Source organism: Modestobacter altitudinis, from assembly GCF_005930475.1.
Classification (GTDB): domain Bacteria; phylum Actinomycetota; class Actinomycetes; order Mycobacteriales; family Geodermatophilaceae; genus Modestobacter; species Modestobacter altitudinis.
Genome location: NZ_SJEW01000004.1, coordinates 1 through 57,671, shown reverse-complemented (window position 1 = coordinate 57,671; position 57,671 = coordinate 1). Strand labels below are relative to the sequence as shown.

General features: G+C 73.7%; 51 protein-coding genes (1 of these 51 running past the window's edge). 29 read left to right on the top strand and 22 right to left on the bottom strand.

Going from position 1 to position 57,671, the window contains the following annotated elements; genetic code table 11:
• From FHL79_RS02775 to FHL79_RS02705, 15 genes are all read left to right on the top strand, one after another.
• Positions 1 to 456, top strand: the final stretch of a protein-coding gene (locus FHL79_RS02775; protein WP_138757103.1) for a chemotaxis protein CheA. The gene continues 2,040 nt to the left of window position 1, outside the view; the window shows 456 of its 2,496 coding nt (coding positions 2,041-2,496); its start codon lies beyond the left edge, outside the window; its stop codon occupies positions 454 to 456.
• A 2-nt stretch (positions 457 to 458) separates the two neighbouring features.
• On the top strand, positions 459 to 911 hold the full coding sequence (locus FHL79_RS02770; protein ID WP_246080274.1) for a chemotaxis protein CheW: 453 nt from the start codon (positions 459 to 461) through the stop codon (positions 909 to 911).
• A 78-nt stretch (positions 912 to 989) separates the two neighbouring features.
• Positions 990 to 2,597, top strand: coding sequence for a methyl-accepting chemotaxis protein (locus FHL79_RS02765; RefSeq protein WP_138757102.1), 1,608 nt, complete (start codon positions 990 to 992; stop codon positions 2,595 to 2,597).
• A gap of 314 nt (positions 2,598 to 2,911) precedes the next feature.
• Entirely contained in the window at positions 2,912 to 4,507 is a 1,596-nt protein-coding gene (locus FHL79_RS02760) for a methyl-accepting chemotaxis protein (protein ID WP_138757101.1), read from the top strand.
• A gap of 288 nt (positions 4,508 to 4,795) precedes the next feature.
• Positions 4,796 to 6,430: a methyl-accepting chemotaxis protein gene (locus FHL79_RS02755; protein WP_138757100.1), complete on the top strand. Its 1,635-nt coding sequence runs from the start codon at positions 4,796 to 4,798 to the stop codon at positions 6,428 to 6,430.
• Positions 6,431 to 6,615: 185 nt separating this feature from the next.
• Positions 6,616 to 8,160: a methyl-accepting chemotaxis protein gene (locus tag FHL79_RS02750; RefSeq protein WP_246080272.1), complete on the top strand. Its 1,545-nt coding sequence runs from the start codon at positions 6,616 to 6,618 to the stop codon at positions 8,158 to 8,160.
• 155 nt (positions 8,161 to 8,315) lie between these two features.
• On the top strand, positions 8,316 to 9,230 hold the full coding sequence (locus FHL79_RS02745; RefSeq protein WP_138757098.1) for a hypothetical protein: 915 nt from the start codon (positions 8,316 to 8,318) through the stop codon (positions 9,228 to 9,230).
• A gap of 100 nt (positions 9,231 to 9,330) precedes the next feature.
• Positions 9,331 to 10,461, top strand: a complete 1,131-nt coding sequence (locus FHL79_RS02740; RefSeq protein WP_138757097.1) for a protein-glutamate methylesterase/protein-glutamine glutaminase — start codon at positions 9,331 to 9,333, stop codon at positions 10,459 to 10,461.
• Positions 10,458 to 11,282, top strand: coding sequence for a CheR family methyltransferase (locus tag FHL79_RS02735; RefSeq protein WP_138757096.1), 825 nt, complete (start codon positions 10,458 to 10,460; stop codon positions 11,280 to 11,282). The genes FHL79_RS02740 and FHL79_RS02735 overlap by 4 nt, the downstream gene beginning before the upstream one ends.
• 1 nt (position 11,283) lies before the next feature.
• A complete protein-coding gene (locus FHL79_RS02730; protein ID WP_138757095.1) occupies positions 11,284 to 11,667 on the top strand; it encodes a response regulator in 384 nt (127 codons plus the stop codon).
• Positions 11,664 to 12,161, top strand: a complete 498-nt coding sequence (locus FHL79_RS02725; protein ID WP_138757094.1) for a chemotaxis protein CheX — start codon at positions 11,664 to 11,666, stop codon at positions 12,159 to 12,161. Before FHL79_RS02730 ends, FHL79_RS02725 begins: the two co-directional genes overlap by 4 nt.
• Positions 12,158 to 12,520 carry a response regulator gene (locus FHL79_RS02720; RefSeq protein WP_138757093.1) on the top strand — a complete coding sequence of 121 codons (363 nt, stop codon included), beginning with the start codon at positions 12,158 to 12,160 and terminating at the stop codon, positions 12,518 to 12,520. Before FHL79_RS02725 ends, FHL79_RS02720 begins: the two co-directional genes overlap by 4 nt.
• Positions 12,517 to 13,002 (top strand): hypothetical protein, encoded by a 486-nt coding sequence (locus FHL79_RS02715; RefSeq protein ID WP_138757092.1) that lies wholly within the window; start codon positions 12,517 to 12,519, stop codon positions 13,000 to 13,002. Before FHL79_RS02720 ends, FHL79_RS02715 begins: the two co-directional genes overlap by 4 nt.
• 120 nt (positions 13,003 to 13,122) lie before the next feature.
• A complete protein-coding gene (locus tag FHL79_RS02710; RefSeq protein WP_138757091.1) occupies positions 13,123 to 14,508 on the top strand; it encodes a cation:dicarboxylate symporter family transporter in 1,386 nt (461 codons plus the stop codon).
• A 46-nt stretch (positions 14,509 to 14,554) separates the two neighbouring features.
• A complete protein-coding gene (locus tag FHL79_RS02705; protein WP_171057974.1) occupies positions 14,555 to 16,318 on the top strand; it encodes a SpoIIE family protein phosphatase in 1,764 nt (587 codons plus the stop codon).
• On the opposite strand, the gene FHL79_RS02700 is transcribed toward FHL79_RS02705, so the two are convergent.
• The 3 genes from FHL79_RS02700 to FHL79_RS02690 form a co-directional block, all read right to left on the bottom strand.
• Positions 16,311 to 17,252: an alpha/beta fold hydrolase gene (locus FHL79_RS02700; RefSeq protein ID WP_138757089.1), complete on the bottom strand. Its 942-nt coding sequence runs from the start codon at positions 17,250 to 17,252 to the stop codon at positions 16,311 to 16,313. The two genes, FHL79_RS02705 and FHL79_RS02700, sit on opposite strands and share 8 nt — an antisense overlap.
• Positions 17,253 to 17,266: 14 nt before the next feature.
• A complete protein-coding gene (locus FHL79_RS02695) occupies positions 17,267 to 18,457 on the bottom strand; it encodes an ATP-binding protein (protein WP_138757088.1) in 1,191 nt (396 codons plus the stop codon).
• 193 nt (positions 18,458 to 18,650) lie between these two features.
• The gene (locus FHL79_RS02690; protein ID WP_246080270.1) at positions 18,651 to 19,355 is read right to left on the bottom strand and encodes a TVP38/TMEM64 family protein; all 705 of its coding nucleotides are present in this window, start codon (positions 19,353 to 19,355) and stop codon (positions 18,651 to 18,653) included.
• Between the two features lie 84 nt (positions 19,356 to 19,439).
• On the opposite strand from FHL79_RS02690, the gene FHL79_RS02685 reads away from it, so the two are divergent.
• The 3 genes from FHL79_RS02685 to FHL79_RS02675 all read left to right on the top strand — a co-directional run bounded on the left by FHL79_RS02685 (position 19,440) and on the right by FHL79_RS02675 (position 25,330).
• Positions 19,440 to 19,826 (top strand): phage holin family protein, encoded by a 387-nt coding sequence (locus FHL79_RS02685; protein WP_246080268.1) that lies wholly within the window; start codon positions 19,440 to 19,442, stop codon positions 19,824 to 19,826.
• A gap of 76 nt (positions 19,827 to 19,902) precedes the next feature.
• Positions 19,903 to 24,822, top strand: a complete 4,920-nt coding sequence (locus tag FHL79_RS02680; RefSeq protein WP_138757086.1) for an NAD-glutamate dehydrogenase — start codon at positions 19,903 to 19,905, stop codon at positions 24,820 to 24,822.
• A 55-nt stretch (positions 24,823 to 24,877) separates the two neighbouring features.
• Positions 24,878 to 25,330: a PGPGW domain-containing protein gene (locus FHL79_RS02675; RefSeq protein ID WP_138757085.1), complete on the top strand. Its 453-nt coding sequence runs from the start codon at positions 24,878 to 24,880 to the stop codon at positions 25,328 to 25,330.
• Positions 25,331 to 25,334: 4 nt separating this feature from the next.
• On the opposite strand, the gene FHL79_RS02670 is transcribed toward FHL79_RS02675, so the two are convergent.
• Genes FHL79_RS02670 through yaaA form a run of 3 tightly spaced genes read right to left on the bottom strand, consistent with a single transcriptional unit; the run spans position 25,335 to position 29,251 of the window.
• Positions 25,335 to 27,038 carry a glycoside hydrolase family 13 protein gene (locus FHL79_RS02670; protein ID WP_138757084.1) on the bottom strand — a complete coding sequence of 568 codons (1,704 nt, stop codon included), beginning with the start codon at positions 27,036 to 27,038 and terminating at the stop codon, positions 25,335 to 25,337.
• A gap of 13 nt (positions 27,039 to 27,051) precedes the next feature.
• Complete coding sequence (locus FHL79_RS02665; protein ID WP_138757083.1) at positions 27,052 to 28,467, bottom strand: amidase; 1,416 nt, start codon at positions 28,465 to 28,467, stop codon at positions 27,052 to 27,054.
• Positions 28,468 to 28,489: 22 nt separating this feature from the next.
• Positions 28,490 to 29,251 (bottom strand): peroxide stress protein YaaA, encoded by a 762-nt coding sequence (gene yaaA, locus FHL79_RS02660; protein ID WP_138757082.1) that lies wholly within the window; start codon positions 29,249 to 29,251, stop codon positions 28,490 to 28,492.
• 139 nt (positions 29,252 to 29,390) lie between these two features.
• On the opposite strand from yaaA, the gene FHL79_RS02655 reads away from it, so the two are divergent.
• Positions 29,391 to 30,239, top strand: coding sequence for a PP2C family protein-serine/threonine phosphatase (locus tag FHL79_RS02655; RefSeq protein ID WP_171057973.1), 849 nt, complete (start codon positions 29,391 to 29,393; stop codon positions 30,237 to 30,239).
• 4 nt (positions 30,240 to 30,243) lie between these two features.
• Here the strand turns inward: FHL79_RS02655 and FHL79_RS02650 are convergent, their stop codons facing one another.
• Together FHL79_RS02650 and FHL79_RS02645 are read right to left on the bottom strand one after the other, a co-directional pair.
• A complete protein-coding gene (locus tag FHL79_RS02650) occupies positions 30,244 to 31,359 on the bottom strand; it encodes a spore photoproduct lyase family protein (RefSeq protein WP_138757080.1) in 1,116 nt (371 codons plus the stop codon).
• Between the two features lie 39 nt (positions 31,360 to 31,398).
• Entirely contained in the window at positions 31,399 to 32,766 is a 1,368-nt protein-coding gene (locus tag FHL79_RS02645) for an HNH endonuclease signature motif containing protein (RefSeq protein WP_138757079.1), read from the bottom strand.
• Positions 32,767 to 32,853: 87 nt separating this feature from the next.
• On the opposite strand from FHL79_RS02645, the gene FHL79_RS25470 reads away from it, so the two are divergent.
• Both FHL79_RS25470 and FHL79_RS02635 read left to right on the top strand, forming a co-directional pair.
• On the top strand, positions 32,854 to 33,135 hold the full coding sequence (locus FHL79_RS25470; protein ID WP_218938298.1) for a hypothetical protein: 282 nt from the start codon (positions 32,854 to 32,856) through the stop codon (positions 33,133 to 33,135).
• A gap of 147 nt (positions 33,136 to 33,282) precedes the next feature.
• Positions 33,283 to 34,773, top strand: coding sequence for a mannitol dehydrogenase family protein (locus tag FHL79_RS02635; RefSeq protein ID WP_138757078.1), 1,491 nt, complete (start codon positions 33,283 to 33,285; stop codon positions 34,771 to 34,773).
• Positions 34,774 to 34,791: 18 nt separating this feature from the next.
• Here the strand turns inward: FHL79_RS02635 and FHL79_RS02630 are convergent, their stop codons facing one another.
• Together FHL79_RS02630 and FHL79_RS02625 are read right to left on the bottom strand one after the other, a co-directional pair.
• Entirely contained in the window at positions 34,792 to 35,532 is a 741-nt protein-coding gene (locus tag FHL79_RS02630) for a hypothetical protein (protein ID WP_138757077.1), read from the bottom strand.
• A gap of 286 nt (positions 35,533 to 35,818) precedes the next feature.
• Entirely contained in the window at positions 35,819 to 37,675 is a 1,857-nt protein-coding gene (locus FHL79_RS02625; protein ID WP_138757076.1) for a glycoside hydrolase family 2 TIM barrel-domain containing protein, read from the bottom strand.
• Between the two features lie 78 nt (positions 37,676 to 37,753).
• On the opposite strand from FHL79_RS02625, the gene FHL79_RS02620 reads away from it, so the two are divergent.
• Positions 37,754 to 38,176, top strand: coding sequence for a hypothetical protein (locus FHL79_RS02620; RefSeq protein ID WP_138757075.1), 423 nt, complete (start codon positions 37,754 to 37,756; stop codon positions 38,174 to 38,176).
• A gap of 37 nt (positions 38,177 to 38,213) precedes the next feature.
• On the opposite strand, the gene FHL79_RS02615 is transcribed toward FHL79_RS02620, so the two are convergent.
• Positions 38,214 to 38,840, bottom strand: coding sequence for a TetR/AcrR family transcriptional regulator (locus FHL79_RS02615; RefSeq protein ID WP_138757074.1), 627 nt, complete (start codon positions 38,838 to 38,840; stop codon positions 38,214 to 38,216).
• Positions 38,833 to 39,666 carry an alpha/beta fold hydrolase gene (locus tag FHL79_RS02610; RefSeq protein ID WP_138757073.1) on the bottom strand — a complete coding sequence of 278 codons (834 nt, stop codon included), beginning with the start codon at positions 39,664 to 39,666 and terminating at the stop codon, positions 38,833 to 38,835. The genes FHL79_RS02615 and FHL79_RS02610 overlap by 8 nt, the downstream gene beginning before the upstream one ends.
• Before the next feature lie 288 nt (positions 39,667 to 39,954).
• On the opposite strand from FHL79_RS02610, the gene FHL79_RS02605 reads away from it, so the two are divergent.
• Entirely contained in the window at positions 39,955 to 40,134 is a 180-nt protein-coding gene (locus FHL79_RS02605) for a DUF2000 family protein (protein WP_171057972.1), read from the top strand.
• A gap of 405 nt (positions 40,135 to 40,539) precedes the next feature.
• On the opposite strand, the gene FHL79_RS02600 is transcribed toward FHL79_RS02605, so the two are convergent.
• Together FHL79_RS02600 and FHL79_RS02595 are read right to left on the bottom strand one after the other, a co-directional pair.
• On the bottom strand, positions 40,540 to 41,562 hold the full coding sequence (locus FHL79_RS02600) for a hypothetical protein (RefSeq protein WP_138757071.1): 1,023 nt from the start codon (positions 41,560 to 41,562) through the stop codon (positions 40,540 to 40,542).
• Positions 41,559 to 42,086 carry an RNA polymerase sigma factor gene (locus FHL79_RS02595; RefSeq protein WP_218938297.1) on the bottom strand — a complete coding sequence of 176 codons (528 nt, stop codon included), beginning with the start codon at positions 42,084 to 42,086 and terminating at the stop codon, positions 41,559 to 41,561. Before FHL79_RS02595 ends, FHL79_RS02600 begins: the two co-directional genes overlap by 4 nt.
• Before the next feature lie 339 nt (positions 42,087 to 42,425).
• On the opposite strand from FHL79_RS02595, the gene FHL79_RS02590 reads away from it, so the two are divergent.
• Positions 42,426 to 42,629: a hypothetical protein gene (locus FHL79_RS02590; RefSeq protein WP_218938296.1), complete on the top strand. Its 204-nt coding sequence runs from the start codon at positions 42,426 to 42,428 to the stop codon at positions 42,627 to 42,629.
• Here FHL79_RS02590 and FHL79_RS02585 read toward each other — a convergent pair.
• Together FHL79_RS02585 and FHL79_RS02580 are read right to left on the bottom strand one after the other, a co-directional pair.
• On the bottom strand, positions 42,626 to 43,429 hold the full coding sequence (locus FHL79_RS02585; RefSeq protein ID WP_138757070.1) for an exodeoxyribonuclease III: 804 nt from the start codon (positions 43,427 to 43,429) through the stop codon (positions 42,626 to 42,628). The genes FHL79_RS02590 and FHL79_RS02585 overlap by 4 nt on opposite strands.
• On the bottom strand, positions 43,426 to 44,388 hold the full coding sequence (locus FHL79_RS02580) for an acyl-ACP desaturase (RefSeq protein WP_138757069.1): 963 nt from the start codon (positions 44,386 to 44,388) through the stop codon (positions 43,426 to 43,428). Before FHL79_RS02580 ends, FHL79_RS02585 begins: the two co-directional genes overlap by 4 nt.
• Before the next feature lie 277 nt (positions 44,389 to 44,665).
• On the opposite strand from FHL79_RS02580, the gene FHL79_RS02575 reads away from it, so the two are divergent.
• Positions 44,666 to 46,231, top strand: a complete 1,566-nt coding sequence (locus FHL79_RS02575) for an LCP family protein (RefSeq protein WP_138757068.1) — start codon at positions 44,666 to 44,668, stop codon at positions 46,229 to 46,231.
• Here FHL79_RS02575 and FHL79_RS02570 read toward each other — a convergent pair.
• From FHL79_RS02570 to FHL79_RS02555, 4 genes are all read right to left on the bottom strand, one after another.
• Entirely contained in the window at positions 46,207 to 46,851 is a 645-nt protein-coding gene (locus FHL79_RS02570) for a LutC/YkgG family protein (protein ID WP_138757067.1), read from the bottom strand. The two genes, FHL79_RS02575 and FHL79_RS02570, sit on opposite strands and share 25 nt — an antisense overlap.
• A gap of 73 nt (positions 46,852 to 46,924) precedes the next feature.
• Positions 46,925 to 48,406, bottom strand: coding sequence for a LutB/LldF family L-lactate oxidation iron-sulfur protein (locus FHL79_RS02565; RefSeq protein ID WP_138757066.1), 1,482 nt, complete (start codon positions 48,404 to 48,406; stop codon positions 46,925 to 46,927).
• A complete protein-coding gene (locus FHL79_RS02560; RefSeq protein WP_138757065.1) occupies positions 48,403 to 49,176 on the bottom strand; it encodes a (Fe-S)-binding protein in 774 nt (257 codons plus the stop codon). Before FHL79_RS02560 ends, FHL79_RS02565 begins: the two co-directional genes overlap by 4 nt.
• The gene (locus FHL79_RS02555) at positions 49,173 to 50,204 is read right to left on the bottom strand and encodes a LacI family DNA-binding transcriptional regulator (protein WP_138757064.1); all 1,032 of its coding nucleotides are present in this window, start codon (positions 50,202 to 50,204) and stop codon (positions 49,173 to 49,175) included. The genes FHL79_RS02560 and FHL79_RS02555 overlap by 4 nt, the downstream gene beginning before the upstream one ends.
• A 208-nt stretch (positions 50,205 to 50,412) precedes the next feature.
• Between FHL79_RS02555 and FHL79_RS02550 the strand changes: the two genes are divergently transcribed.
• The 4 genes from FHL79_RS02550 to FHL79_RS02535 are packed head-to-tail and all read left to right on the top strand — an operon-like array spanning position 50,413 to position 55,466.
• Positions 50,413 to 50,775, top strand: a complete 363-nt coding sequence (locus FHL79_RS02550) for an L-rhamnose mutarotase (protein ID WP_138757063.1) — start codon at positions 50,413 to 50,415, stop codon at positions 50,773 to 50,775.
• Positions 50,772 to 51,941: an L-rhamnose isomerase gene (gene rhaI / locus FHL79_RS02545; protein ID WP_138757062.1), complete on the top strand. Its 1,170-nt coding sequence runs from the start codon at positions 50,772 to 50,774 to the stop codon at positions 51,939 to 51,941. Before FHL79_RS02550 ends, rhaI begins: the two co-directional genes overlap by 4 nt.
• 1 nt (position 51,942) lies before the next feature.
• Complete coding sequence (locus FHL79_RS02540) at positions 51,943 to 54,021, top strand: bifunctional aldolase/short-chain dehydrogenase (RefSeq protein WP_138757061.1); 2,079 nt, start codon at positions 51,943 to 51,945, stop codon at positions 54,019 to 54,021.
• A complete protein-coding gene (locus FHL79_RS02535; protein WP_138757060.1) occupies positions 54,018 to 55,466 on the top strand; it encodes a rhamnulokinase in 1,449 nt (482 codons plus the stop codon). The genes FHL79_RS02540 and FHL79_RS02535 overlap by 4 nt, the downstream gene beginning before the upstream one ends.
• On the opposite strand, the gene FHL79_RS02530 is transcribed toward FHL79_RS02535, so the two are convergent.
• Positions 55,453 to 56,343 carry a sugar phosphate isomerase/epimerase family protein gene (locus FHL79_RS02530; RefSeq protein WP_138757059.1) on the bottom strand — a complete coding sequence of 297 codons (891 nt, stop codon included), beginning with the start codon at positions 56,341 to 56,343 and terminating at the stop codon, positions 55,453 to 55,455. The genes FHL79_RS02535 and FHL79_RS02530 overlap by 14 nt on opposite strands.
• Before the next feature lie 17 nt (positions 56,344 to 56,360).
• Positions 56,361 to 57,671, bottom strand: a 1,311-nt coding sequence (locus FHL79_RS02525; RefSeq protein ID WP_138757058.1) for a xylulokinase, incomplete at its 5' end; no start/stop codon positions are given.

Genomic DNA, 57,671 nt, shown 5'->3' with positions numbered 1-57,671 from the left:
GCGATCCCGCTGGACACCGTCACCCGGCTCGAGCAGGTGCGCAGCGAGACCGTCGAGCGGGTCGGTTCCCGCGAGGTCGTGCAGTACCGCGGCGCGATCCTCCCGATCGTCCGGCTGGACCGGCACCTGGGCGCCTTCGGCGACTCCGAGCGCGAGGTCCTCGAGGTCATCGTCTACGCCGACCACGGCCGCAGCGTGGCCATCGTCGTCGAGGAGATCCTCGACATCGTCGACGGCGAGGCCGCGGTGCAGAGCGACATCGACGACCTCGGCCTGCTCGGCTCGGCGGTCATCGGTGACCGGGTCACCGAACTGCTGGACGTCCGCGCGGCCATCCTCGCCGCCGACCCGGCCTTCTACACGCCGGCCCCGGGGAGCGCGCCCGCCGCCCTGGACATCGACAGCAGCGCCTTCGGCTTGGACGGCGCCCCCCTCACCCAGTACTCGGAGGTCTGACCGTGAGCACCGCCACCGCAGCCCGCACGATGCCCGCCACGAGCCAGCTCGCCACCTTCTGGCTGGACGGCGACCTCTTCGGTGTGGAGGTGGAGCACGTGCAGGAGGTGCTCCGCAGCCAGAGCATGACCCGGGTGCCGCTGGCCCCCCCGGCCGTCGCCGGCCTGATCAACCTCCGTGGCCAGGTCGTCACCGCGATCGAGCTCCGCGAGCGGCTGGGCCGCAAGCCCCGGCCGGAGGGCCAGGAGGCCGTCGTCATCGTCGTCCGGCTGCACGGTGAGGCCGTCAGCCTGCTGGTCGACAGCATCGCCGACGTCGTCGACGTCGACGTGCGTGACTTCGAGGCACCGCCGGACACCCTGGACGGCGCCGGCCGCGAACTGATCCGGGGCGCCTACAAGCTCTCCGGCCAGCTGCTCCTCGCCCTCGACGTCAACCGGGCCGTCGGCACCTGACGGAACACCTCCAGCACGGCCACCCAGCACCACACGGACCACCCCCGCCCCGCCCACTGCCCTCGTAAGGACCTGAACATGACCAACGTCGCCCTGCCCTCCCGGCGGCTCGGGTGGTTCGCCGACCGACCGATCGGCGTGAAGATCGGCGCGGTCATCGCGCTGCTCGCCGTCGTCGTCCTCGGTACGAACCTGCTGGCCGTCAACCGCCTCAACGACATGCGCGCGGGCCAGGAGCAGATCTACACCGAGAACCTCAAGCCGCTGAACGACCTGTCCGCCGTCCAGCGCGCGTTCGCCGCCTACCGGTCCCGGGTGCTCCAGTACGCCGTCTACAGCGCGGCCGACCGGCCGACCCTGCTCACCGAGATGGACGAGAAGCAGGCTGACATCGCAGCGGCCTTCGACGACTACTCCCCCTTCGTCGTCAACGCCGCAGCGGTCACGTCCTTCCAGGACGGCGTCGCTGCCTACGTCACCACGAACAAGACCCAGCTGTTCCCCGCCGCGGACGCCGGCGACCTGGCGACGTACGCGGCGCTCTACCAGACCGTCACGCAGGACCAGCTCGACGTCATCGCCCAGGGCCTCGAGGACGAAGGACTGGCCCAGTCCGCAGAGGCTGCCGACCGCAACGCCGAGGCGGCTGCGGCGGCGAGCAGCTCCATCCGGCTGCTGCTGATCACCTCCATCGTCGCGATCATCGCGGCTGCCGCGCTGGCCTTCCTGGTCATCCGCCGGATCCTGGCCACGGTCCGCTCGGTGCAGACCTCCGTGGAGGCCATGGCCAACGGCGACCTGACCGTGTCGCCCACCGTCCGGGACCACGACGAGATCGGCCGGATGGCCGAGTCGCTCGCCTCCGCCCAGACCAGCCTGCGCTCGGTGATGGCCGCCGTCGTCGCCTCCTCGGACGCGGTCGCCGCGGCCTCGGAGGAGCTGTCGGCCTCCTCGGCGCAGATCTCGGCCTCGGCCGAGGAGACCTCGGCCCAGTCCGGTGTCGTCTCCGCCGCCGCCGACGAGGTGTCCCGCAACGTGGCCACGGTCGCCGCCGGCGCCGACCAGATGGGTGCCTCGATCCGGGAGATCAGCCAGAACGCCAACGAGGCCGCCCGGGTCGCCGCCCAGGCCGTCGCCGAGGCCGAGACCACGAACGCCACCGTGGTCAAGCTCGGTGACTCCTCGCGGGAGATCGGCAACGTCGTCAAGGTCATCACCTCGATCGCCGAGCAGACCAACCTGCTGGCCCTGAACGCCACCATCGAGGCGGCCCGTGCCGGGGAGGCCGGCAAGGGCTTCGCGGTGGTCGCCAACGAGGTCAAGGAGCTGGCCCAGGAGACGGCCCGGGCCACCGAGGACATCGCCCGCCGGGTCGAGGCCATCCAGGGCGACACCTCCGGTGCGGTGGACGCGATCGGCCGGATCTCGGAGATCATCGGCTCGATCAACGACTACCAGCTCACCATCGCCTCCGCGGTGGAGGAGCAGACCGCGACCACCAACGAGATGTCCCGGTCGGTGCAGGAGGCCGCCGGCGGTTCGACGGAGATCGCCACCAACATCACCGGCGTCTCGACCGCGGCCAGCAGCACCACCCAGGCGCTCGGACAGACCCGCCAGGCCGTCGACGAGCTCTCCCGGATGGCCAGCGACCTGCGCACGACGGTGGCCCGTTTCTCGTACTGACACAGAATGCACCGACGCACCGACCCCCGCGGCCGCTGCCCCGCCCCCTTCCCCGGGCGAGGTGGCGGCCGCGGTCATCTCCGGGGCCTTTCCGCCGTCCTTTCTGGTATCGGATGGACGACACGCGCCAGGAAGCGGTAATCGCGGTTACCGCTTCCCTCACCATGGTGGCAGAACGTCGTTCTGCCACCATTCCTGAGCGTTGCGAACGGCCTTTCTCTCAGCGCGAGGGAATGGGTTTTGCACCAGGGAATGGTCGCCACTCCCCGGCACCACCGCCCTGTCCGCCCGCTCATCCACCCCGGAGAACCGTCATGCGCCCCTCCGCTCCGAACCGCCGGCTCGGCTGGTTCGCCGACCGTCCCCTGGCCGTGAAGTTCGCCCTGCTGCTCGGCGTCGTCGTGCTGGCGTTCGCCGCGCTCCTCACGACGCTGCTGGTCTCGAACGCCGAGGTCAGCGACGCCCGGCACGACGCCACCCACCTCAACGACGCCGAGGGCCTCGTCCTGCAGTTGGACACCCGGGCGAGCGAGTTCAAGGTCGACGCCTTCCGGGCGCTGGTCCGCCCCGACCCGGGCGCCGAGCTGCCCAACCTCGCCGACGACGTGGCGACCGCACAGGACCTGCTGGCCCACCTGGGGGCCATCCCGCTGGACGGCGCCGCCGCCGACACGACGGCGGCCCTCGGGGACAGCTTCGGCGCCTACACCGACGCCATCTCCGCGATCGTCGACGCCGCGGTGGCCGACCAGGCCAGCGCCCAGGCCGGCTACGACGAGATCCAGACGGCCAACGACGTCACCGACGCCGCCGTGGGAGAGGCGAAGGACGCGCTGTCGGCGGCCACGGACGCCGCCGAACAGCGGATGGCCGACGCGATCAGCAGCGCCGACCGGCTGGGGAGCGCCGCGGTCGCCGTGGGGCTGGTGCTGATCGTCGGGCTCGGGCTGCTCACCCTGCGCTCGCTCGCCGGGCCGATCGGCCGGGTGGAGGCGTCGCTGGAGGCCATGGCCGGCGGTGACCTCACCGTGGCCTCGGGCGTGGTCGCGCGCGACGAGGTGGGCCGGATGGCCGCGGCACTGGACACCGCCCAGGAGCACCTGCGCTCGGTCATCGCCGGCGTCGCCTCCTCGGCCGACGCGGTGGCGGCTGCTTCGGAGGAGCTGTCGGCGTCCTCGGCGCAGATCTCGGCGTCGGCGGAGGAGACCTCCGCGCAGTCCGGTGTCGTCTCCGCCGCCGCGGAGGAGGTCTCGCGCAACGTGGCCACGGTGGCCGCCGGAGCGGAGGAGATGGGTGCCTCGATCCGGGAGATCAGCCAGAACGCCAACGAGGCGGCCCGGGTCGCTGCCCAGGCCGTCGGTGAGGCCGAGGCGACCACGGTGACGATCACCAAGCTGGGGACGTCGTCCCAGGAGATCGGCGCGGTGGTCAAGGCGATCACGAGCATCGCGGAGCAGACGAACCTGTTGGCGCTGAACGCCACGATCGAGGCGGCCCGGGCCGGCGAGGCCGGCAAGGGCTTCGCGGTGGTCGCCAACGAGGTCAAGGAGCTGGCGCAGGAGACCGCCCGGGCCACCGAGGACATCGCCCGGCGGGTCGAGGCGATCCAGGGTGACACCACCGGTGCGGTGGACGCGATCGGCCGGATCTCGGAGATCATCGGCTCGATCAACGACTACCAGCTGACCATCGCCTCGGCGGTGGAGGAGCAGACCGCCACGACCAACGAGATGTCCCGGTCGGTGCAGGAGGCCGCCGGCGGGTCCACCGAGATCGCCATGAACATCACCGGGGTCTCCTCGGCGGCGGGTTCCACCACCCAGGCGCTCGGCCAGACCCGCCAGGCGGTCGACGAGCTGTCCCGGATGGCCAGCGACCTGCGGGGGAGCGTCGCCACCTTCACCTGGTGACCCCGGCCGCGCAGCCTGACGGCCGCCATTCCCGCCACCGGTGGCGCGGAATGGCGGCCGTCGTCGTTGTCCGGGAACCGGCGGACCGGTGTCGACAAGTTCCCCCCGTGGGCGGGCCACCGCACTTTCTCGCCATTCCGGACAGGGCGAACACAGTTCCGGTACAGGAAGGTCGCAGCAATCCGAGAATGGTCGTGAACCCGATCGTGACGCGGCCCACGAGGAGCGCACGGAGACCGTCCGCCCCGCCGAGCACCGACGCCCGGGCGTCCCACCAGGAGAGACACCATGACCACGTCACCGCAGCACACCGCCGACCCCGCTCCCGCGCCGCGCGCCCTCTGGGGCGACCGGGGCGTGCGCACGAAGATCCTCGCTGCGGTGGGGGTCGCCGGGGTCGTCGCCGCCGGCGTGGGGGTCATGGGCCTGTCCGCACTCGGGTCCTCGGCCCAGACCAGCCAGGCGCTCTACGAGAGCAACATCGCCGGCATCAGCGCCGCCGACGACATGATGGTCACCCTCGGGGAGGGCCGCCGGCTGATCCGGGACGTCCTGATCACGCCCGACCGGGCCGGTGGCCAGCAGGCGCTGGACGCCTTCGCGGCGCTGGAGGACACCTTCCACCAGCAGGTCGACGCCTACGGCGACTCCCTCCCCACCCCGGACAAACTCGCCCTGGTGGCCCAGGCCAGTGACTCCTTCGACCAGTACGTCGCGGCCGGCACGACGGTGCTCGGGCCGATGGCGTTGGCCAACGACGTCCCCGGCTTCTTTGCGGCCAACCAGACTCAGGCATCGCCCCTGGCCCAGCAGGCCGCCGACAACCTGAACAAGGTCCGTGGACTGGAGTCGGCCGAGGCCAAGGAGGCGGCCGCCGGCGCCCAGGCCCAGTACGAGTCGCAGCGTACGTCCGCCGTGGCTCTGCTGGTCGCCGGGCTGGCGGTGGCCCTGGGCGTCGGGCTCGCGGTCGCCCGCACCATCGCCCGCGGTGTGGGCGCGGTGAAGCGGGTCGCCGACGCACTCGCCGACGGTGACCTCACGAAGAGCAGTGGTCTGCGCACCAGTGATGAGCTGGGGCAGATGGGTGCATCCCTCGACTCCGCCATCGGCAACCTGCGCCGGCTGGTGGCCTCGGTCGCCGACTCGGCCGACGCCGTCGCGGCGTCCTCGGAGGAGCTGTCGGCGTCCTCCAGTCAGATCTCGGCCTCGGCCGAGGAGACCTCGGTGCAGTCCGGGGTGGTGTCGGCCGCCGCGGAGGAGGTCTCCCGCAGCGTGAGCACGGTCGCGGCCGGCGCGGAGGAGATGGGGGCTTCGATCAGGGAGATCAGCCAGAACGCCAACGAGGCGGCTCGGGTCGCGGCGCAGGCGGTCACCGAGGCGGAGGCGACGACCGAGACGATCACGAAGCTGGGCATCTCGTCGCAGGAGATCGGCAACGTGGTGAAGACGATCACCAGCATCGCCGAGCAGACCAACCTGCTGGCGCTGAACGCCACCATCGAGGCCGCGCGGGCCGGCGAGGCCGGCAAGGGCTTCGCGGTGGTCGCCAACGAGGTCAAGGAGCTGGCCCAGGAGACGGCGCGGGCGACCGAGGACATCGCCCGCCGGGTGGAGGCCATCCAGGGCGACACGTCGGGTGCGGTGGCCGCGATCGGCCGGATCTCCAGCGTCATCGGCTCGATCAACGACTACCAGCTGACCATCGCCAGTGCAGTGGAGGAGCAGACCGCGACGACCAACGAGATGTCCCGGTCGGTGCAGGAGGCCGCGGGCGGCTCGACCGAGATCGCGCAGAACATCACCGGCGTCTCGACCGCCGCCGAGTCGACCACCCAGGCGCTCTCGCAGTCCCGGCAGGCCGTCGACGAGCTCTCCCGGATGGCCAGCGACCTGCGCACGACGGTGGGCCGCTTCACCTACTGAGCGAAGGCTCCACAGAGCCGCGCGGACCGTCGGTCCGCGCGGCTCTGTCGCGTCCGGTACCGCGGGGAAGTGGGACAGCCGAGAAGGGTGGTGCACCACCTGATGACGCCCTACTTCCCGGAGGACATCCTGTGATCGTCACTCGCCGAACGCACCGAATCGGGTGGTGGCGGGACCTGCCCGTCGTGTGGAAGGTCGGGTCCACGGCGTTGTGCGGACTACTGGTCGCACTCGTCGTCGGCGGGGTGGGGCTGGCACGGATGGCCGCTCTGGACACGACGGGCACCTGGCAGCGGTCGAGCACGTCCGCCGTGGAGCAGTTGGCGACCGCGAACACCGCCTTCCTGCAGACGCGGCTGGACGCGTACGCGATCCTCTTCGCCGCAGCCGAGAACCGTGCTGCGGCCGCGCAGAAGCTGATCGACGACGACGCGGCACTGGACGCGGCGCTGGCGAGCTACGCCGCGCTGGGGGTGTCGGTGCCCGAGGTCGACGCCATCGCCCCGCTGGTGGGCCAGTACCGGACGATCCGGGCACAGGGCCTGCTCGGCGCGGCGGTGGCCGGGGACGTGGCGGCGTTCCATGCAGCCCTGCCCCAGGTCAAGGACCTGGGCACCCAGACCGTGGATGCCTTCACGACCGCCCGGGCCGCCCAGCAGTCCGCCGCGACCACCGTGCAGGAGGCCGCCCACGACGAGTACCTCACCTCCCGGGGGCAACTGGCCCTCGCCATCGCCCTCGGGGTGGTGCTCACCGCACTGGTCGGCCTCCTGGTCGCTCGCGCCGTCACCCGCCCGCTGACCAGCATCCGCGACGGGCTCCGGGCGCTGGCGGCCGGCGACCTGGTCACCCGGACGGACGTCGACCGGCGCGACGAGCTGGGGCAGACGGCGGTGGCGCTGGACGAGGCGCAGGACCAGCTGCGAGCGGTGATCACCGCGGTCGCTGCGTCCTCGGATGCGGTGGCGGCTGCTTCGGAGGAGCTGTCGGCGTCCTCGGCGCAGATCTCGGCGTCGGCGGAGGAGACCTCCGCGCAGTCCGGTGTCGTCTCCGCCGCCGCGGAGGAGGTCTCGCGCAACGTGGCCACGGTGGCCGCCGGAGCGGAGGAGATGGGTGCCTCGATCCGGGAGATCAGCCAGAACGCCAACGAGGCGGCCCGGGTCGCTGCCCAGGCCGTCGGTGAGGCCGAGGCGACCACGGTGACGATCACCAAGCTGGGGACGTCGTCCCAGGAGATCGGCGCGGTGGTGAAGGCGATCACGAGCATCGCGGAGCAGACGAACCTGTTGGCGCTGAACGCCACGATCGAGGCGGCCCGGGCCGGCGAGGCCGGCAAGGGCTTCGCGGTGGTCGCCAACGAGGTCAAGGAGCTGGCGCAGGAGACCGCCCGGGCCACCGAGGACATCGCCCGGCGGGTCGAGGCGATCCAGGGTGACACCACCGGTGCGGTGGACGCGATCGGCCGGATCTCGGAGATCATCGGCTCGATCAACGACTACCAGCTGACCATCGCCTCGGCGGTGGAGGAGCAGACCGCCACGACCAACGAGATGTCCCGGTCGGTGCAGGAGGCCGCCGGCGGGTCCACCGAGATCGCCATGAACATCACCGGGGTCTCTTCGGCGGCGGGTTCCACCACCCAGGCGCTCGGCCAGACCCGCCAGGCGGTCGACGAGCTGTCCCGGATGGCCAGCGACCTGCGGGGGAGCGTCGCCCGGTTCATCTTCTGAGTGACCACCGTTTCGACGCTGCGTGACCGGGCACTGACGGTGCGAGACGAACACGCGGTCGCCACCTGCTCGGTGTCCTGCGGGCGGGTGACGACCGCGTGGCGCTCGGTGGGCTGGGCGCCCACGATCGTCCTCACCACTTCCCTGGAGGCGACGTGCCCTACTCCCTGGTCAGCGCAGCGACGCTCGGCTTCGACCTGGTCCGACTGCCCGCCGGTGGGCAGGTCGCCGACGTGCTGCTGACCGGCCTCGGTGCCGACGCCGCGACCCTGCACCGGCTCGCCGCGGGGCATCCGGCCACCGGCCGCCCCGACGCGGAGCGCGCAGCCCTCGCCTTCCGCGCCCGCCGGGCCCACGAGTTGGCCGCCGCCGGCGTGCCGCAGCTGCGGGACATGTCCGCCCCGAGCGGGGACGCCGACGACCGGTCCGCCCGCCTGGTCGCTCTGCTCGAGCGCAGCACGATCGGCAACACCCCGGCCCTCGAGCGGCTGGTGCGCGACGACGTCCTCGGCCCGGAACACTCCGTCGTCGCCGACCTCGACCCGGCCGTCGCCACCCTGGCCGCCGACGTGCTGGCCGACGCCGCCACCGGCTGGTGGGCCGCCGACGCGCTGGCCGACGAGGTGCGGCACGAGCTGACCGGCCCGTACACCACCGTCGCCGCCTGGGAGCCCTTCCCGCAGCCCGACCTCGGGCCGGCCACCTCCGCGCTGGCCGAGCTGCTCGGCGAGCTGAGCACCCTGGACGAGACCGGACGCCACCGCTGGCGGCTGGCCGTCGACGCCACCCGCGCCCAGCGGCGTCCCTGGGCGGCGGCCATGCACGGCGCGGCCTGGGCCGCGCACGTCTCCGGGCGCACCCGCACCCTCGCTGCTGCCCAGCTGATGGCGGTGTCGGCCTTCACCGCCGGCGGCTTCTCGGCCCGGGACGGCGCCGAGGGCGTGTGGAACGCGCTGGCCGGCTGCGTGCAGGGCCTGGCCATGAGCGACCTGTTGGACGAGGAGTCGCTGCTGGTGCTCGGCGCCCCTTGGCAGATGGTGACGGGCAGGTCGCTCCCGCTCGTCGGGTGATGCTCAACTTCCCCGCGCGATCCCGCTCAAGAACGCATCGGCTGGTGCCGATGAGGTTGTGAGCGGCCCACCGGCCGGAACATCGGCTGCGGGGGAACGCGTGGAGAAGATCAAGGTGATGGTCGTCGACGACTCGGTCGTCGTACGGAAGATCGTGACCGACGTGCTGTCCGCGGACCCGATGATCCAGGTCGTCGGCACTGCGGCGAACGGCCGGCTGGCCGTGGCGAAGCTCGAGCAGCTCAAGCCCGACCTGGTCACGATGGACATCGAGATGCCGGACATGAACGGCATCGAGGCGGTGCGCGCGATCCGCGCCACTCGCAGCCGCGTGCCGATCATCATGTTCAGCACGCTCACCGAGCGCGGTGCGTCGGCCACCCTGGACGCGCTGAGCGCCGGGGCCAACGAGTACGTCACCAAGCCGGCCAACGTCGGCAGCGTGGCGCAGTCGATGGAGAGCGTGCGCCAGCAGCTCATCCCGAAGATCAAGGCCCTGACCGGCCGGCCCCAGACCAGCGGCCCCGCGGCCGCCCCGGTCGCGGCCGCCGTCCCGGTCCGCCCCCCGGTGGCGCGCACCGTCGCCCCCAAGGAGCCCGCCGTCCTGGTGATCGGCTCCTCGACCGGCGGCCCCGAGGCGCTGACCAAGGTGCTGCCCCTGTTGCCGGCGTCCCTGCCGGTGCCGGTGCTGCTGGTCCAGCACATGCCCCCCGTCTTCACCCGGCAGTTCGCCCAGCGGCTGGACCGGCTGTGCCCGCTCACCGTGGTCGAGGCCACCGACGGCACCCCGCTGGCGCCCGGCACCGTGCACATCGCCCCCGGCGACTTCCACCTCACCATCGGCAGCAGCGGTGCCAGCAAGCGGACCGCGCTGAACCAGGCTCCGCCGGAGAACTTCTGCCGCCCGGCCGTCGACGTCCTCTTCCGCTCCGCGGTGGCCGCCTACGGCGGTGCGGTGCTGGGCGTCGTGCTCACCGGCATGGGCTCGGACGGGCGCATCGGCTCGGGTCAGATCCGGGACACCGGCGGCAGTGTCATCGCCCAGGACCAGGCCACCTCGGTGGTCTGGGGCATGCCCGGCGCCGTCACCCAGGCCGGGTTCGCCGACGAGGTCGTGCCGCTGGACCGGGTCGCCGAGGCGATCATCCGGCTGCTCCCCACCCCGCGTCCCGCCGCGAGCTTCGCCGCGGCCCGCACCGGCGCCGCCGCCGGGATCGGAGGCCGTCGTTGAGCCTCACCGCGACCAGCTTCGACTGGGTGCGCCAGCTGGTGCACCGCGAGAGCGCCATCGTCCTGCAGCCCGGCAAGGAGTACCTGGTCGAGGCCCGGCTGCTGCCGATGGCCCAGCAGCGTGGCCTGTCCGGCGTGAGCGAGCTCGTCGAGGCGGTGCGCAACCGCCCCGACCCGGCCACCACCCGGCGGATCGTCGAGGCGCTGACCACCAACGAGACGTCCTGGTTCCGGGACGGCGACCCCTTCACCTCGCTCACCGGCACGGTGCTGCCCCAGCTGGTGGCGGCCCGGCGGCCCGACGAGCGGCTGCAGATCTGGTCGGCGGCCTGCTCGAGCGGGCAGGAGGCGTACACGATCGCGATGCTGCTGTCCGACGCGCTGCCCAACGCCGCGACCCGGGTGTCGATCACCGCGACCGACCTGTCCCGGGCGATGGTCGAGCGGACCCGCGCGGGCCGGTTCAGCCAGCTCGAGGTCAACCGTGGTCTGCCCGCCTCCATGCTGGTGCGGCACTTCACCCGGGCGGGCAACGAGTGGGAGATCTCTCCGACCCTGCGCCGGATGATCACGGCCAGCGAGTGCAACCTCGCCGCACCGCTGCCCCGGCTGGGCCCGTTCGACGTGGTCTACCTGCGCAACGTGCTCATCTACTTCGACCTGCCCACCAAGCAGGCGATCCTCGGCCGCGTCCGCCAGCTCATGCGCCCCGACGGGTGGCTGTTCCTGGGCGCTGCGGAGACGACGCTCGGCGTCGACGAGAACTGGGAGCGGGTCGTCCTCGGCCGCGGCTCCGCGTACCGCCCACGGAAGGGAGCCTGAGATGCGAGCTCTGGTGATCGACGACTCCCGTGCCATGCGGCGCATCGTCGGCACGATCCTCAAGGACTTCGGATACGAGGTGCGTGAGGCCGGCGACGGTCGTCAGGCCCTCGACGTGCTGGAGGAGGGGTGGACCCCCGATCTCTGCTGCATCGACTGGAACATGCCGGTGATGGACGGTCTCCAGTTCGTCTTCGCCGTCCGGGCCAACCCTGCGTTGCGCCAGGTCACGCTGATGATGGTGACCACGGAGAGCGAGACGGGACAGATCGTCAAGGCGCTGGCCGCCGGCGCCCACGAGTACCTGATCAAGCCCTTCACGGCCGACGCGCTGCGGGACAAGCTCGCGCTGCTCGGCCTGCTCCCCGAGCAGGTGACCGCGTGACCACCAGCCAGCAGGCCCAGCCGATCAGCACGCTGCTGGACCCCGCGACGGTGCAGGCCATCGCCGACGAGGTCTGGCCGTCGCTGGTCGGCGACGGCGAGGCCTTCGTGCCCGTCCCGGTCGCCCCGCCGGCGGCGGTGGTCAGCGCCTGGGTGGACATCGTCGGGCCGTGGACCGGCTCCGTCGTCCTCACCTGCTCCCCCGCCACCGCGCAGGCGCTCACCGAGAACGTCCTGATGACCCGGCCGCCCACGGTCGTGGACGACGAGGACGTCGCCGACGCGCTGGGCGAACTGGCCAACGTGCTCGGCGGCAACATCAAGAGCGTCCTGCCGGGGGAGTCCCGGCTGGGTCTCCCCCGGATCGGCACCGCCCCGCCGCGTGGCCGGCTGGACGACGTCTGTGCCCTCGTCGGTCAGTGGCGAGGGAACTTCCTGACCATCACCGTGCAGGGCACCGCCCCGCACCCGAGCGGAACTGAGGTGCCGCAGTGAAGATCCTGGTGACCGACGACAGCCGTGTCATGCGGCAGATCGTGATCCGCACCCTCCGGCAGGCGGGCTACGACGACCACGACATCATCCAGGCCGAGAACGGCCGCGAGGCCTTCGAGCTGGTCGGCTCCGAGCATCCGGACCTGGTCCTGTCGGACTGGAACATGCCCGAGATGAGCGGGATCGAGTGCCTCGAGGCGCTGCGCGCCTCCGGGTCGCAGGTGCCCTTCGGCTTCGTGACCTCCGAGGGCTCCCCGGAGATGCGGGCGAAGGCGGCCAACGCCGGCGCCATCTTCCTCATCGCCAAGCCGTTCAACGAGGACACCTTCAAGGACGCCCTGGACGGGGTGATCGCGTGACCGCCGTCCTGCCCGCGGTGCTGCCGACCCCCAAGGACGTCCGCGACCTGCTGGAGAGCCTCTTCGGCAAGGACGTCACCGTCTCCCCCGGGGACCCGGTCTCGCTGAACGCCAAGGCGGCCGTGGCCGTCTACGTCGACCCGACGATGGCGACCACCGCGCTCTGCGTGCTCGACATCCGGCTGGCCGCCTGGCTGGCCGGTGCGCTGGCCCTGCTCCCCAAGGGCGGGCTGGAGGACGCGATCGACGAGGGCGAGCTCTACCCGATGCACCTCGAGGCCGTGTACGAGGTGGTGAACATCGCCGCCTCGATGTTCAACGGCGAGGGCATCAACCACTCGAAGCTGTACAAGCTGTACGCGCCGGGGGAGTCCGTCCCGGGCGACATCGCCGGCCTGGCCGCGGCGTTCAACCGGATCGACCTGCGGGTCGACGTGGCCGGCTACGGCTCCGGCGCGCTGTCGATCGTGATGGCGCAGTAGCAGCCAGCACCGGCACCCCGGACGGGGGAGCGGGACCGCCTCAGGGCGGGCCTGCTCCCCCGTCCGTCGTCTGGAGCGGTCCAGTGGCCGGGCTGTGCCCGCCGCGCGAGGATCACCGGCATGGCCACGAGCAGCTCACCCCGGGACGACGGCGGGACCGACACCGGCACGCCGAGCCGCCGCCGCGACCGGACGCACCTGCTGTACCTGTCGGTGATCGCCGCGGTGGCGCTCGGCATCGTGGTCGGGCTGGTCTTCCCGGACTTCGCGGTCGGCCTCAAGTGGCTCGGTGACGCGTTCGTCGCCCTGATCAAGATGTTGATCTCGCCGGTGATCTTCTGCACGATCGTGCTGGGCATCGGCTCGATCCGGAAGGCCGCGCAGGTCGGCCGGGTCGGTGGCCTGGCGCTGGGCTACTTCATCCTGATGTCCACCTTCGCACTGGCCATCGGGCTGGTCGTGGGGAACCTGCTGCACCCCGGCGACGGCCTGCAGCTCACCGACGAGCTGCGCAGCCGGGGCGCCGACCTGGCCAGCGAGGGCGAGGGGGAGGGCGGCACCACCGGGTTCATCCTCGGGCTCATCCCGACCACGCTGGTCTCCGCGCTGACCGAGGGCTCGGTGCTGCAGGCGCTGCTGGTCGCGCTGCTGGTCGGCTTCGCGATCCAGTCGATGGGCGCCGCCGGTGAGCCGGTGCTGCGCGGCATCGGCCACTTCCAGAAGCTGGTCTTCCGCATCCTGGCGATGATCATGTGGGTGGCGCCGATCGGTGCGTTCGGTGCCATCGCCGCCGTCGTCGGGGCCACCGGCGTCGACGCGCTGAAGAGCCTCGCCGTCCTGATGCTGGGCTTCTACGCCACCTGCCTGATCTTCGTGTTCGGCGTGCTGGGCACGGTCCTGTGGGTCTTCGCCCGGGTGAACGTGTGGAAGCTGCTGAAGTACCTGGCCCGGGAGTTCCTGCTCATCGTCTCGACGTCGTCGTCGGAGACCGCGCTGCCCCGGCTGATCGCCAAGATGGAGCACGTCGGGGTCTCCAAGCCGGTGGCCGGCATCGTGGTGCCGACCGGCTACTCGTTCAACCTGGACGGGACGGCGATCTACCTGACGATGGCCTCGCTGTTCATCGCCGAGGCGCTCGGCGACCCGCTGTCGCTGGGGGAGCAGATCGGGCTGCTGGTCTTCATGATCATCGCCTCGAAGGGCGCGGCCGGGGTGACCGGGGCCGGGCTGGCCACTCTCGCCGGCGGGCTCTCCTCGCACCGGCCGGAGCTGCTGGACGGCGTAGGCCTGATCGTGGGCATCGACCGGTTCATGTCCGAGGCCCGCGCGGTCACCAACTTCTCCGGCAACGCCATCGCGTGCGTGCTGATCGCCCACTGGACCAGGGAGCTGGACCGGGAGCAGCTCGACCAGGTGCTGGCCGGCAACCGGCCGTTCGACGAGGCGACGATGGTCGACGACGAGCACGCGGCGCGCGCCCCGGAGCCCGAGGTCGACCCCCGGTAGGGCGCGTGGCCACGGTGCCGCCCCGGCGATGCGGCACAGTGGTGCCATGACCAGGGGCGGCGGGGCCGTGGCGGCCGACGTCCTGATGTCGGCGGTCGAGGGGATGACCCGCCCGCTGTTCGTGCTGGACCGGCAGTGGCGGTTCCGCTACATCAACCCGGCCGGCGCCCGCCTGCTCGGCCGGACCGTCGAGGAGCTGGCCGGCGCGGTCGTCTGGGAGGAGTTCCCCGAGGCCGTCGGCAGCCCCTTCGAGAGCCACTACCGCCGGGTCGCCGAGACCGGTGTCCCGGCCGGGTTCGAGGCCTGGTTCGACCCGTTGGGCATCTGGTTCCAGGTCGACGCCTTCCGCACCGAGGCCGGCCTCGTCGTCACCTACGACGACGTCACGGCCCGGCACGCGGTCGAGCGGGCCCGCGAGGAGGCGATCACCGCCCGCGAGGAGGCCGCCGGGCAGGCCGAGGCGGCCGCCGCCGCCGCCGAGCTCGCCGGCCGGCACCTCATGCTGCTCGGCGACATCAGCCAGGCGATGACCGCCACCTCGGACACCGACGCGGCGGTGCAGAGCCTCGCCGAGCTGGTGGTCCCGCTGCTGGCCGACTGGTGCCTGGTGAGCGTCGTGGAGAACGGCCGGCGGCGGGACGTCGGCCGGGCCCACGCCGACCCGGCGATGGCCGACGCGATGCACCGGTACGCCGACCTCCGCGCCACGACCAACCGGGCCACCGCGCCGGTGCCCACCGCGCTGCGCGAGGGACGGCCGGTGGTCATCCAGGAGCTCACCCCGGAGCAGGTGGTGGCGATGACCACCGCCGAGGCCCGCGAGGCGCTGGCGCCGCTCCGGCCGACCGCCGTCGCCACCTTCCCGCTCATCGCCCGCGGCGAGCAGTTCGGCGCGTTCACCCTGGTGACCGGGCCGGAGCGCGGTGCCTTCACCGACGCCGAGCTGCGCACCGCCGACATCGCCTCCCGCCGCGCCGCCCTCGCCTTGGACAACGCCCGGCTGACCACGGCGCAGAGCCGGGTGGCCGAGCGGTTGCAGCGCAGCCTGCTCTCCCCGCCGGTCCAGCCGGACAACCTGCAGCTGGCGGTGCGCTACCGGCCCGCGGTGCAGGACGTCTCCATCGGCGGTGACTGGTACGACGCCTTCCTGCAGCCCGACGGGTCGACGGTGCTGGTCATCGGTGACGTGATGGGCCACGACCTCGAGGCCGCGGCGGTGATGGGCCAGCTCAAGACGCTGGTGCGGGCCATCGCCTACGACCGGCAGGACGCCCCGGCCGACCTCATGCGCCGGGTCGACCTCGCCGTCGTCGGCCTGGACGTCGCCACGCTGGCGACCGCGCTGGTGGCCCGGGTCGAGCAGGACGACGACGACCGGGTGGCCGGGCTGCGCCGGGTGCGGTGGGCCTCGGCCGGGCACCCGATGCCGATGCTGCTGCAGGCCGACGGCAAGGTGCTGGACCTCGACGGGCCGGTGGGCCCGCCGCTGGGCATCGGCTGGTCCGGCGACCGCGCCGACGGGCTCACCGTCGTCCCGGCCGGCAGCACCCTGCTGCTGTTCACCGACGGGCTCTTCGAACGCCGCACCGGCGACCTGGACCGGGACCGGGAGCGGCTGCGCGCCGCCGTCGGAGACCTGGCGGCGGAGCCGCTGGAGCAGCTGTGCGACGGCCTGCTCGCCGTCCTGCTGGCCGACGGCGCGGAGGACGACGTCGCCCTGCTGGCCGTGCGGGCGCACCCGGTGGACGCCGACCGGCCGGCCGTCGCCGGGCCCCGCGAGGTGCCGCTGGAGCGGCCCTCCGTCAGCTGAGCGCGGTCCGGGCCGCCGCCGCGCGCACCGCCGCGGTGACCGCCGCGACGCCCAGCTCGGTCCACAGGATCGACCAGTGGTCGGTGTCGGGCACCTCGACCGCGGTGACGTGGGCGTCCTGCAGGCCCATCCCGGCCAGCCGGACCTCGTCGTAGAGACCGGGCACCTCACCGGCCATGCCGCGCGTGGCCCACAGCAGCGTCGCGGGCACCGGGAGGTCGGTCGTCGCCTCCAGCACCGCCTCGTTGCGCAGCATGTCCGCACCGTCCACCCGCACCGCCTCGTGCACCACCGCGCTGTGCAGGTCGGGCTCGGTGCCGGTGAGGTCCCGCATCAGGAAGTCCGCCACCGCCGGGTCGCCGACCCACGGGCCGACCGCCGGGTGCTCGCTCCAGAAGGCGCGCACCGCGGGCAGCTCGGGGAACGAACGGTCCAGCCGGTCCAGCGACGAGCCCAGGAACACGGCGAGCATGTCGTCGGTGTCGGCCGCCGGCGGGACGGCGAAGGGCAGGCCGCCGTCGACCAGCACCAGCCCGTGCACCAGGTCGCGGGCCGACCCGGCCGTGGCCAGCGCGGCGACGAAGCCGCCCATCGAGTGGCCCACGAGCACCGTGGCGTCGGCGCCGGCCTCCGCGTCGGCCCCGAAGCGCTGCAGCAGCGCGGTGACGTCGGCGGCGTGCGCGGACAGGCCGTAGGGCCCGGGCAGGTCCGCGCTGCGCGCCCGGCCGCGGAGGTCCGGGGCGACGACCTCGCACTCACCGGCCAGCGCCGCGGCCACCTTCGCCCAGACCATCGAGTTGCCGGTGATGCCGTGCACCAGCACGACGAGGGGAGCGGCCGGGGCGTCGGCGGCCCAGTAGAGCGCGGCCAGGTCACCGCCCTCCACCGGGACGCGGATCTCCTCGGGCGTGCGGACGTCGGCTGGGGTGCTCACGGCCACACCCTGCCCTAGTCGGTGGCGTGGCTGAGCAGGTACCGGCCGAAGTGCGGCACGGTGAAGGCGATCTGCCCCCGCTCGGCGGAGTAGACCAGCCCCTTCTTGATCAGCGAGTCGCGCGCCGGTGACAGCGACGCCGGCTTGCGGCCCAGGGTGACCGCCACGTCGGAGGTGCCGACCGCCGCCCCGGCCGGCCCGCCGAGCTCGGCCATGGCGTGCATGTACTCCCGCTCGGCAGGGGTGGCCCGGTCGTAGCGGGAGCCGAAGAAGCCCACGGCCAGCTCGGCCTCCGCCGCCGGTGCGGCCATCGCCACGTCGGCGGCGGTGATGGGGGAGGAGGCGGCGACGTCCCAGGTCACCTTGCCGTAGGCCTGGACGAAGTAGGGGTAGCCGTCGGCGGCCGCGTAGAGCTCGTCGAGGGCGGCGGTGTCGAAGGCGACGTCCTCGCGCTCGGCAGGGGCGAGCAGCGCCCGGTCGGCGGCCGCCCGGTCGAGCCGGTCGATCCGCAGGTAGCGGAAGAGCCGCTCGGAGTAGCTCTTCGAGGCGCTGAGCACTGCCGGCAGGTGGGGGAGACCCGCACCGACGACGATGAGCGGCGAGCCCTGCTGGGACAGCTCGTGGCAGGCGGCGCAGATGGCCGAGACGTCGTCGGGCTGGACGTCCTGCATCTCGTCGATGAAGAGCGCAACGCCCTTGCCGACGTCGGCGGCGAGCCCGGCCACGTCGCTCAGCAGCTCGACCAGGTCGATCTCCATGTCCCCGGAGTCCGCGCGGCCGGTGCCGGCCGGCACGTCGATGCCCGGCTGCCAGCGGTCCCGCACCTTCGCGTCGGCGGGGGCCTGGCGCTGGGCGAACGCCTTGAGCGTGCCCAGCACGGCGTCGGTGGACTCCTGGTCGGGGTGCCGCAGCTCGCGCAGGGCCATGTGCAGCGCGGCCGACAGCGGCCGGCGCAGCGACTGGTCGGGCCGCGCCTCGATCTTCCCGGTGCCCCAGCCGCGGCTGATCGCCGCCGAGCGCAGCTGGTTGAGCAGCACGGTCTTGCCCACCCCGCGCAGCCCGGTGAGCACCAGCGAGCGCTCCGGCCGACCGCGGGCGATCCGCTCCAGGACGACGTCGAAGGCGGAGAGCTCGGTGTCCCGGCCGGCCAGCTCGGGCGGCCGCTGACCGGCGCCCGGGGCGTACGGGTTCCGCACGGGGTCCATGTCGAGCAGGCTATGCGGTCTTCTAGCGTCGGCGATAGACAGGCGTAGACCACAGCATGGAGCGCGCTGTCGATGGCCGTCTGCGGCTCTCTAGCCTTGCCGCTAGAGAGCACAAGACAGCGTCAGACGGTGCTCCACGTGCCGCGTACCGCCGGGGACGAGGCTAGCAGAGTCCTCGAACACGTGTTCGATCTCAGTCCTCGACGACCGGCCCGGCAGGGCGGCGGCGGGCGCGCCACCGGTGCACCAGGAGCAGGGCGACGAGGCCGAGCGCGAGCGGGACCAGGCTGAGCAGCAGGACCGGTCCGTCACCGGCCGCACCGACCGTGGCACCGATGGTCACGTGCAGCACCGTGCCCGGCACCAGCCCGACCGCCGACCCGAGCAGGTAGGAGCGCAGCGGGATGCCGGAGAGCCCGCCGGCGTAGCTGACCAGGGTGAACGGCGTGATCGGGATGAGCCGGCCCAGGAGCACGGCCACCGCGCCCCGGGAGGCGAGCAGCCCGTCGGCGCGGGCCAGCCGGGGGCCGGCCAGCCGGGTGACGGTCTCGCGGCCCAGCGAGCGCGCGAGTGCGAACCCGACCAGCGCGCCGAGCACCCCGCTGACCAGGGCCAGCGCGAGGCCGCCCCAGAACCCGGCGAGCACCCCGCAGAGCACCGACAGCGCGGTGCGCGGGACAGGGGCGAGGGTGGCCAGGGCGAGGCCGAGCACCAGCGCCACCCAGCCGACCGTGCCCAGCTGGTCCAGCCAGCCGCGGAGGGTGGTCACGCCGGGGACGTCGACCAGCAGCGCCACCACGCCGCCGGCGACCAGCAGGACGACGAGCAGGGCGGTGCGGACCAGGGCGCGCCGGGGGAGCCGGGGGAGCCGGTGCTGCGTGCTCTCCAGGCCGGCCACCCGACCAGTGTGCACAAGGCCGGCCCAGGGGAGTTGTTCCCGGCAGGACACCGGATCGTGATCACCGGGCGCTAGCGTGACCCCGTGGCCACGATCGGGAAGTTCGTCGTACGCGTCGTCGTGTTGGCCGTGATCATCTACGCGGTCACCCGGTTGGTCGACGGCATCAGCGTCGACACCGCGGGTGGCCGCTACGGCGAGGCGGGCACCTACCTCTGGGTGGCGCTGCTGTTCGCGCTGGTGAACTCGATCGTCGGCCCGGTGGTGCGGCTGCTGTCGCTGCCCTTCGTCGTCCTCACCCTCGGCCTGTTCCTGCTGGTCATCAACGCCGCGCTGCTGGGCATCACCGCTGCGATCTCCGACCGGTTCAGCGTCGACGGGTTCGTCCCGGCGGTCCTCGGCGGCCTCCTGATCGCGGTGTTCAGCTGGATCGCGGAGCTGCTGCTGCCGCTGCGGGTGCGCGCCGGCTGAGCCGTTCCGCGGCACGGCCGACGCAGTTCGCCGCAGTACGTGCGGGAGGGCCCGCCGGGAACTAGCGTCGGCGGACATGGTGGGCACCGAGACACTCTCCGACCTCGCGCCGGAACGCCCCGCCGACTCCCCCGTCGACATGGCCTCGCTGGAGGCCGCGCAGGACGAGAAGCGCCGGCTGCTGGACACCGCCGCGGGCGCCGCGGCCGAGCTGATCAGCGAGCAGGCCGCGCTGCCGGCCGGCGTCGGCACCGAGGACGGGGCGGCGCTGCTGCGCCGCTTCTACGCCGGGGAGCCCGCCGCCGAGGTCGTCGGCCACGCACCCGAGGACCTCGCCGCGCTCGCCCTGGACCACCTCCGGCTGGCCGCCCGCCGGCTGCCGGGCACCCCGGTCGTCGACGTGCACCGCGGCGAGCGCGGCCGGGCGGTGCTGCGCGTCGTCGTCGACGACATGCCGTTCCTGGTCGACTCGGTCACCGCCGAGGTCGTCCGGCAGGGCATCGTCGCCGAGCACGTCGTCCACCCGATCGTCGTGGTCCGCCGGAACGCGGCGGGGGAGCTGATCGCCTTCTGCGACAGCGCGGACGCCGCGTCCTGCGGCACCGACGCGCTCGCCGAGTCCTGGATGGCCGTCGTGCTGGCCGGCACGGTGGACGACGAGGCGGCCGAGGACCTGGTCGCCGGGCTGGGCACCGTGCTGGCCGACGTCCGCCGCTCGCACTCCGACGTCGACGCGCTGGCCGCCCGCGCCCGCGGCATCGCCGACGCGCTGGACCGGTCGCCGACCGACGACGAGCCGACCGGCCACGCCGCCGACGACCCGGCCGAGGCCGCCGCCCTGCTCCGCTGGCTGACCGCGGGCAACTTCCTCTTCCTCGGCGCGCGCACGGTCGAGCTGGTCGGCGACGACGGGACCCCGCCGCTGGTCGTGGAGGGCTCGGAGCTCGGCCTGCTGCGCGGGTCGCCGTCCCGGACCACCTCGGTGGCGCCGGCCGCGCTGGCCGCACCGGGCGCCGTGGGCCGCCGCCGGGTGCTGGTGACCAAGGGCGACGCGCGCTCCACCGTGCAGCGACCGGCCTGGCTGGACCTCGTCGTCGTCGAGATGCCCGGTGAGCTGCCCGGCAGCCGCGGGCGCCAGCACCTGCTGGTCGGGCTCTTCCCGAACGAGGCGTACACCAGCAGCGTCCGCGACGTCCCGCTGGTGCGGCGGGTCGTCGAGGCGGTGCTCCAGCGGTCCGGCGTGCCCGCCGACAGCCACTCGGGCAAGGAGCTGCTCGACGTCCTGGAGACCTACCCGCGCGACGAGCTGCTGCAGGTCGACGTCGACGAGCTGCTGCCGGTCGCGCTGGCCGTGCTGCACCTGCGGGAGCGCCGGCAGACCCGGCTGTTCCTGCGGCGTGACCCGTTCGGCCGGTTCTTCTCCGCGCTGGTGTACCTGCCCCGCGACCGGTACACGACCCAGGTGCGGCTGACCATGCAGCGGCTGCTGCTGGAGCAGCTCGGTGGCACCAACGTCGAGTTCACCGTCCGATCCAGCGAGTCGGTGCTGTCCCGGCTGCACTTCGTGGTGCGGGTGCCGGTCAGCCGGCGCGGTGCGGCGACGCTCCCGGACGTCGACGTCCCCGCGCTGGAGGCGACGCTGGCCGCGGCCGCCCGCAGCTGGACCGACGACCTCGCCGACGCCCTCGCCGCCCGGCACGGCGACGACGCCGCCCGGATGCTGGCCCGGGTCGCGGACGCCTTCCCAGCCGCCTACCAGGAGGACTTCCCGGCCCAGGTCGCCGTCGAGGACCTGGCCCGGCTGGACCGGCTGGCCCCCGGCGGGATGGACCTGCGGCTCTGGGTGACCTCGACCGGCCCGGAGGGCGAGCGTCGGCTGACCGTGTACCGGGTGGGGGAGCGGCTGCTGCTCTCCGACGTGCTGCCGGTGCTGCAGCACATGGGCGTGGACGTCCTCGACGAGCGGCCCTACGAGATCGACCGGATCGGTGCCCCGATGGCCTGGGTCTACGACTTCGGGCTGGCCTCACCGACCGGGGAGGTGCCCTTCGCCGGCAGCCTGCCCGAGCGGTTCACCGACACCATCAGCGCGGTCTGGGCCGGCCGGGCCGAGGACGACGCGCTCAACGCGCTGGTCCTGCTCGCCGGGCTGACCTGGCGGCAGGTCGCGGTGCTGCGCGCCTACGTGCAGTGGCTGCGCCAGGGCGGGCTGCCCTTCGGGCAGGCCTACGTCGAGGAGACGCTGGCGGCCCACCCGGGCATCGTCGCCCGGCTGGTCGCGCTGTTCGAGACGCGCTTCCACCCCGACCGCTCGGCCGGCCGGGAGGCCCGCACCACGGCCCTGGTCGGGTCCCTGGTCGAGGCGATCGGCTCGGTCGAGTCGCTGGACGCCGACCGGGTGCTCACCTCGCTGATGGCCGCGGTCCAGGCCACGCTGCGGACCACCGCTTACACCGCCGGCGTCTTCACCGGCGGGGTCCCGCTGGCGCTCAAGCTCGACCCGCACGCCGTCCCCGACCTGCCCGAGCCCCGCCCGGCGCGCGAGGTCTGGGTGAGCTCGCCGCGGGTGGTGGGCGTGCACCTGCGCTTCGGTGCGGTCGCCCGGGGCGGGTTGCGCTGGAGCGACCGGCGGGAGGACCTGCGCACCGAGGTGCTGGGCCTGGTGAAGGCACAGACGGTGAAGAACACCGTCATCGTGCCGACCGGCGCCAAGGGCGGCTTCGTGGTGCTGGACCCCGCGGACGACGGGCGGGCCTGCTACCAGCTGTTCATCGGCGCGCTGCTGTCGCTCACCGACAACCTGGTCGAGGGCACCGTCGTCCCGCCGCAGCGGGTCGTCCGGCACGACGGCGACGACACCTACCTGGTCGTCGCGGCCGACAAGGGGACGGCGACCTTCTCCGACCTGGCCAACGCCGTGGCGATCGAGCGCGGCTTCTGGCTCGGGGACGCCTTCGCCTCCGGCGGCTCGGTCGGCTACGACCACAAGGCGATGGGCATCACCGCCCGCGGCGCCTGGGAGTCGGTGACCCGGCACTTCCGCGAGCTGGGCGTGGACGTGCAGAGCCAGGAGATCACCGTCGCCGGCATCGGCGACATGTCCGGGGACGTGTTCGGCAACGGGATGCTGCTGTCGGAGCACCTGCAGCTGGTGGCCGCCTTCGACCACCGGCACGTCTTCGTCGACCCGACGCCGGACGCCGCGGTCTCCTTCGCCGAGCGCCGCCGGCTGTTCGAGCTGCCGCGCTCCTCGTGGGCCGACTACGACCGCGCGCTGATCAGCGCCGGGGGCGGGGTGTGGCCGCGGACGGCGAAGTCGGTGCCGGTCTCCGAGCCGATGCGCATCGCGCTGGGCCTGGCCGACGACGTGGCGGCGCTCAGCCCCGCCGAGCTGGTCCGGGCAGTGCTGCTGGCCCCGGTCGACCTGCTGTTCAACGGCGGGATCGGCACCTACGTGAAGGCCGCCTCGGAGAGCGCGCTGGACGTCGGCGACAAGGCCAACGACGCGGTGCGGGTCGACGGCGAGCAGCTGCGCGTGCGGGTGGTCGGCGAGGGCGGCAACCTGGGCCTGACCCAGCGCGGCCGGATCGAGTACGCGCTGGCGGGCGGCCGGGTGAACACCGACGCCATCGACAACTCGGCGGGCGTGGACACCTCCGACCACGAGGTCAACATCAAGATCGCGCTGAACCGCGTCGTCGACGAGGGGCGGCTGGACGCCACCGGGCGGGCGCGGCTGCTGGCGGAGATGGCCGACGAGGTCGCCGCCGACGTCCTCACCGACAACTACGCGCAGAACGCCACGCTGGCCACCGAGTCCACGGCCGCCCGCGGGCTGCTGGACGCCCACCAGCGGTACCTGCGCGCGCTGGAGCGCTCCGGCCGGCTGGACCGCGCGGTGGAGGCGCTGCCCGACGACCGGGCGCTGGCCGAGCGGCGGCGGGACGGCCAGGCGCTGACCGGACCCGAGCTGGCCGTGCTGCTGGCCTACGCCAAGATCGAGGTCGGCGACGCGGTGCTGCACTCCGGGCTGCCCGACGACCCGGCGCTGGCGGAGCTGCTGTCGGACTACTTCCCCGGGCCGCTGCGCCGGCGGTTCCCGACCGCGCTGACCAGCCACCCGCTGCGCCGGGAGATCGTCGCCACCGCGCTGAGCAACCGGACGGTCAACGTCGCCGGGGTGACCGGGGTGTTCCGGCTGGCCGAGGAGACCGGGGCACCGGTGGCCGCGGTCGCCCGGGCGCACGCGGTGGCCCGCGCGGTCTTCGACGTCGACCGGCTCTGGGACTCCCCGCGGGAGCTGGACAACCGGGTGCCCGCCACCACCCAGGTGCACCTGCGCACCGAGGCCACCCGGCTGGCCGAGCGGGCCACCCGCTGGCTGCTGCGGGTGCCGGAGCTGACCGCGGAGCCCGCTGCCACGCTGGGCGCGGTGGCCGCGCGGTTCGCCGCACCGGTGGCCGCCGTCCGCACCGGGCTGCCCGGCTGGCTGCTCGGGGCCGACGCCGAGGCCTACGCCGACCGGGCCGCGGCGCTGCGGGCGGCGGGGGTGCCGCCGGAGCTGGCCGCGGAGGTCGCCGCGGCGCCGCTGCTGCCGACCGCGCTGGACCTGGCCGTGGTCGCCGAGCAGACCGGGGCGCCGATCGCGCTGGCCGGACAGGTCTCGCAGTGCCTGGCCGAGCGGCTGGACCTGGTGCCGCTGCGCGAGCTGGTCATCGGGCTGCCCCGCGACCGCCGGTGGCCCTCGATGGCCCGGGCCAGCCTCCGCGACGACCTGGCGACCGAGCAGGCCGCGCTGACCGCCGACGTGCTGGCCCTGCGCGGCTCCGACGACGACCCGGCGGGCGAGCTGGTCGGCCGGTGGGCGGACGCCTGGGACGTGACCCAGCACCGGTCGGCGGCCCAGCTGGCCGAGCTCGCCGGCGGGGACCGGCACGAGCTGGCCGAGCTCGTGGTCGCCGTCCGCACGCTGCGCGGCCTGCACTCCCGCGGGTGACGCCCGGACCGACCGGTCTCGCATGTTCCGGCGTCCGGCGGGGCACAACCGGAACATGAAGACCGTCGTCGTCGCTGTCCTGGGCGGCCTCCTGACCCTCGCCGGCATCGGGTTGCTGGTGCTGCCCGGCCCCGGTTTCGTCCTCGTCGCGGCGGGGCTGGCCGTGCTGGCCACCCGCTTCTCCTGGGCCAAGAAGCCGCTGGACTACGCCAAGGACAAGGCCGAGCAGGGCATCGAGGAGGTCGGCAAGAGCCCGCTGCGGGCCGCCGGCGCCGCGATCGCCGCCGTGGCGCTCATCGCCGTGGGCGTGCTCGCCCTCGCCGGGATCGACCTGCCCTTCGTCAACACGCTGAGCGCCGTCGTGCTGATCCTGTCCGGCCTCTTCCTGGTCGGGACGATCTTCTTCGCCCGCAAGCAGGAGGCCCGCGAGGCGGAGAAGGCCCAGCGCCCGGCCGGCACCCCCGCGGGCGGGGGCGCCTACCGCGCTCCCCAGCCCACCGCCGACTGAGCGGTCAGCGCAGCTGCAGCACCCGCGCGTCCCAGGCGCCCAGCACGACCGGGTCCGGGTCGGCGAGGTTGCCCAGCACGAGTTGCGCGCCGGCCGCCTCGGGCAGCAGCTCACCGAGGCGGTACGGCGTGCCGCTCACGTTGCAGACCACCAGCAGCGTCTCGTCGTCCCGTGCGCGGGTGAAGGCGTACACGTCGTCGTGGTCGGGCAGCAGCATGGTGAAGTCGCCCAGCTGCACCGTCGGCGAGGTGTGCCGCAGTGCGATCAGCGCCCGGTGGTGTGCGAACACCGACCGCGGGTCGTCGCGCTGGGCGGCCGCGTTCCACTCGACGTGGTCGGGGTTGACCGCGATCCACGGCGTCCCGGTGGTGAAGCCGGCGTGCTCGGTGGCGTCCCACTGCACCGGGGTGCGGGCGTTGTCCCGGCTGACCGGCCGGATCGCGGCCAGCACCTGCGCCGGGTCCTCCCCGGCCGCCACGGCCTGCGCGACGTGGTTCAGCGACTCGACGTCGCGCAGGTCGGCCAGCGTCGCGAACGGGGCGTTGGCCATGCCCAGCTCCTCGCCCTGGTAGACGTACGGCGTCCCGCGGTGCAGGTGCAGCAGGGTGGCCAGGCAGGTCGCGGAGTCCCGGCGGTGCGCCGGGCTGTCGTCGCCGAACCGGGAGACCGCGCGCGGCTGGTCGTGGTTGTCCCAGTAGAGGGAGTTCCACCCGACCTCGGCCAGGCCGGCCTGCCACCGGCCGAAGGACGCCTTGAGGTCGCGCAGCCGCAGCGGCCGGGAGTGCCACTTGTCGCCGTCGAAGTCCAGCCCGACGTGCTCGAACTGGAACACCATGTCGACCTCGGCGCGAGCCGGGTCGGTGAACAACCGGGCCTGCTCGACGGTCACGCCGGGCATCTCGCCGACGGTGAGCAGCCGCTCGGGCCGCCCGGCGAACACCTCGCGGTGCATCTCCTGCAGGAACTCGTGCACCCGAGGCCCGCACAGGTAGGCCGCCGACCCGTCGCCGTACGGGCTGCCGGGCAGCGGTGGGCCGTCGGGCAGTCCGCCGTCCGGGGCGACGTCCTTGCTGATCATGTTGATGACGTCCATCCGGAAGCCGTCGACCCCGCGGTCGAGCCACCAGCGCATCATCGCGTACACCGCCTGCCGGACCTCCGGGTTCTCCCAGTTCAGGTCCGGCTGCTCCCGGGCGAACAGGTGCAGGAAGTACTCGCCGGTGGCCTCGTCGAGCTCCCAGGTGGGGCCGGAGAAGAACGAGTGCCAGTTCGTCGGCTCGGCGCCCGGCTCCCCGGCCGCCAGGCCGGCGCGCGGCGGTCGCCACCAGTACCAGTCGCGCTTCGGCGACGTCCGGGATGCCCTGCTGTCGGCGAACCACGGGTGCTGGTCGCTGGTGTGGTTGACGACCAGGTCCATGACCAGCTTCATGCCGCGCTCGTGCAGCTCGGCCAGCAGCGCGTCGAACTCCTCGAGCGTGCCGAAGGCGTCGTCGATGGCCTGGTAGTCGCTGATGTCGTAGCCGTTGTCGGCCTGCGGGGAGGCGTAGACGGGGGAGAGCCAGACGACGTCGACGCCGAGGTCGGTCAGGTGGTCCAGCCGTTGCCGGAGGCCGCCGAGGTCCCCGATGCCGTCACCGTCGGAGTCCATGAACGACCGCGGGTACACCTGGTAGACGACGGCGCTGGTCCACCACGGCGGCTGCGTCACGCCGCCGATCCTCTCAGCGCAGCAGCGGGCGCCGCTCGCCGAACCGGGTGGCCTGCTCGAAGGCGTGGCCGACCTCCAGCACCGTCCGGTCGGCCCGCGGCGCGGCGACGACCTGCAGGCCGACCGGCAGCCCGTCGGGGGTGAAGCCGCCGGGGACCGACAGCGCCGGGCAGCCGGTCGCCGAGATCAGCGTGCAGGAGCGCATCCAGCCCAGGTAGTCGTCGAACTCCACCCCGTCCACCGACGTCGGGTACTCGACCTCGACGGGGAAGGGCAGCACCTGGGTGGTCGGCGCGAGCAGCACGTCGTAGCGGTCGAAGAACGCGACCACCTGCTCGTAGAGCCGGGTGTGCGCGGCCTCGGCCCGGCCGACGTCGGCGCCGGTGAGCTCGGCACCGCGGGCGGCGTTCCAGCGGATCGTCTCCTTGACCTGGTCCGGGTGCTGCCGGACCAGCTCGCCGTAGCTCGCCTCGAACAGCCAGGCCCGCAGCACGCCGAAGGCCTCGTCGGCGCCGGTCAGGTCCGGGCAGTCCGCCTCGACGGTGGCGCCGAGGTCGGTGAAGACCCCGAGCGAGGCCTCCAGCGTCGCGGTGACGGCCGGGTCGACCGGCACCCGGCCGCCCAGGTCCGGCGCCCAGGCGATGCGCAGACCGGTCAGCTCGGTGGGCAGCGGCGCGGCGAGGGACGCACCCGGCGCCTCCAGCGAGATCGGCACCCGCGGGTCGGGGCCGGCGAGCGCGGACAGTCCGAGCGCCACGTCAGCGACGGTGCGCCCCATCGGGCCCTGCACCGACAGCTGCGACCAGCCGATGGTGGTCGGGTGGCTGGGCACCCGACCCGGGGTGGGCCGGAGCCCGACCACGTTGCAGAACGCCGCCGGGTTGCGCAGCGAGCCGCCCATGTCGCTGCCCTCGGCGAGCGCCACCAGCCCGGCGGCCAGTGCGGCGGCCGCCCCGCCCGAGGAGCCGCCGGCGGACAGCCCGTGCCGGTAGGGGTTGTGGGTGGCGCCGAACAGGGTGTTGAAGGTGTGCGAGCCGGCCGCGAACTCCGGCACGTTGGTCTTGCCGACTCGGATGGCCCCGGCGGCCTTGAGCCGGGCGACGACGAGCTCGTCCTGCTCGGGCACCGTGTCCGCGTGCAGCGGCGAGCCCCACGTCGTCCGCATCCCGCCGGTGGCGTGGGTGTCCTTGTGCGCGACCGGCAGGCCGTGCAGCGGACCCACCGGCTCGCCCGCCGCGAGCCGGGCGTCGGCGGCGTCGGCAGCCGCCCGGGCGCCGTCGGCGTCGAGGGTGACGATCGCGGTGAGCGAGGGGTTCAGCTGCTCGATCCGGTCCAGGTGCGCGTCCATCAGCTCGCGCGCCGAGACCTCCCGGTCGCGCAGCAGCGCGGCCAGCTCGGTCGCCGGACGGGTGCACAGGTCATCGTCCATACCGGGCACCGTATCGGCTGTCTTAGCGCTGAGGAACCGCTCCGGCCGGGACGACGAGGGTCAGTTCGGTGCCGCCGGGGTGTTCCACGTGGAACCCGGCGCGGCGGAGCAGCGCCCGCAGCCGGACGACGGAGTCCGGCTCCCCGGTCGTGGTCGCCAGCACCCGGGCCAGCCGTCCCTTGTGCGCCTTGTTGACGTGGCTCACCACGGCCCGGGTCCCGTCCGGCCGTTCGCTGAGCACCTGCACGGTGACCGCGCCCGGCACGGGTGCCAGCTCCGCGTAGGCCCCCGACCGCAGGTCGACGACCAGGTCGTCGAGGCCGGCCAGCACGTCGGTGAGCACCGGCTTCCACAGCGACCGCAGGGTCGGCAGCCCGGGCAGCGAGCTGCCGGCGGACAACCGGTACGCCGGGACGGCGTCGCCGGCCCGCAGCACGCCGAACAGGGCCGAGCCGACCGCGAGCCGCGCGTCGGCCCGGCGGCGCTGGGCGCGGGTGAGCGACCGGACGTCGAGGGCGTCGTAGAGGACGCCGGTGTAGCGCTCGATGGCCGGCATGGTCGGGCTCGCGCGCAGTGCGGCGTTGCGGGCGACCTCGTCGTCCTGCGCGGGGGAGAGGCCGAGCGCGGCGCGCGCCGCGGGCACGTCCTGCGCGAGCGTCACGGCGGCGTCGACCAGCTGCTCGCGGACCGGGGTGAGCTCCGGCGCGCCCAGTGCGGCCAGGTCGAGCGGGGCACCGCTCCCACCCGGGTGCTTGGTCTCCGACGGGGGCAGCAGGACGAGCACGACGAACCACGGTACGTGTTCCTCATCCGTCTCACCCGGCACGTCGAGGGACCGTTCGGACACACCGCGCAGCCGCGTCATCTACCGTCCCCTGGATCGGTGCGCACGGCGTCGACGGGCAGGCCGGGAGGTGGGAGCGGTGCTGGTGCTGGATGGAGCCGCCGTCTCCACCCGCGGACCGCGTCCGGACAACCAGGACTCGGCGGTCACCGGACCGCTGCTGATCGCCATCGCCGACGGGGTCGGGGGCAACGTCGGCGGCGCCGTGGCGTCGTCCCTGGTGGTCAACTGGCTGGCCCCGCTGGCCTCCGGCAGCGCCGGGGAGGGCTCCGACGACCCGGTGCGGGTGGTGGCCAGCGCGAACGAGCGGATCCGGGCGGCCTACACCGAGCGGCCGCGGCTGCGCACGATGGCGACGACGCTCACCGCCATGCACGTCGACGCGGAGGGGATCGCGCTGCTGCACATCGGCGATTCCCGCGGGTTCGTGCTGGCCGGCGAGCAGCTGACCCAGGTGAGCACCGACCACACGCTGGTCCAGGCGCTCATCGACGCCGGCTCGCTCACCCCCGCCGAGGCGCGGGTGCACCCGCAGCGGTCGGCGGTCTACGCCGCGATGCACGGTGCCGACGACGACGTCGCCGCGCTCGACGTGATCCGGCTCGACGCGCGTCCTGGTGACCGGCTGATGGTCTGCTCCGACGGGCTGTCCGACGTCGTCCCGCCCAGCACGATCCGCGACCTGCTGGCCTCCGGCAGCCCCGCGCAGGCCGCTGCCGCGCTCCGCGACGCCGCACTGGCCGGGCCGCCGACGGACAACATCACCGTGGTGGTCGCCGACGTCCGCGAGCCGGTGGCCGGCGAGCCGGCCGCCCGGTTGTTGACCGTCGGTGCCGCCGGCGAGCTGCGGGAGGAGACCGCGGAGGCGCTGGAGGCCGTCTGGCCCGGCCCGGTGCCGGTCGGCCTGGTCCAGCACCGCCCCCGCTGACCGCTCAGGTCCAGTAGAGCAGGCGCGCTCCGGGGAGCCGGTCGGCGATTGCCGCGGTGAACCAGCCGCGCAGCTCCGACATCGTCTCCCGCGGGTAGACGTGCTTGACCGAGCCGAACTTGCCGCGCTTGGTCGTCCGGGCCTGCTCGTCCATCTCCAGCTTGGTGCGCGGGTACCAGTCGGTCAGCGTCGCCTTGCTGCCGGGCGTGAACCGGTGGGTGATGCACTCCACGGTCAGGTCGGTGCCCTCCGGCAGCGCGGCGGCGACGCGGTCCAGCAGCTCGCCGTACTCCTGCTGCCAGCCCTCCGTCGGCATGATCGGGGCGATCGTCAACCCGACCGGGTAGCCGGCGGCGGCCACCGCGGCGAGGGCGGCGACGCGCTGTGGGACCGGTGAGGTGGCGCCCTCGAACCGGCGGGCCACCGAGGCGGCGTTGACCGAGAAGCGCAGCCGGGTGCGGCCGGCGTGCGGCAGCTCGAGCAGGCCGGCGACGTCGTCGAACTTGGTGGTCGCCCGCAGCTGCACGGGCCCGGGCCACTCGTGGGTGCCGAAGTGCTCGACCGCCCGTGCCAGGCCGCCGGTGAGGTGCTCGAGCGCCAGCGGGTCGGTGTAGCAGGACGCCTCGAACGTCGTCCCCTCGTCGCCGCGGGCGACCGTGCCGGACGTGACGGCGCCCTGGCCCACGTAGCCGTCGAGGTCACCGAGCACCTCGTCGAGGTCGGCGAAGACCCGGGTGATCGGGGGGCCGCTCAGCGAGCCGGCCAGGTAGCAGTACTGGCAGTGCGCGGGGCAGCCCTCGGCCAGGTCGAACCGCCAGTCCGCCGACGGCGGGATCGGCTGGAGCCGCCGCTTGGACGCCGGCGGGACGACGACGGCGAGGGTCTGCTTGGCGGCCATGAACGCGGCCCGGTCGCCGTCCCCGCGCAGGTTGGGCAGCCGGTCGCCGCGCAGCAGCTCGATGTCGGAGACCCCGGCGGCCTCGAGCCGCTGCAGGATGCGCCGGCCGTGCGGACGTTCGGCGGCCGACCGGGTGACCAGCACGCGGGACGGTGTCCAGAGACGGGTGGGAGCAGGAGCGGGGACAGGAGCGGGGACAGGAGCGGCGAGCGCGGTGGTCATCGTCTGGTGCAACGGCCCCCGACGGGAAGTCCTTCCTGGTCAGGCGGCGCGTCGGCGCACGAGATCGCGATGGGCCATCAGCGCCCACACCACGTGCTGCAGGTCCATCCGCTCACCGTCGGACGGCAACGCCGCCGGCAGCGCGTCGCGGGTGGGCAGCAGGTCGGCGAGGGCGTCCTCGGCGGTTCTGCGGAACCGCTCGGACTCCTGCCAGACCCGCCGGCCGTCGGGCGCGACAGCCACCAGCCGACCGCCGGGGCGGCTGAGCCGGATGTCCTCGTCGTGGACGACCCCGTGGTGGACGTCGCAGAGGAGCACCATGTTCGACACGTCGGTGCGCCCGCCGGCCAGCCAGGAGCGCAGGTGGTGGGCGTGCAACCGCTCGACCCGCGTCTCCTCGCAGCCCGGCACCGCGCAGCCGCCGTCGCGCATCAGCAGCGCCCGCCGCTGGGCCCGGGTGGCGAAGCGCCGCGCCCGGCCCTGGGCGAGGACCTGGCCGCGGTCGGTGACGATGGCCGTCACCGCAGCGTCGCAGGCCAGCCGGCGGGCCTGGGCCGGGGTGAGCGCCGGACCGCCCTCCAGCGCGGCCCGCCCGCCGGCCTCGTCCTCGGCGAGCACCGCCGCGTCCACGACGACCACCACCTCGCGCCGCGGCGGGTCGCCGGCCCGGCGGTCGGCCTCGGCGGCCGCCGACGCCAGCTGGGTGAGCGCCCGGCACCGGCGTTCCGTGGTGACGGCGAGCGGGACGACCTCGTCCGGGTCCTCCGCCGGCTCGCCGACGTCCCCGGCCGAACGCTTCCGGGCCGCGCGGTCCCGGCGGGCGTCCCGTTCGGCCAGCGACTCGACACTGGCGAGGAGCTCCGCGCCCGCCTCGGGCTCCATCCGGAGCTGGATCGAGAGCATCCCGTCCTCCTCGGTCCACCAGGAGAACCGGCGGCGGTCGCGGACCCGGCTGGCGTCGACGTCGTCGGCCCGACGCCAGGCCCGAACGGTGCGCTCCACCTGGGACGCCGTCGCATGCCGGGCGAACTCGACCAGCTCCGCCTCCGTGCCGGGCTCGGCGACCCGGGTCAGCGCCCGCACCTTCGAGTACGACAGCTCGCCGGCGGCAAAGGCCGTCGCGGTCGCCGGGAGCTGCCTGAGTGCCCGGGCCACCCGCACGTGCTGCCGCGCCGTGCCTGGCGTCAGCGAGCACTTCCACGCCAACCAGTGCGCACAGGACTGGATGCCCACGCCCTGCCAGCCGCGGCGTTCGTCGAACTCGGCAACGAGGGAGAGCCAGGCTGCCGTGGCTGCGGCGAGCTGGACCGCGCCGGAACGGATCCGGTCGCCGAGCTGGTCGAGCGGTTCGGCACCCCCGGCGGGCGAGGCGGGACGGGGGACCAGGCGTACCGGGACATCGATCATGTGTTCGAAGCTAGCCGCACCCACCGACAGGAACGGCAGGTCAACGGCTCGACGCCGGGACGTACGGTTCCGCGGAACCGTCCCGCGGTGCCTCGGAGGTCAGGACCCGGCTCGGAGGCGGAGGCCGGCGAGCGGCAGGTCGAGGCCCGCCCCATCTGCGCGGTCGCGCTGGTCAGCGCCATGCCCAGCAACCGCACCTCCCCCGGCGCCGCGCTCGACGACACCGCGCAGGAGGTCGGGACGAGCGTCGGCACCGCCGTCGTCGGCACCCTGGTCGCCGCCCTCGTGACCGGGACCCTTCCGCCCGGCACCTGGAGCGAGCGGTCGCCGCTGAGCAGCCGCCGTACGACGTCGCGTGTCACCCGGTGACTACCGGAACGGGTTTCCTCGGATCCCTCGAGTGGTAGTCCCCACGCATGCGCTGAGCCGCCGGCGCAGGGTGACGGCCCCCGCGTGGAGCACCGACTCCGCGGCGGGCTGCCTCCCACCTGTTCCGCCGACGTCGCGGAGTGCACCATGCCCGAGTCCGCCCCGCCCCTGTCCGACGGCAGCCTCGCCGGGTACGCCGGAACGCTGCGCGTACCCGGCTACGACCGGACGACGCTCGTCCCGTCGATCGTGCACATCGGGGTGGGTGGGTTCCACCGCGCCCACCAGGCCGTCTACCTCGACGACCTCGCCGGGCAGGGTGAGACGGGATGGGGGGTCGTCGGGGTCGGGCTGCACCGTCCGCAGATGGGCGAGGTCCTCAGCGCCCAGGACTGCCTGTTCACCGTGGTCGAGCGCGGGCCCGGCCACGAGTCCGCCCGCGTCGTCGGGTCGCTCGTCGACTACCTGTACGCACCGGAGGACCCCGAGGCGGTGCTGCGCGTGCTCGCCGATCCCCGGACCCGGATCGTGACCCTGACGATCACCGGGGCCGGCTACCTGATCGACGACGCGGGTGCGTTCCAGGAGGACGACGCCGAGGTCCAGCGCGATCTCGCCTCCCCGTCCCGCCCCTGCACGGTCACCGGCTACCTCACCGCCGCCCTGGACCGCCGGCGTCGGGCGGGGAACGCCCCGTTCACCGTGCTGTCCTGCGACAACCTCCCCGACAGCGGGGCCGCGGCGCGCACCGCCGTCGTCGCCCACGCGGCTCTGCGGGACCCCGCCCTGGCGTCGTGGATCGAGGCGAACGTGACCTTCCCCAGCGGCATGGTCGACCGGATCACCCCGGAGACCTCACCGCACATGCGGGACGTCATCGAGAGGACCGTCGGGATCGCCGACCGCTGGCCGGTCGTCACCGAGCCCTTCAGCCAGTGGGTCGTCGAGGACGACTTCTGCAACGGGCGTCCCCCTCTCGAGCGGGTCGGCGTGCAGTTCGTCGACGACGTCGGCCCCCACAAGCTGATCAAGGCCCGGATGCTCAACGGCGGCCACTGCGCGCTGGGCTACCTCGGTGCGCTGGCCGGGCACACCCGCACCGACGAGGCGATGGCCGACCCCGTCGTCCGCGCGGTCGTGGCGCGGATGCTCGGGGAGGAGGTCCAGCCGCTCATGCCGCGGGTCCCCGGCGTCGACCTGACGGACTACCGGCGGACGACGCTGCAGCGCTTCGCCAACCCGGCCATCGGCGACACGCTGGCACGGCTGTGCCGCCGGGGATCGGTCAAGATGCCGTCCTACCTGCTGACCTCGCTGCGGGAGGCGCGCGAGCAGGGGCGCCCGTCGTCGATGCTGCTGCTGGCGGTGGCTGCCTGGCTGCTCTACCTGAGGGGTGCCGACCTCGCCGGGCGGCCGATCGAGGTGGTGGACCCGAGAGCCGAGGAGTTGTGCCGACTGGCCCGCGCGGGTGGCGACGACCCGCGCCTCGTGCTGGGGCTGCGCAGCGTCTTCGGATCGCTCGAGGACGATCCGCGGCTGGTGGACGAGCTCGGTGACGTGCTCCGGGTGCTGTCGCGCCACGGGCTGGAGGCCGCCGTCGGAGCCTGTGGCTCCACGGTCAGGACGGTCGCGGCCTGAGCCCTCCGACGTGTCCGGTCACGACATCGAGGCCTCGCCCAGGCCCGGCCAGGCCGGCGGGCTCGTGGGCAACCCCAGGACGGGGTAGTCCGGCCAGCTGAAGAAGGGCGCCTGGTGCTCGACGATCCAGCGCAGCAGCGTCGGGTTCCCGGCGAACAGGTAGTCCCATCCCCGGACGAGCTCCACGAGCAGCTCATCGGGGCTGAGGGTCATGTCCTTCAGGTCCGGGCCGATCCCGGCGAACGTCACCATCTGCAGGGGAGCGTCGTGGGCGGCCAGGATCCGGTCGTTCTCCTCGGCCATGCGGCGGTGCAGGTCGGCGTCGCGGAGCTTCCCGACGGGCCGCGTGTGCAGGACCGGGACCGCGTCCAGGATGCCCAGGTCCTCGTAGTCGAGGAGCTTGGCCCAGACCGGTTCCAGGCCCCACCCCCAGCCGAACGTCGACAGGTCCAGGGTGGGGAGCAACTGCTCGAGCGCCGGACGGCTGAAGCCCGGGACCATGATCTCCACGAAGCTCACACGTCGGGCGAAGAAGTTGCGGTTCCGCATGATGATGTAGTGCCCGTAGTGGGAGCTCTCCTGCAGCGCCGGGGTGAAGAGCTTCAGCTGCAGGGCGGTGGCTGCCTCGAACATCGCGCTGATCGTGTCCTGGCTCGCCAGGATGTCGTCGTCCGGGAGCCAGATGTTGTCGTAGTCCCGCCAGCCGTCCCACTCGTTCAGCAGGGTGCGCAGCCCGGTCCACTTCGGGCCGGGGATCACCTCTCCGACGGTGCAGTCCACACCCGTCTGCGGCGGGATCTCCTGGAAGGGGCACAGGTAGAGGTCCCAGTCGCGCGGTGTGCCCGCATCGATCCATGCCCGGTGCAGGGAATTGCGGCCGACGCGTGCGATGACCAGGTCGCGAGCCAATGCCCATCCCTCTCGAACACCCCCGCGTGGACACGGGGGCCACTCCGGTGAGCCGTGGCTGGGCTGCCCGCACGGTCCCACCCCGCAGTGACGAAGGCAAGACCGGAGGCGGACGGCCCGCGAGCCGGCGGCGCGGTCACCCGGGCCCGGTCGGCGCCCCGGGGGTGTAGTCGCCGTAGGCGAACTCCCCCACCGCGTCGCCGGGCACCGCGGCCGAGACCCGGGTGGTGATGGCGCGGATCTCCTCCACCGGCACCTTGGGGCGTCGGGACGCCGTCACCAGCCCGTTGCGCTCCTGCTGGGTGTCGGTGAGCTGGGTCCAGCAGAAGCCGACCACCGCCGGGCTGTCCAGCAGCGCACCGACCAGCTCGCGGTACCCGGCGAGCAGCCGGGCCGGGTCGTGCACGGCGCCGTACCCACCCCATGCGTCGGCCTCCGCGCCGCCGACGTCGAGCGAGATGCCGCCGAACTCGGTGATCATCACCGGGGCCTCGGTGACGGTCGCGCCCGGCAGCACGACCACCCGGTAGTACGGCTGGATGTGGCTCAGCGTGTGCGTCAGCGCCGCGTGGTCGCCGTACCGCTCGGTGAGCACCGCACCCGAGGAGGTGTAGTCGTGCACGGTGAGCACGTCGGTGACCGGCTGCTCCCAGCCGTCGTTGCCGATCACCAGCCGGGTCGGGTCGTAGGCCTTCGTGAGGTGGTACAGGGCGCGGACCAGGTGCTCCTGCTCCGGAGCCCGTTCCAGGGCCGGCACGCCCCAGCTCTCGTTGATCGGCACCCAGGCGATCACGCACGGGTGGCTGCGGTCCCGCTCCAGGACCTCGAGCCACTCCCGGGTCAGCCGCTCGACGGTGACCGTCGAGAAGTCGTAGGCCGCCGGCATCTCGGCCCAGACCAGTAGTCCGAGCCGGTCGCACCAGGCCAGGAAGCGGGGGTCCTCGACCTTCTGGTGCAGCCGGACGCCGTTGAAGCCCAGGTCCTTGACCAGCTGCACCTCCCGGCGCAGCGCGTCGGCGTCGGGCGCGGCCAGGTGCGACTCCGGCCAGAAGTTCTGCGCCAGCACCAGCCGCAGGTAGTAGGGCCGGCCGTTGAACAGCAGCCGCCCGCGCGAGGCCGTCACGCTGCGCAGCGCCGTGTAGCTGCCCACCTCGTCGTACACGACCCCGTCGCCGTCCAGCAGCGTCAGGGTGGCGTCGATGAGGTTCGGCGACTCGGGCGCCCACAGCATCTCCGAGTGGCCCAGGCTCATGTCCCCGCCGTGCAGGGTGATCCGGCGGTGGACCTCGCCGCTGTGCACGCCGTAGGTGTCGTCGGCCAGCACCTGGTCGTGCTGGCGCAGTACCACCCGCAGCCGCAACCCCGGGACGCCGTCCGAGCGGACCCGCACGTTGAGGTCGAGGCTGCGGCTGTCGACGTCCGGCGTCCAGGTCAGCGCCCGGACCCGCACCTCGGGCACCTGTTCCAGCCACACCGGCTGCCAGATCCCCGAGGTGCGGTCGTACCAGATGGCGTGTGGCTCCCGCTGCCAGTCCTGCTTGCCCCGGGGCTGGCGCAAGTCCGTCGGGGAGTCCTCGGCCCGGACGACGACGACCTGCGTGCCCGACTCCTCCAGGGCGGAGGTGACGTCGGCGGTGAACGGGGTCGAGCCGCCCTCGTGGTAGGCCACCGCCCGGCCGTTGACCCAGACGTGGGCGCGGTAGTCGACGGCGCCCAGGTGCAGCAGCACCCGGTGCCCCGGGCGTGCCGTCACCTGCACCTCGCGGCGGTACCAGACGACGGGGTGGAAGCCGGTGTCCCCGATGCCGCTGGCCGGCGACTCGAAGGGGAACGGCACCTCGATCACCCGGTCGAAGACCTCGGCCCGCCGCGACCAGCGCTCGCCGATGCCGACCGAGCCGTCGTCGAAGGCGAACCCCCACGGTCCGGAGAGGTCCAGCCACTCCGGGCGGGTCAGTTGGGGGCGCGGGTGATCGACGGTGCTCGGGTGCATGCGACCGCCCTACCCGCCCGACGCCCGCTTGGAGCGTGCGTCCCGGAGATCCGCGGGCTCGGTCGCTAGCGTGCCGTCGTGAACCAGGATCGGGCTGCCGCGGTCGGGATGATCATCGCTGCCTCGGCGGTCGCGGGGGTCGTCATCGGTCCGTCCATCGAGTGGCCGTGGGCATCGCCCCGCGACGACGGTGACCTCCCGTCCTGCGGCACGGTCGATCTCGGTCCTGGCACCGGCGCGTCAGAGGTACCTGCCGACCGCGCGGCGTGCCTGTTCGATGCACCTGCCGAGCGGGTCGGGGCTGAGCTCGAGGTCGTCAGCTACACCACCGAGGGGGACCCCATCCCCGTCTACTACCGGCACCACCCTGGCGTCGGCGGTCTCGAGGTGATGGAGGACCACACCGCCGACGCCTACGGCTCCGGTGGCTGGGTGGTGTCCCTGTGCTCCGAGGCCACGAGCCCCCACGCACTCGGCGTCTGCGTTCCCCGCGGCAGCTGACGCACCCAGCTCGCGTCCGCCGCACCTGCCGAGGAGGTCACCCGGGCCGGCCGGTGACCACACCCGGTGCCGCGGTGGTCGCCGGCGCCTGCTGCTCGGCAGGCTTGGCGCGCAGGCCGAGGTCGATGAGGTCGATGAGCCACTCGAAGCTCTCGTCGGTGCCGGTGGACCACTGGAAGCCGCCGCCAGCTTCGATGGTGGCGAAGCCGTGGAAGATGCTGCGCAGTGCGCGCAGGGCGTGGGTCGTGTCGGCGGGGGAGATGTCGTAGCCGCGGAGCACGGCGGTGAAGGGCGTGAGGCTCCGCGTCGCGGCGAGGGCGAGCGGGTCGTCGGGGCCGGTGAGGCCGAGGCCGAGGGTGGCGGCGTACCGGCCGGGGTGGGCGAGGACGAAGTCGCGCAGCGCGCGGGCGGCGGCCCGCAGGGCGTCGCGGCCCGCGCGGCCCTGGATCGCCGCGCCGATCGCGTCGGCGGCCTCGTCCATGGCGAGGATGGCGATCCGGCGGTTGAGGTCGTCCTGGCTGGCGACGTGCTTGTACAGCGAGGGGGTCCGGACGCCGACCCGTTCGGCCAGGCGGCCCATGGTGAGAGCGGAGAAGCCGATCTCGTCGGCGAGGTCAGCGCCGGCGGCGACGACCGTGGCGGGGTCGAGGCCGGCCCTAGGCACCTGCGGTCTCCAGGAAGGTCAGGATCGCGGTGGTCACCTGGGCGGGGTACTGGACGTGCGGGTAGTGCCCGGCGCCGTCGATCATCTCCAGTCGGCCCAGGCCGGTGGGCAGGTCGGCCACGATGGCCTCGCCCTCGGCGCGGGGTGCGGCCCAGTCGCAGTCGGCGCTGCCCTGGACGACCAGGACCGGGCAGCGGACGTTGGCCAGCTGTTCCCCGGCGTCGACGGGGGTGGTCCTGCCCATGGCCTGCAGCGCCTTCATCCGGCCGGGCTCGGCCAGCATCGTGGTGATCTGCTGCAGGCGGGCGGCGTGGTCGGCGGGCTTGGTGCCGGGGTAGGCGACGTCGAGGTACTCCAGCCACTGCCCGGTGCTGCCCAGCAGGGTCATGCCCAGCAGGTGGCGCAGGCCGCGACGGAAGGCGGCCACCCGCAGGTCACCGAGGCTCATCGACTGCTTGCGGGTGAACGGCGCCAGCTCGACCAGCGCGGTGACCAGCTCCGGGGCCTTCGCCGCGGCGATCGTGGCAGCCCCGCCGGCGATGGAGTGGCCGACCAGGACCGCCGGGCCGCCCAGGTGCTCGACCAGGCTGATCAGGTCCCCGGCGATGTCGGTGCGGGTGTGACCGGCCCACCCGACGCTGGACTCCCCGTGGCCGCGCAGGTCCAGCGCGGCGACCCGGTAGCCGGCCTCCACCAGGGCGGGGGTGAGGAAGCGGTAGGCCTCGCGGCTGTCGCCCATGCCATGGGCGAGCACGAGCAGCGGGCCGGTGGTGCCGCTCAGCTCGTAGGCGAGGGTGCCGCCATCGACGGTCAGGAACTCGGTCATGGTGTCCTCCAGGGGTTCGTCGCCGGAATGGCTTACTGCGTTAACTAAAAGCTATTAGGCTTAGCCGCAGTGTCAACACCCCGCCCCTCACCCAGCCGAGCCGTCGAGATCTGCCCCGGGCGTCCGCCCGGTACGTCCAGCGGTCCAGGCCGCCGATTGCCGGGTCACGAGTCCGCCGCACGCCCTGAGAGGTAGCGATGCCAGGTTCCTGCTACCGGAGTCCCTGGGACGAGGTGCCCGTGCTGCCTGCGTCGTCCCGCTCGGGGTGGTGGTCTTCGCAGTCCTGCTGTGGCGACTGCATCGTCGCGCCGCAGCGAGGTCGCCCGGCAGGCGCGTGACCACGACGCCTGTCTCGCCCAGCTCGCGGTGACGCCGTCGGCGGACAACCGCTACGTCGGGCTGCTGGTGAGCGGCCCGCGCAACCGCGTGACGGCGGCGACCAAGCGCTTCGCGCTGCTCGCCCGGTGATGACCATCCCGATGGTCCACGTCGCCGAAGGTCTGACGGCCGGTCAGCTGCCGGCTGAAGACCCACGCCACCTGGCGGGACGCCGAGTCCGACGCGCTGCGGTTGTCGGCGGCCATGACCGAGAAGGGTGCCCTCGCTGTCTCGACTGTCGGGGCGAGAGCTGGCCCCAAGCCGACGAGCCCCGGGCCTGACCCCGCCGAGGGTGGTTCACCGGGTTGGACCGGCCAGCCCCGGGAGGGGGCGGGCCGGTCGGTGGTCACCGATTGGCGAGGTACTTCCCGAGGGCGGTCCAGCTGGGCTCGGAGGTGGTGTGCACCGGCGGACGGCGGCGTGGCAGGGCCCGTCGGGCAGCACCACCGTGCGCGGTGGGGGTGTCGTGGGCCGCGGTGGCCGTTCCGGGGCTCATCACTCCGCCGGGGCGACGCCGGACTCGTCGGCGGCGGCGACGTTGACGGTGCTGTTGGCGTCACCGATGTAGTTGCCGTCGGCGTCGAAGATCAACTCGTCCGACACGACCGTCCCGTCGGAGGCCACCGCGACGTAGCTGGTGCCCGGCACGCCGTCCAGGTTCGTCGCCGGCTTGGCCACCACACCCGGCAGTGCGGCGACTGCCTGCTCCAGCGCCTGAGAGAAGGGCTGCGACATGCCGACGGTGGCCCCGGCCAGGGAGGACGCCGCGTACATCGGCTCGTGCAGCTTCCCGTACTCCTGGTCCAGCGCGGACGTGGACAGGACCGGGTAGTCCGCCCCCTGGGCCAGCTGGGTCCACGTGTCGCCCCATTCGACCAACAGCGCGTCCAGCGCCGCGGGGTCGGTCGGCAGGTTCGCGATGAACCGCGGCGTCGGGCTGTCCCACGAGCCAGCGTCGGTGCAGGGCTCCTCGGGATGGGCGAAGTGCCCGCACGGGGCGGTCTCCACATGAGGCTCCTCGACGGGCGCGCCGGTGGCCGGGTCGTAGAACCGGGGGACGAGCTCGGCGGTCACCGGGTCGTAGGCGGAGGCGCGGTAGGTCCACACGTCGGTGGCGTCCTGGGGGACCCAGTACTCGTCCACGGCGGTCATCGGGCCGTGCTTGCTCTCGACCTCGTAGGTGATCTTCGAGTACAGGTACTGTCCCGGCGCCATCGGCACGGTGCCGCCGGGGGCGAGGAGTGCGACCTCGGCCAGCTCGGGAGCGGGCGCGTCGGCGGAGGGGCCCTGGCCGGCCAGGACGGCGACCCCGGCGACCGCGGCGGCGATGGTCAGCGGCGTGGCGACCTGCAGCACGCGGCGGCTGCGGGAGGGGCGGCGGTCCGCCAGCGACACCACCTGGGTCCCTGCGGGCCGCTCCCAGGAGAAGGTGGGGCGCGGGGAGTCCGGGACGCTCTCGGCGGTTCGGGTGAGCGTGTCGCGGAGCTGCCGCTCGAGGCGGGTCAGATCGGGGTTCATCGGAGGTCTCCCAGGAGGATGTCCAGGCGGGTGAGGGCGTCGGAGGCGGTGCTCTTGACCGTGCCGGGAGCGATGCCGAGGGACTCGGCGATCTCCCGCTCGGACAGCTCGGACCAGTAGCGGAGCACCAGCACCTCCCGTTGGCGGGGGGCGAGCTGGGCCAGGGCGGCCAGGACCATGGGGTCGGTCTCGGCGGCGAGCACCGGGACATCGGCCGGCGGGGCGTCGTCCATCGCCCGGACGGAGGCGAGGAATCGGTGGACGGTGCTTCGCCGACGCCCGGCGGAGCGGCACCGGTTGACCACCGCAGTGCGCAGGTAGGTGATGAGGTGGTCGCGGTCGGTGAGGGAGGGCTGGAGCCGCCAGGTGGCCTCGCACGCGTCCTGGACGGCGTCCTCGGCGGAGGCACGGTCACCCAGCAGTAGCGTCGCCAGCCGGGTCAGCGGCGTCCAGTGCTCGTCGACGACGTCGCTGAGGGTCGGTGCGTCGAGCGTGAAGGCCGTGCGGGGGGCGGTCGTGGTCACGTGGCAGGCGCTGTCTGCCGCCGGTGTCCAGGAGGGTTGGTGTCTCTCATGCCCTTCACACGTCTCAGCATCCGATCGGTTGGGTGGACATCGTGTGATCCGGCTCACAACGATGCCGCGGTGCGCGGGGCAGTCCTGTCCTCGAGGTGAGGGAACCGTCAGGCCGGGCGGTGGCGTCGGCGGGGGCGCCCCGACGAGCAGGGTCCAGGCCCCGCGGCGCGGGTGGTCGCGACGGCGACCTGAGGCCACGCGCTGGACGGTGCCCTGGAGAACAGACCGCCAGCGGTACCTGTTTGCACCACGGATCAGATGTCGCCTACTCGAACGACGATCCCGATCATGCCGTTCGGTTCGGACAGCGTGCCTCCGCTCGCGGTCGCCGAGCGGCTCGGCCACGACGACGCCTCGTTCGTCCTGGCCACCTACGGCCATCTGATGCCGGACAGTGAGGACCGGACTCGGCGGGCGGTGGACGCCGCGTGGGGCGCAGCACGAGCCGCGTGTGCCCCAGATGTGCCCCAGGGCAGCCGCTCGGTGCGCTAGTCGGCGAGCTCGACCACCACGGGTGCGTGGTCGCTGGCCCCCTTGCCCTTGCGCTCCTCGCGATCTATCTGCGCATTCGTCACGCGGCGGGCCAGCGCGGGGGAGCAGAGCTGGAAGTCGATCCGCATGCCCTCGCGGCGGGGGAAGCGCAGCTGCGTGTAGTCCCAGTAGGTGTAGACGCCCGGGCCCGGCGTGTACGGCCGGACGACGTCGGTGAAGCCGGCCTCGATGACGCGGGAGAACGCCGCCCGCTCGGGCTCGCTGACGTGCGTGGAGTGCGAGAACACCGAGATGTCCCAGACGTCGTCGTCCTGGGGGGCGATGTTCCAGTCGCCGACCAGCGCGACCTGCGCCTCGGCGTCCTGGTTCAGCCAGCCGTCGGCGCTGACCCGCAGCGCCTCCAGCCACTCGAGCTTGTACTGCAGGTGCGGGTCGGTGAGCGTGCGGCCGTTGGGCACGTAGAGGCTCCACACCCGCACGCCGCCGCAGGTGGCGCCGATCGCCCGCGCCTCGGAGGCAGGCTCCACGCCCTCCTTCGACGACCACGAGGGCATGCCGGGGAAGCCGACCTCGACGTCGGTCAGCCCCACCCGGGACAGCAGCGCGACCCCGTTCCACTGCGAGTGGCCGACGTGCGCGACGTCGTAGCCCAGCGCCCGGAACCGGTCCTCGGGGAACTGCTCGTCCTTGCACTTGGTCTCCTGCAGCGCGAGGACGTCGACGTCACTGCGCTGCAGCCAGGCCTCCACCCGGTCGGCTCGGCTGCGGATGGAGTTGACGTTCCAGGTGGCCAGTCTCACGCCTGGGGCAGCGGGGTCAGGGCCTCGTCGGCGCGGGCCTGCAGCCGGGCGCGCATCCGGTCGCGGCTCTCCACGAACTTCGTCGCCTGGGCGTCCAGGCCGGTGAGGAACCGGGCCAGCTCCTCCCGGGCGCGCTCGCCCTCGGGGCCCAGGTCGGTGCGCTCGAAGACCTTCCACGCCCGCAGCACCGGCTGGATGACCTCGTCGTGGTGCAACCGCAGGTCGTAGATGCCGGCCTTGGCGATGATCACCGAGTTCTTCCGGAACCCGGCCATCGTGGCGCCGGGCATCTCGAACCGGATGACCTCGTCGGCGACGGCGCGCATGGTGGCGTCCGGCTCGATCTCGAACGCCGCCGAGACGATGTTCCGGTAGAAGACCATGTGCAGGTTCTCGTCCTTGGCGATCCGGGCGAGCAGCCGGTCCGCGATCGGGTCACCGGTGGCCTTGCCGGTGTTGCGGTGGCTGACCCGGGTGGCCAGCTCCTGGAAGGAGACGTAGGCGACCGCCTCGAGCGGGGTCTTGTCACCGGAGTCGTAGCCGGAGGTCATGTAGTCCATCCGGGCCCGCTCGAGCTCGACCGGGTCGACCCCGCGGGTGACGACGAGGTAGTCGCGCAGCGCCACCCCGTGCCGGTTCTCCTCCGCCGTCCAGCGGCCGACCCAGGTGCCCCAGGCGCCGTCGCGGCCGAACCGGGTGGCGATCTCTCGGTGGTAGCTGGGCAGGTTGTCCTCGGTGAGCAGGTTGGTGAACATCGCCGCCTTGGCGGTCTCGTCCAGCCGGGACTGCTCCGGAGACCAGTCCTCCCCGCCCAGGAAGGCGAAGTCCCGCCCCTGCGACCACGGGACGTAGTCGTGCGGGTGCCACTCCTGGGCCAGTCCCAGGTGCCGGTCCAGGTTCTCGGCGACCACCGGCTCGAGCTCGGTGAGCAGGGCTGCTTCTCGCGGCGTCCGGGACACGGTGTGCCTCCTCTGGTGGTGCTCCGGCGGGGGACCGACGGCGGTGGGTCCCGGGGGACCGCGACCACGGCTGTCCGCAGTCTGCCGTTCCGGCGGCGCGCCCCTGCCGTCCGGTACCCACGACGCCCTGGGCCACTCCTGCGCTGTGCCCTGGGTCACCGCGAGCCCGGGGAGACCGGTCCGTGCGGGTGAGGGTGTGCGCAGAGCCGCAGGCCCGCTGCCCGAACAGGTGCGATCATGGGCTGGTGACCGGGTCCGCCGAGCGAGTGACGGCTGCGTGAGCTCGCCCGTGGCACCCTCGCGCACCGGCTCCAGCGCGCAGGGGCCCGCTTCCGGCACGCACCCCGCCCGCGGGTTCGGGTCGGCGCTGGCGCTGACGGTGGCCGGGACGGTCGTCCCCGGGGTGGCGTACCTGGCCAGCGGCCGCCGCCGGCTGGGCGCCGTCGTCCTCGTGCTCTTCCTGCTCCTGGTCGGCGGCGCGGTGTGGCTGGCCACCGGCGGTCGGCGCGACGTCGTCCATCTGGCGGTCGACTCCACCGCGCTGCTCTGGCTGATCGGCGGGGCGGTGGTGCTGGCCCTGCTCTGGCTGGTCGTCGTCGTCACCGGCTACCGCGCGCTGCTGCCGCGGGGCACCCGGGGTTGGCAGCGCGCGCTGGGCGGCCTCGTCGTCCTGCTGCTCTGCGCCGCGGTCGTGGCCCCGGCCGCCGCCGTGGTGCGGATCGCCAGCGCACAGCGGGACCTCGTCGACAGCGTCTTCGACGACGGCGACAGCGCCACGGTGGCCCAGCCGACCGACACCTCCGTGCCGTTCGACGGCAAGGACGAGATCAACGTCCTGCTGCTCGGCGGCGACGGTGGGGCCGGCCGCCAGGGCGTCCGCACCGACACCGTCATCGTGGCCAACGTGCAGGTCGCGACCGGTGCGACGACGCTGTTCAGCCTGCCGCGGAACCTGGAGGACCTGCCCTTCCCGGCCGACAGCCCGCTGGCCGCGATCTACCCCGACGGCTTCGAGGCCGGCAGCGAGAGCGAGAGCCTGCTCAACGCCGTCTACCGGAACGGGCCGGCCGACCACCCCGACGTCCTCGGGCCGACCGACGACCCGGGAGCGGACTTCCTCAAGCTCGGGGTCGGCGAGGCGCTCGGGCTGGACATCGACTACTACCTGCTGGTCAACCTCGACGGCTTCAGCCGGCTGGTCGACGCGCTCGGCGGCATCACGCTCAACGTCAACTACTACGTGCCGGTCAACGGCGACACCGCCACCGGCGCGCTGCCGGACGCCTACATCGCCCCCGGGCCGGACCAGCACATGGACGGGACCCGGGCGCTGGACTACGCCCGTGGCCGCTACGGCCTGTCGGACTACCTGCGGATGGACCGGCAGCGGTGCGTGCTGCAGGCCATCGTCGACGCCGCCGACCCGGTCACCCTGCTCCGCCAGTACCAGGACCTGGCGCGGACGACGCAGGACATCGTGAGCACCGACGTGCCCTCCGCGGTCCTCGGTGACGTCGTCGACCTGGCCTTCGACGTGAAGTCGGCCGGCATCCGCAGCGTCGTCTTCGACGACACGGTGATCAACCCGGCCTACCCCGACTACCCGAAGATCCGGTCGCTGGTCCAGCAGGCGCTGGCCCCTGCCCCGGCCGGCACCCCGACGCCTGCCCCGACGCCTGCCCCGGCCCCGGCGCCGGCGACGTCCAGCGCACCGCTGTCCGCCGCGCCGTCACCGGGCGGCAACGGCGGGTCGGTGACCGAGGTGGCCGACGCCTGCGCCTACGACCCGGCGCAGGCCCAGGCGGCCCTGGACGCCGGTCAGCCCCCGACGCGCGGCGGCTGAACGAGCACGACCATCAGCGTGCGGGGGCCGTGCACGCCCTCGACCCGCTGGAGCTCGATGTCGCTGGTCGCCGACGGCCCGCTGACCATGGTCAGCGGCCGCAGCGGGTCCAGCCGGGCCAGCCCCTCCGGCACGCTGCCCACCACCTGGTCGGCGGTGACCACGCAGACCAGGCAGTCCGGCAGCAGCGACAGCGCCCGCCGGCCGCACGCGGGCGACCCGTCGAGCACCAGCGTGCCGGTCTCGGCGATCGCCACCGCGACGGCGGTCACCGACGCGGCCCGGTCGGCGAGCTGCACCGCCGGGCGGTCGTCGTCGACGTCGCAGCCCGCCGGCCGCCACCCCTGCGCCAGGCCGGGAGCCACCACCACGTCGCCGGCCGCCCACCCGGTCCCGAGCGCCTGGTCCAGCGCGGCCGCGACAGTGGCGCCGATCTCCGCGGGTGAGCAGCGCAGCACGGTGGCGCGGTAGTCCTCCACCCGGTCGACGAGCAGGTCGAGCAGCGCCGGGCCGGTGGTGGGGTGCCCCGACCGGTAGTCGCGGACGACGTCGGGAACGGGGGCCCGGGTCTCGCCCAGCGCCGTCCGGATCCGGCCGAGCACCTCCTCGCGCGCGCTCACCGGCTCTCCTCGCTGGCGCTCGTCGGCCGCTCGCGCGGCGCTGCTGTGCCCTCTGGTGAACTCGCGAGCTCGTTCACCGGCCGTGCTCCTCGGTCCACTGCTCCACGAAGGTCTTCCGCGGGGGCGTCGGCAGGTCCCGGCTGCGGGTCCAGCCGGACACCGGCGGCGGCAGCACGTTGGGCAGTGTCGGCCGGCCGCGGGAGAGCAGCCGGCCCAGCCCCGCCGCCCGCTGGGCCAGGTGCCACAGCCGCGGGTGGGACATCGCCCGGGCCAGCGCCTTGAACGCCACCCCCTCGGCGGTCGGCTTCTGCTGCGCCTCGACGTGCTCGGCCCGCAGGTGCACCAGGATCGAGGGGATGTCGATCGCCACCGGGCAGACCTCGAAGCAGGCACCGCACAGCGACGAGGCGTAGGGCAGCGAGGCGTTGTCCTCCACCCCGGTGAGCTGCGGGGAGAGGATCGCGCCGATCGGCCCCGGGTAGACCGAGCCGTAGGAGTGCCCGCCGGCGCGCTCGTACACCGGGCAGACGTTCAGGCACGCCGAGCAGCGGATGCAGTGCAGCGCCTCGCGGCCGACCTCGTCGGCGAGCACCGCCGTCCGGCCGTTGTCCAGCAGCACCAGGTGGAACTCCTGCGGCCCGTCGCCGGGGGTCACCCCGGCCCAGGTGGAGGTGTAGGGGTTCATCCGCTCGCCGGTGGAGGAGCGCGGGAGCAGCTGCAGGAAGACCTCGAGGTCGCGCCAGGTGGGCACCACCTTCTCGATGCCCATCACGGTGATCAGCGTCTCCGGCAGCGTCAGGCACATCCGGCCGTTGCCCTCGCTCTCCACCACGGTCAGCGTGCCGGTCTCGGCGACGCCGAAGTTCGCGCCGCTCACCGCCACCCGGGCCCGGAGGAACCGCTCCCGCAGGTGCTGGCGGGCGGCCATGGCCAGCCGGCGCGGGTCGTCGGTGAGGCCGGGGTCGACGCCGGGGATGGTGCGGGCGAAGATCTCCCGGATCTCGGCCCGGTTCTTGTGGATCGCCGGCACCAGGATGTGCGAGGGCTTGTCCTCGCCGAGCTGCACGATCAGCTCGGCGAGGTCGGTCTCGAAGACGTCGAGGCCGGCGGCCTCCAGCGCCTCGTTGAGCCCGATCTCCTGGGTGGCCATCGACTTGACCTTGACCACCTCGGGCGCGCCGGTGGCCAGCACCAGCCGGGTGACGATCTCGTTGGCCTCGTTCGCGTCCCGGGCCCAGTGCACGACGCCGCCGCGGGCGGTCACCTGCCGCTCCAGCTCCTCGAGGTGCTCGTCGAGGCGGGCCATCGTGGCGGCCTTGAGCGCCTTGCCCGCCGCCCGCAGCTGCTCCCAGTCGGGCACCTCGGCGACCACCCGGGCCCGCTTGCCGCGGATGGTGCTGGTGGCGTGACCGAGGTTGGCCCGCAGCTGGCCGTCGCGCAGCGCGCCACGGGCGGCGTCCGGGAAGGACTGGTCGCCGCGCAGGTGGCCCACGCCGCGGGGCGCGGTGGGCAGCCCGAGGAAGGTCGGGGCCTTCGGCGGCACGGTGGCGGTCATGCCGGCACCGAGGGGGCGGTCTGCTGGTCAGGGGTCACGGCTTCCTCCGTCGAGGCGAGGATCTCGGCCAGGTGGACCGTCCGGGTGCCGGCCCGCAGCCGGGACAGCCCGCCGCCGATGTGCAGCAGGCAGGAGGCGTCCCCGGCGGTGCACACCTCGGCGTGGGTGGACAGCACGTTGGCCATCTTGTCGGTGAGCATGGCGGTCGAGGTGTCGGCGTTCTTCACCGCGAAGGTGCCGCCGAACCCGCAGCACTGCTCGGCGCCGGGCAGCTCGACCAGCTCCAGGCCGCGGACCGCCCGGAGCAGCTGGTAGGGCCGGTCACCCACCTCCAGCAGCCGCAGCGAGTGGCAGGTCGGGTGGTAGGTGACCCGGTGCGGGTAATAGGCGCCGACGTCGGTGACGCCGAGGACGTCGACGAGGAACTGGGACAGCTCGTAGGTGCGCCCGGCCAGCTCCTCGGCGGCCCGGGCCAGCTCCTCGTCACCGGCCCGGCGGGCCACGTCGGCCTGCTGGTGGTGGATCGAGGCCACGCACGAACCGGACGGCGCGACGATCGCCTCGGCACCGGCGAAGGCCCGGACGTGGTTGGCGACGATCCCCACCGCCTCCCGCCGGTAGCCGGTGTTGACGTGCATCTGCCCGCAGCAGGCCTGGTCCCGCGGGACGACGACCTCGTGCCCCAGCCGTTGCAGCAGCCGGGCGGTCGCCATCGCGACCTGGGGCTGCACCGTGTCGACCAGGCAGGTGGCGAAGAGCGCGACCTTCATCCGATACCTCCGCTCACGACGGTCCGGCTGGGCCGCCGGACCATGCTGGACTCGCGGACGACGAGCGTGGGCTCGAAGACCGGCTGGGAGTGCTGGTGGTCGGGGTCCGAGGCCTCGTCCAGCAGCAGTTCGACGGCCCGCCGGCCGAGCTCGACCCGGGGCTTGCGCACCGAGGTGAGCGGTACGGCGGCCGCGGCGGCGAAGTCGATGTCGTCGTAGCCGACGATGGCGAAGTCCTCGGGGACCCGTACCCCGTGCCGGACCATCTCCTGCAGCACGCCCAGGGCGATCAGGTCGTTGGCGCAGACCGCTGCCGTGGGCCGCCGGCCGGCCGGGAGCCCGATGATCTGCGCGGCCGCCTCCCGACCGCCGGCGACGGTGAGGTGCGCGGGGGAGAAGACGGTCAACGCCTCCGTGGACCCGGTGCCCTCCCGGACCGCGGCCGCCACGCCGTCGTGGCGCTCGTGCACCTGGGGCAGCCCGGAGGAGCCGATGAAGGCGATCCGGCGGTGGCCGCGCTCCAGCAGGTGGTCGGCGGCCAGCCGGCCGCCCAGCGCGTCGTCGACGGCGACGGCGCACTGGTCCGGGCCTGTCGCGCGGCGGTCGAGCAGGACGACGGGGGTGCCCCGGGAGCGCAGCGCCTCGACGTGCGGGGAGAGCTCCGCGGTGGGCGTGATCAGCACGCCCTGCACCCGCTGCTCGGTGAGGACGTCGAGGTGCGCGGCCTCCCGGTCGGCCCGGTCGTCGGAGTTGCACAGCATCACGGCGAGCCCGGCGGCCGCGGCGACGTCCTCGACCCCGCGCGCGACGTCGGTGAAGAAGGGGTTGGCGATGTCGAGCACGACCAGCCCGATCGTCCGGCTGCGCCCGGCGCGCAGGTGCCGGGCCGACTCGTTGCGGACGAAGCCGAGCGCGGCGATCGCGGTCTGCACGCGCTCCCGGGTCGCCGGGCTGACCGCCTCCGGGCGGTTGAGGACGTTGCTGACGGTGCCCACCGAGACCCCGGCCCAGAGGGCGACGTCGCGGATGCTGGCGGTCAGCGGGGCCTCCCTCGGTGCGGCGGTGCGGACACGGTAGCGGCGGGGCCTGTCACCGGGGTGGGTTGAAACGTCTCAATGCCCGACGAACTGGTTGTCGTGCGACGGTTGACACCTTCCTAGCAGGTTCCCTATGGTCTGCGCCACAGGCATCCTGAAACGTTTCACGCGCTGCTCCGCGCCGTCCGGGAGGAACCCCGTGCCCCGCGTCTGCTTCACCCTCCAGGTGCGCCCCGACCGGCTCGCCGAGTACCGCGAGCGCCACGCCGCGGTGTGGCCGGACATGCTGCACGCCCTGCGCGACGCCGGGTGGACCGACTACCAGCTCTTCCTGCGCGACGACGGTCTGCTGGTCGGCACCCTGGTGACCGACGACCTGGCCGCGGCGCAGGCAGCCGTGGACGCCGCGGACGTGAGCGCCCGCTGGGAGGCCGAGATGGCCCCCTTCTTCCAGACCGGGGACGGCAGGGGCAAGTCCTCGCTCGACCTCGTCTTCGACCTCGACGCCCAGCTCAGGGCGGTCGTGGTCGAGCCCACCGCACCGATCGGAGACCCCTCGTGACCGACCTCCGCGCGCAGGCGCTCGCCGCCCTCGCCACCCAGACCATCGAGCTGCCCTCGTGGGCGTTCGGCAACGCCGGCACCCGGTTCAAGGTGTTCAGCTCACCCGGCGTCCCGCGCACGCCGTTCGAGAAGATCAGCGACGCCGCGCAGGTGCACCGGTTCACCGGCGTCGCGCCCCGGGTCTCGCTGCACGTCCCGTGGGACCTGGTCGACGACTTCGGCAAGCTCGCCCAGCACGCCGCCGACGAGGGCGTCTCGATCGGCGCGATCAACTCGAACCTGTTCCAGGCCGACGAGTACAAGCTGGGCTCGCTGACCAACGCCGACCCGGCGGTGCGGGCGAAGGCCGTGGCCCACCACGTGCAGTGCATCGACGTCATGCGGGCCACCGGCTCGACCGACCTGAAGATCTGGCTGCCGGACGGGACCAACTACCCGGGCCAGGACGACATCACCGACCGCCAGGAGCGGCTCGCCGAGTCACTGCAGCAGATCTACGCCGAACTCGACCCCGAGCACCGGCTGATCCTGGAGTACAAGTTCTACGAGCCGTACTTCTACACGATGGACATCCCGGACTGGGGCACGTCGCTGCTGCACTGCCTGGCCCTCGGCGACCAGGCGAAGGTGGTGCTGGACACCGGCCACCACGCGCCGAACACCAACATCGAGTTCATCGTCGCCCAGCTGCTGCGCATCGGCCGGCTCGGCGCCTTCGACTTCAACTCCCGCTTCTACGGCGACGACGACCTCATCGTCGGCGCCGCCGACCCGTTCCAGCTGTTCCGGATCATGAACGAGATCGTCCGCGCCGACGCGCTGCGGCCGGACTCCGGCGTCAACTTCATGCTCGACCAGTGCCACAACATCGAGCCGAAGATCCCCGGCCAGATCCGCTCGGTGATGAACGTCCAGGAGGCCACCGCCAAGGCGCTGCTGGTCGACCGCGACGAGCTGCGCACCGCCCAGCGCACCGGGGACGTGCTCGGCGCGAACGGCGCCCTGATGGACGCCTACAACACCGACGTCCGGCCGCTGCTCGCGCAACTGCGGGAGTCGCAGGGGCTGGCCGCCGACCCCTACCGGGCCTACGCCGCCTCCGGCCACGCCGACCGCATCGCCGCCGACCGCACCGGTGGCCAGCAGGCCAGCTGGGGTGCATGAGATGACCACCGCCGACCAGGAGACGACCATGGACGACAGCGCCACCACCGTGCAGCAGCTGATCGAGCGTTCCCACGCACTGGGCGCCGACCCGCGCAACACCAACTACGCCGGCGGCAACACCTCGGCCAAGGGCACCGGCACCGACCCGGCCACCGGCGGCGAGGTCGAGCTGCTCTGGGTCAAGGGCTCCGGGGGCGACCTGGGCACCCTGACCCCGGCCGGGCTGGCCGTGCTGCGGCTGGACCGCGTGCGGGCGCTGGTCGACGTCTACCCCGGCGTGGACCGCGAGGACGAGATGGTCGCCGCCTTCGACTACTGCCTGCACGGCCGAGGCGGGGCTGCGCCCTCGATCGACACCACCATGCACGCGCTGGTCGACGTCGCCCACGTCGACCACCTGCACCCGGACTCCGGGATCGCGCTGGCCACCGCCGCCGACGGCGAGGCGCTCACCGCCGAGGTGTTCGGCGACCGCGTGGTGTGGGTGCCCTGGCGCCGTCCGGGCTTCCAGCTCGGGCTGGACATCCGGGCGATCGCCGCGGCGAACCCGCAGGCCATCGGGTGCATCCTGGGCGGCCACGGCATCACCGCGTGGGGCAGCACCAGCCAGGAGTGCCAGGACCGGTCGCTGGAGATCATCCGCACCGCCGAGGACTTCATCGCCAAGCGGACCGGCCAGCTCGGCCGGCACCCCTTCGGCGAGCCGCTCGAGGGCTACGCGCCGCTCCCCGAGGCCGAGCGGCGGGCCAAGGCCGCCGCGCTGGCCCCGGTCCTGCGCGGGCTGGCCAGCACCGACCGGCCGCAGGTCGGCCACTTCACCGACTCCGACGTGGTGCTGGACTTCCTGGCCCGCGCCGAGCACCCCCGGCTGACCGCGCTGGGCACCTCGTGCCCGGACCACTTCCTGCGCACCAAGGTCCGCCCGCTGGTGGTCGACCTGCCGGCCACCGCGAGCGTGCAGGAGGTCCTGGACCGCTTGCCGGCCCTGCACGAGGCCTACCGCGATGAGTACGCGGCGTACTACTCCCGGCACGCCGCCCCCGACTCCCCGGCGATGCGCGGCGCCGACCCGCTCGTCGTCCTGGTGCCCGGCGTCGGGATGTTCAGCTACGGCAAGGACAAGCAGACCGCCCGGGTGGCCGGCGAGTTCTACGTCAACGCCATCAACGTGATGCGCGGCGCGGAGGCGATCAGCACCTACGCGCCGATCGACGAGGCGGAGAAGTTCCGGATCGAGTACTGGGCGCTGGAGGAGGCCAAGCTCGCCCGGATGCCGAAGGCCAAGCCGCTGGCCACCCGGATCGCGCTGGTCACCGGCGCCGCGTCGGGCATCGGCAAGGCGATCGCCCAGCGGCTGGCCGCCGAGGGCGCCTGCGTCGTCGTCGCCGACCTCGACGCCGAGAAGGCCGGCGCGGCCGCTGCCGAGATCGGCAGCACCGACGTGGCGATCGGCGTCGCCGCCGACGTGTCCGACGCCGCCGCCGTGGCCGCGGCCGTCAACGCCGCGGTGCTGGCCTTCGGTGGCCTCGACCTGGTCGTCAACAACGCCGGCCTGTCGATCTCCGCGACGCTGCTGGACACCACCGAGCAGCAGTGGGACCTGCTGCACGACGTGATGGCCAAGGGGTCCTTCCTGGTCTCCCAGGCCACCGCCCGGGTGCTCATCGCCCAGGGCATGGGCGGTGACCTCGTCTACATCTCCTCCAAGAACAGCGTCTTCGCCGGCCCCAGCAACATCGCCTACTCCGCGACCAAGGCCGACCAGGCGCACCAGGTCCGGCTGCTGGCCGCCGAGCTGGGCGAGTACGGGATCCGGGTGAACGGCATCAACCCCGACGGCGTCGTCCGCGGCTCGGGCATCTTCGCCGGCGGCTGGGGCGCCCAGCGGGCCAAGACCTACGGCGTCCCGGAGGAGGAGCTGGGCAAGTTCTACGCCCAGCGCACCCTGCTGAAGCGGGAGGTGCTGCCCGAGCACGTCGCCGACGCCGTCTTCGCCCTCACCGGCGGGGAGCTCACCCGGACGACGGGGCTGCACGTGCCCGTCGACTCGGGCGTGGCAGCGGCCTTCCTGCGGTGAGCCTGCACGCCGCGGTCGACTTCGGTGCCTCCAGCGGCCGGGTGATGCTGGGGGCGGTCGGGCCGGGCCGCCTCCAGCTCACCGAGGCGGCCCGCTTCCGCAACGGCGCCGTCGAGGTGCCGGGGGAGCGGGCCGCGGCCCTGCACTGGGACGTGCTCGGGCTGTGGCGGGAGTCGCTGGCCGGGCTGCGCCAGGTGGGCGCCCTGGCCCGCGCGGCCGGTGAGCCGGTCGCCAGCGTCGGGGTGGCCACCTGGGCCGTCGACTACGGCCTGCTGGCCGGGGACGGGACGCTGCTGGGCGCCCCGCGCTCCTACCGGGACGCCCGCACCGACGGCGTGGCGGAGCGGGTCCACCAGCAGCTGCCCGCCGTCGAGCTCTACCGGCGCAACGGGCTGCAGCACCTGTCGTTCACCACGCTGTACCAGCTCGTCGCCGAGCAGGACGGGCCGCTGCTGGACGCGGCCCGGACGATGCTGCTGGTGCCCGACCTGGTCGGCTGGTGGCTGTCCGGGCACCTCGGGGCAGAGGCCACCAACGTCTCCACCACCGGGCTCGCCGACGTGCACACCGGCCGGTGGGCCGAGGACCTGGTCGCCCTGGCCGGGATCGACGCCGGCCTGCTGCCGCCGGTGCACGACCCGGGAGCGGTGCTCGGCGGGCTCCGCCCGGCCGTCGCGGCGTCCACCGGACTGGACGACGCCCGGCTGGTCGCGGTCGGCAGCCACGACACGGCGTCGGCGGTGGTCGGCGTGCCGGCCACCGACGAGCGCTTCGCCTACGTCGCCTGCGGCACCTGGGCGCTGGTGGGGGTCGAGCTGGAGTCCCCGGTGCTCAGCGCGGAGAGCCTGGCCGCGGGGTTCACCAACGAGCGGGGCGTCGACGACCGGATCCGCTACCTGCACAACGTCATGGGCCTGTGGGTGCTGCAGGGCTGCCTGGCCGACTGGGGCCTGGACAGCGCCGACCTGACCGCGCTGCTCGCTGCTGCCGCGGAGCTGCCCGCCGGCGGCGCCGTCGTCGACGTCGACTCCCCGGCGTTCCTGCCGCCGGGCCCGATGGTGACCCGCGTGCAGCAGGCCTGCGAGGCGGCCGGGCAGCCGGTGCCGGTCAGCCGGCCCGCCGTCGTCCGCTGCGTGCTCGACAGCCTGGCCACGGCCTTCGCCCGGGTGGTGGAGGACGCCGTCCGGCTGTCCGGCCGGGTCGTCGACGTGGTGCACGTCGTGGGCGGCGGGGCGCAGAACGCGCTGCTCTGCCAGCTCACCGCCGACGCCTGCGGCCGGCCGGTGCTCGCCGGCCCGGTGGAGGCGACCGCGCTGGGCAACGTGCTGGTGCAGGCGCGGGCCGCCGGCGCCGTCACCGGCGCGCTGGAGGACCTCCGCGCGCTGGTGACGGCCACCAGCGACCTGGTGCGCTACGTGCCGGGCGGTGTGGTCAGCTCGAGGTGACCCCCCGCCGGGACGCGGCCTCGGCCAGGCCGGCCTTGGTGAACGCCAGCGCGTCCCGGGCCAGGGTCCGGTTGTCGGTCCACAGGTTGCGCCAGATCGCCAGGTCGTTGGAGAGCGTGCGGTGCACGACCTCGGAGGAGAACGACTCGAAGGTGACGATGCCGGAGTAGTCCACCTCGTCGAGCGCGGTGAAGAACTCCGTCCAGGGGATGGACCCGGTGCCCAGCGCGCCGCGGTGGGACTCCCCGACGTGCACGTACCCGAGCCGCCCGGCCGCCGCGGCGGCGCGGACCGCCTCGGTGAAGGAGTGCTCCTCGATGTTCATGTGGTAGGTGTCCAGGTGGGCCATCACGTTGGGCCGGTCCACCGCCGCGATGAAGTCCAGCGTCTCCTGCGTGGTGTTCATGATGTTGGTCTCGTAGCGGTTGCAGAACTCCAGCGCCAGGGTGATGCCGGACTCGGCGGCCTTGTCCGCCAGCCAGGCGATCGTCTCCTGGGAGTTCGCCCGCCCCCGCTCGGTCGCCGGGCCGGAGTACTTCCCGAGCTTGGAGTACAGGACGCCGCACAGGGTCGTGCCGCCGCTGTCGCGCAGCACGCCCAGGGCGGTGGCCAGCCGTTCCCGGCCGCGGGCCACGATGTCAGGGTCCTCGCTGGAGACGTCGGTGTCGTCGCTGAGCCCCAGCGAGGCGCTCACCTGCAGCCCGTGCTCCTGCAGCAGCCGCGCGGTCATGTCCCCGTCGAACCCGCTCGGGTCGATCGGGGCGATCTCGATCAGGTCGTAGCCGGCCTCGGCGCTGGACGCGATGGCGCGCTCGGCCTCGTCCCGGGACCAGCCTCCGGTCCAGACCAGGGCGTGGACGCCGTGGGTGACAGCCATGGACAACTCCTCTTCTCTCAGTGGGTGGCGGGACGGCGGTCCAGCCAGTCCCGCCGGCGCAGCTCGGCCAGCAGCCGCTGGTAGCCCTCCTCGAGGGCGCCGACCTGCGCAGGATCGGGGTCGATGACCTCGGCCGGGCGCACGGCCCGGCCGGTCGTCGCGGGGAGCGTGCTGCCGGTCCAGGCGGCGGCGGCCAGCAGCGCGGCACCGAAGGCGCTGGAGGGCTCCGCCGGGCGGGTGACCGGGCGGCCGAGCACGCTGGCCCGGATGGTGGTCCACACCCGGGACCGGGTGCCGCCGCCCACCACCCGGTGGTCGGCCGAGCCCACGCCCAGGGCGGCCAGCCGTTCCAGGCCGAGCCGCTCGACGTACGCGACGCCGTCCAGCTGCGCCCGGTGCCTGGCCTGCGGGGACACCGCGGCGGTGCCGAGGAGGAACCCGGTGGCGTCGGACCGGGTGAACGGGAACCGCTCCCCGGTCCCGGGCAGCGGGTAGCCGGTCAGCGGCGACGGGCCCGCCGCGGCGGCGACCGCGTCGGCGGCGGCCAGGTCGGCCGAGCTGTCGAGGACACCGGCGCCGCAGTTGGAGGCGCCACCGGGCCACCAGGACCCGTCGGGCCCGAGGTGGGAGTAGACCGCGCCGTCGAACCCGGTGACCTCGGTGGCCGCCACGCCCTTGAGCACCAGGGTGGTGCCCAGCACGCCGGTGGTCTGCCCGGCGGCGACGGCGCCGGCGGCGACCTGCGCGGTGCAGCCGTCGGTCATGCCGGCGACCACCTGGACGCCCGCCGGCAGGCCGAGGTCGGCAGCGGCGTCCGGGCGCAGCGTGCCGACGACGGTGCCCGGGTGCACGAGCGGCGGCAGCGCGCCGGCCGGGACGCCGGCCGCGGCGAGCAGCTCGGTGGGCCAGCGGGCGGGCGCGGGCGCGATGCCGGCCTTGAGGGCGTGCGAGGTGTCGGTGACCAGCCGCCCGGTCAGGTCGGCGACGACGACGTCCGGGACGTGCAGCAGCCGCAGGCCCGCGGACGGCTGCTGCTCGGCCAGCCAGGCCAGCCGGGAGAGGGTGCCGGCGGCGCCGACCCGCCGGCCGGTGGCGACGCTGATCCGGGCGGCCTGCGCGGCGCCGCGCTGGTCGGCGTAGAGCAGGACGGGGCCGGTGGGCGTGCCCGCGGCGTCGGCGGCGAGCACGCTGCCCGAGGTGGCGGTCACCGACAGGGCCTGCAACGCGCCGGCGCGGGGGCCGAGCTCACCGGCCACCCGCCGGACGACGGTGCGCACCGCGGCGACGTGGGCGGGCTGCTGCTCCAGCTCCCCGGGCCGGGGGGTGGT

Excerpts from the sequence above, each read along its gene's own strand:
- FHL79_RS02765 (WP_138757102.1), top strand. The coding sequence starts at position 990 with ATGACCAACGTCGCCCTGCCCTCCCGGCGGCTCGGGTGGTTCGCCGAC.
- FHL79_RS02760 (WP_138757101.1), top strand. The coding sequence starts at position 2,912 with ATGCGCCCCTCCGCTCCGAACCGCCGGCTCGGCTGGTTCGCCGACCGT.
- FHL79_RS02755 (WP_138757100.1), top strand. The coding sequence starts at position 4,796 with ATGACCACGTCACCGCAGCACACCGCCGACCCCGCTCCCGCGCCGCGC.
- FHL79_RS02730 (WP_138757095.1), top strand. The coding sequence starts at position 11,284 with ATGCGAGCTCTGGTGATCGACGACTCCCGTGCCATGCGGCGCATCGTC.
- FHL79_RS02710 (WP_138757091.1), top strand. The coding sequence starts at position 13,123 with ATGGCCACGAGCAGCTCACCCCGGGACGACGGCGGGACCGACACCGGC.
- FHL79_RS02705 (WP_171057974.1), top strand. The coding sequence starts at position 14,555 with ATGACCAGGGGCGGCGGGGCCGTGGCGGCCGACGTCCTGATGTCGGCG.
- FHL79_RS02695 (WP_138757088.1), bottom strand. The coding sequence starts at position 18,457 with ATGGACCCCGTGCGGAACCCGTACGCCCCGGGCGCCGGTCAGCGGCCG.
- FHL79_RS02680 (WP_138757086.1), top strand. The coding sequence starts at position 19,903 with ATGGTGGGCACCGAGACACTCTCCGACCTCGCGCCGGAACGCCCCGCC.
- FHL79_RS02675 (WP_138757085.1), top strand. The coding sequence starts at position 24,878 with ATGAAGACCGTCGTCGTCGCTGTCCTGGGCGGCCTCCTGACCCTCGCC.
- FHL79_RS02665 (WP_138757083.1), bottom strand. The coding sequence starts at position 28,467 with ATGGACGATGACCTGTGCACCCGTCCGGCGACCGAGCTGGCCGCGCTG.
- FHL79_RS02650 (WP_138757080.1), bottom strand. The coding sequence starts at position 31,359 with ATGACCACCGCGCTCGCCGCTCCTGTCCCCGCTCCTGTCCCCGCTCCT.
- FHL79_RS02645 (WP_138757079.1), bottom strand. The coding sequence starts at position 32,766 with ATGATCGATGTCCCGGTACGCCTGGTCCCCCGTCCCGCCTCGCCCGCC.
- FHL79_RS02635 (WP_138757078.1), top strand. The coding sequence starts at position 33,283 with ATGCCCGAGTCCGCCCCGCCCCTGTCCGACGGCAGCCTCGCCGGGTAC.
- FHL79_RS02625 (WP_138757076.1), bottom strand. The coding sequence starts at position 37,675 with ATGCACCCGAGCACCGTCGATCACCCGCGCCCCCAACTGACCCGCCCG.
- FHL79_RS02610 (WP_138757073.1), bottom strand. The coding sequence starts at position 39,666 with ATGACCGAGTTCCTGACCGTCGATGGCGGCACCCTCGCCTACGAGCTG.
- FHL79_RS02600 (WP_138757071.1), bottom strand. The coding sequence starts at position 41,562 with ATGAACCCCGATCTGACCCGCCTCGAGCGGCAGCTCCGCGACACGCTC.
- FHL79_RS02590 (WP_218938296.1), top strand. The coding sequence starts at position 42,426 with ATGCCGTTCGGTTCGGACAGCGTGCCTCCGCTCGCGGTCGCCGAGCGG.
- FHL79_RS02565 (WP_138757066.1), bottom strand. The coding sequence starts at position 48,406 with ATGACCGCCACCGTGCCGCCGAAGGCCCCGACCTTCCTCGGGCTGCCC.
- FHL79_RS02560 (WP_138757065.1), bottom strand. The coding sequence starts at position 49,176 with ATGAAGGTCGCGCTCTTCGCCACCTGCCTGGTCGACACGGTGCAGCCC.
- FHL79_RS02540 (WP_138757061.1), top strand. The coding sequence starts at position 51,943 with ATGACCACCGCCGACCAGGAGACGACCATGGACGACAGCGCCACCACC.
- FHL79_RS02530 (WP_138757059.1), bottom strand. The coding sequence starts at position 56,343 with ATGGCTGTCACCCACGGCGTCCACGCCCTGGTCTGGACCGGAGGCTGG.